The sequence below is a fragment of the Paenibacillus sp. 1-18 genome, assembly GCF_000520755.1.
Classification (GTDB): domain Bacteria; phylum Bacillota; class Bacilli; order Paenibacillales; family Paenibacillaceae; genus Paenibacillus; species Paenibacillus brasilensis.
Map to the genome: position 1 here is coordinate 1 of NZ_ASSB01000050.1, position 52,099 is coordinate 52,099.

50 protein-coding genes, 1 tRNA gene and 1 pseudogene are annotated in these 52,099 nt (G+C 46.8%); 12 read left to right on the forward strand and 40 right to left on the reverse strand.

Going from position 1 to position 52,099, the window contains the following annotated elements; translation table 11 throughout:
• From L693_RS0102970 to rpsF, 25 genes are all read right to left on the reverse strand, one after another.
• Positions 1–576 (reverse strand): GntR family transcriptional regulator (locus L693_RS0102970; RefSeq protein ID WP_025715990.1); only part of this gene is annotated, 576 nt, incomplete at its 3' end.
• 22 nt (positions 577–598) lie between these two features.
• Complete coding sequence (locus L693_RS0102975) at positions 599–1,621, reverse strand: CehA/McbA family metallohydrolase (RefSeq protein WP_025715991.1); 1,023 nt, start codon at positions 1,619–1,621, stop codon at positions 599–601.
• Complete coding sequence (locus L693_RS0102980) at positions 1,614–2,081, reverse strand: hypothetical protein (RefSeq protein WP_025715992.1); 468 nt, start codon at positions 2,079–2,081, stop codon at positions 1,614–1,616. The genes L693_RS0102975 and L693_RS0102980 overlap by 8 nt, the downstream gene beginning before the upstream one ends.
• On the reverse strand, positions 2,078–3,562 hold the full coding sequence (locus L693_RS0102985) for a hypothetical protein (protein WP_025715993.1): 1,485 nt from the start codon (positions 3,560–3,562) through the stop codon (positions 2,078–2,080). Before L693_RS0102985 ends, L693_RS0102980 begins: the two co-directional genes overlap by 4 nt.
• Before the next feature lie 31 nt (positions 3,563–3,593).
• The gene (locus tag L693_RS0102990) at positions 3,594–4,436 is read right to left on the reverse strand and encodes an ABC transporter permease (RefSeq protein ID WP_025715994.1); all 843 of its coding nucleotides are present in this window, start codon (positions 4,434–4,436) and stop codon (positions 3,594–3,596) included.
• Positions 4,437–4,438: 2 nt separating this feature from the next.
• Positions 4,439–5,608, reverse strand: a complete 1,170-nt coding sequence (locus L693_RS0102995) for an extracellular solute-binding protein (RefSeq protein WP_025715995.1) — start codon at positions 5,606–5,608, stop codon at positions 4,439–4,441.
• A gap of 104 nt (positions 5,609–5,712) precedes the next feature.
• Positions 5,713–6,756, reverse strand: coding sequence for an ABC transporter ATP-binding protein (locus L693_RS0103000; RefSeq protein ID WP_049825039.1), 1,044 nt, complete (start codon positions 6,754–6,756; stop codon positions 5,713–5,715).
• Positions 6,757–6,783: 27 nt separating this feature from the next.
• Complete coding sequence (locus L693_RS0103005) at positions 6,784–7,608, reverse strand: ABC transporter permease (RefSeq protein WP_025715997.1); 825 nt, start codon at positions 7,606–7,608, stop codon at positions 6,784–6,786.
• A 201-nt stretch (positions 7,609–7,809) separates the two neighbouring features.
• Entirely contained in the window at positions 7,810–9,096 is a 1,287-nt protein-coding gene (locus tag L693_RS0103010; RefSeq protein WP_025715998.1) for an adenylosuccinate synthase, read from the reverse strand.
• A 377-nt stretch (positions 9,097–9,473) separates the two neighbouring features.
• The gene (dnaB, locus tag L693_RS0103015) at positions 9,474–10,832 is read right to left on the reverse strand and encodes a replicative DNA helicase (RefSeq protein ID WP_007433205.1); all 1,359 of its coding nucleotides are present in this window, start codon (positions 10,830–10,832) and stop codon (positions 9,474–9,476) included.
• 2 nt (positions 10,833–10,834) lie between these two features.
• On the reverse strand, positions 10,835–11,278 hold the full coding sequence (rplI, locus tag L693_RS0103020) for a 50S ribosomal protein L9 (protein WP_025715999.1): 444 nt from the start codon (positions 11,276–11,278) through the stop codon (positions 10,835–10,837).
• Complete coding sequence (locus tag L693_RS0103025; RefSeq protein ID WP_025716000.1) at positions 11,275–13,263, reverse strand: DHH family phosphoesterase; 1,989 nt, start codon at positions 13,261–13,263, stop codon at positions 11,275–11,277. Before L693_RS0103025 ends, rplI begins: the two co-directional genes overlap by 4 nt.
• 11 nt (positions 13,264–13,274) lie before the next feature.
• Positions 13,275–14,192, reverse strand: a complete 918-nt coding sequence (locus L693_RS0103030) for a DUF2232 domain-containing protein (protein WP_025716001.1) — start codon at positions 14,190–14,192, stop codon at positions 13,275–13,277.
• A 5-nt stretch (positions 14,193–14,197) separates the two neighbouring features.
• Entirely contained in the window at positions 14,198–14,500 is a 303-nt protein-coding gene (locus L693_RS0103035) for a MazG-like family protein (RefSeq protein WP_025716002.1), read from the reverse strand.
• Positions 14,501–14,620: 120 nt separating this feature from the next.
• Positions 14,621–15,049 carry a CBS domain-containing protein gene (locus L693_RS0103040; protein ID WP_025716003.1) on the reverse strand — a complete coding sequence of 143 codons (429 nt, stop codon included), beginning with the start codon at positions 15,047–15,049 and terminating at the stop codon, positions 14,621–14,623.
• Positions 15,050–15,093: 44 nt separating this feature from the next.
• Positions 15,094–16,152 (reverse strand): LCP family protein, encoded by a 1,059-nt coding sequence (locus L693_RS0103045; RefSeq protein WP_025716004.1) that lies wholly within the window; start codon positions 16,150–16,152, stop codon positions 15,094–15,096.
• A 251-nt stretch (positions 16,153–16,403) separates the two neighbouring features.
• Complete coding sequence (locus tag L693_RS0103050; RefSeq protein WP_025716005.1) at positions 16,404–17,294, reverse strand: D-alanyl-D-alanine carboxypeptidase family protein; 891 nt, start codon at positions 17,292–17,294, stop codon at positions 16,404–16,406.
• A gap of 158 nt (positions 17,295–17,452) precedes the next feature.
• The gene (locus tag L693_RS0103055; protein ID WP_025716006.1) at positions 17,453–18,418 is read right to left on the reverse strand and encodes an ABC transporter ATP-binding protein; all 966 of its coding nucleotides are present in this window, start codon (positions 18,416–18,418) and stop codon (positions 17,453–17,455) included.
• Positions 18,415–19,398, reverse strand: coding sequence for an ABC transporter ATP-binding protein (locus L693_RS0103060; protein WP_025716007.1), 984 nt, complete (start codon positions 19,396–19,398; stop codon positions 18,415–18,417). The genes L693_RS0103055 and L693_RS0103060 overlap by 4 nt, the downstream gene beginning before the upstream one ends.
• A gap of 13 nt (positions 19,399–19,411) precedes the next feature.
• Positions 19,412–20,335, reverse strand: coding sequence for an oligopeptide ABC transporter permease (gene opp4C, locus L693_RS0103065; RefSeq protein ID WP_025716008.1), 924 nt, complete (start codon positions 20,333–20,335; stop codon positions 19,412–19,414).
• Positions 20,336–20,346: 11 nt separating this feature from the next.
• A complete protein-coding gene (locus tag L693_RS0103070) occupies positions 20,347–21,309 on the reverse strand; it encodes an ABC transporter permease (RefSeq protein WP_007433226.1) in 963 nt (320 codons plus the stop codon).
• Between the two features lie 68 nt (positions 21,310–21,377).
• Positions 21,378–23,120 (reverse strand): ABC transporter substrate-binding protein, encoded by a 1,743-nt coding sequence (locus L693_RS0103075; RefSeq protein WP_025716009.1) that lies wholly within the window; start codon positions 23,118–23,120, stop codon positions 21,378–21,380.
• A 537-nt stretch (positions 23,121–23,657) separates the two neighbouring features.
• On the reverse strand, positions 23,658–23,930 hold the full coding sequence (rpsR, locus tag L693_RS0103080; RefSeq protein ID WP_007433228.1) for a 30S ribosomal protein S18: 273 nt from the start codon (positions 23,928–23,930) through the stop codon (positions 23,658–23,660).
• A 21-nt stretch (positions 23,931–23,951) separates the two neighbouring features.
• Entirely contained in the window at positions 23,952–24,443 is a 492-nt protein-coding gene (gene ssb, locus L693_RS0103085; RefSeq protein ID WP_010346813.1) for a single-stranded DNA-binding protein, read from the reverse strand.
• A gap of 49 nt (positions 24,444–24,492) precedes the next feature.
• Positions 24,493–24,777: a 30S ribosomal protein S6 gene (rpsF, locus tag L693_RS0103090; protein WP_007433230.1), complete on the reverse strand. Its 285-nt coding sequence runs from the start codon at positions 24,775–24,777 to the stop codon at positions 24,493–24,495.
• 236 nt (positions 24,778–25,013) lie between these two features.
• Here rpsF and L693_RS0103095 point away from each other — a divergent pair, with 236 nt between their 5' ends.
• The 3 genes and pseudogenes from L693_RS0103095 (at position 25,014) to L693_RS30985 (ending at position 26,419) form a co-directional block, all read left to right on the forward strand.
• Positions 25,014–25,208 carry a YjzC family protein gene (locus tag L693_RS0103095; protein WP_013373906.1) on the forward strand — a complete coding sequence of 65 codons (195 nt, stop codon included), beginning with the start codon at positions 25,014–25,016 and terminating at the stop codon, positions 25,206–25,208.
• Between the two features lie 366 nt (positions 25,209–25,574).
• Positions 25,575–25,892, forward strand: a pseudogene (locus tag L693_RS27620) (hypothetical protein).
• Positions 25,893–26,272: 380 nt separating this feature from the next.
• A complete protein-coding gene (locus tag L693_RS30985; protein ID WP_231503510.1) occupies positions 26,273–26,419 on the forward strand; it encodes a hypothetical protein in 147 nt (48 codons plus the stop codon).
• 303 nt (positions 26,420–26,722) lie between these two features.
• Here the strand turns inward: L693_RS30985 and L693_RS0103110 are convergent.
• The 3 genes from L693_RS0103110 to L693_RS0103120 all read right to left on the reverse strand — a co-directional run bounded on the left by L693_RS0103110 (position 26,723) and on the right by L693_RS0103120 (position 28,055).
• Positions 26,723–26,813 (reverse strand) — tRNA-Ser (locus tag L693_RS0103110).
• A 77-nt stretch (positions 26,814–26,890) separates the two neighbouring features.
• Positions 26,891–27,115, reverse strand: coding sequence for a DUF951 domain-containing protein (locus L693_RS0103115; RefSeq protein WP_025716010.1), 225 nt, complete (start codon positions 27,113–27,115; stop codon positions 26,891–26,893).
• A complete protein-coding gene (locus tag L693_RS0103120) occupies positions 27,105–28,055 on the reverse strand; it encodes a mechanosensitive ion channel family protein (protein ID WP_025716011.1) in 951 nt (316 codons plus the stop codon). The genes L693_RS0103115 and L693_RS0103120 overlap by 11 nt, the downstream gene beginning before the upstream one ends.
• A gap of 246 nt (positions 28,056–28,301) precedes the next feature.
• Between L693_RS0103120 and yyaC the strand changes: the two genes are divergently transcribed.
• The gene (yyaC, locus tag L693_RS0103125; RefSeq protein ID WP_025716012.1) at positions 28,302–28,907 is read left to right on the forward strand and encodes a spore protease YyaC; all 606 of its coding nucleotides are present in this window, start codon (positions 28,302–28,304) and stop codon (positions 28,905–28,907) included.
• Here yyaC and L693_RS0103130 read toward each other — a convergent pair.
• The 11 genes from L693_RS0103130 to rpmH all read right to left on the reverse strand — a co-directional run bounded on the left by L693_RS0103130 (position 28,861) and on the right by rpmH (position 39,202).
• Entirely contained in the window at positions 28,861–29,382 is a 522-nt protein-coding gene (locus tag L693_RS0103130; protein ID WP_025716013.1) for a DUF4446 family protein, read from the reverse strand. The two genes, yyaC and L693_RS0103130, sit on opposite strands and share 47 nt — an antisense overlap.
• 198 nt (positions 29,383–29,580) lie before the next feature.
• On the reverse strand, positions 29,581–30,423 hold the full coding sequence (locus L693_RS0103135) for a ParB/RepB/Spo0J family partition protein (protein WP_025716014.1): 843 nt from the start codon (positions 30,421–30,423) through the stop codon (positions 29,581–29,583).
• The gene (locus tag L693_RS0103140) at positions 30,416–31,177 is read right to left on the reverse strand and encodes a ParA family protein (RefSeq protein ID WP_007433242.1); all 762 of its coding nucleotides are present in this window, start codon (positions 31,175–31,177) and stop codon (positions 30,416–30,418) included. Before L693_RS0103140 ends, L693_RS0103135 begins: the two co-directional genes overlap by 8 nt.
• Positions 31,178–31,364: 187 nt before the next feature.
• Positions 31,365–32,183: a nucleoid occlusion protein gene (gene noc, locus L693_RS0103145; RefSeq protein ID WP_025716015.1), complete on the reverse strand. Its 819-nt coding sequence runs from the start codon at positions 32,181–32,183 to the stop codon at positions 31,365–31,367.
• Between the two features lie 365 nt (positions 32,184–32,548).
• On the reverse strand, positions 32,549–33,271 hold the full coding sequence (gene rsmG, locus L693_RS0103150; protein ID WP_025716016.1) for a 16S rRNA (guanine(527)-N(7))-methyltransferase RsmG: 723 nt from the start codon (positions 33,269–33,271) through the stop codon (positions 32,549–32,551).
• Positions 33,272–35,161: a tRNA uridine-5-carboxymethylaminomethyl(34) synthesis enzyme MnmG gene (gene mnmG, locus L693_RS0103155; protein ID WP_025716017.1), complete on the reverse strand. Its 1,890-nt coding sequence runs from the start codon at positions 35,159–35,161 to the stop codon at positions 33,272–33,274.
• 97 nt (positions 35,162–35,258) lie between these two features.
• The gene (mnmE, locus tag L693_RS0103160; protein WP_025716018.1) at positions 35,259–36,635 is read right to left on the reverse strand and encodes a tRNA uridine-5-carboxymethylaminomethyl(34) synthesis GTPase MnmE; all 1,377 of its coding nucleotides are present in this window, start codon (positions 36,633–36,635) and stop codon (positions 35,259–35,261) included.
• A 127-nt stretch (positions 36,636–36,762) separates the two neighbouring features.
• Positions 36,763–37,521 carry an RNA-binding cell elongation regulator Jag/EloR gene (gene jag, locus L693_RS0103165; protein WP_025716019.1) on the reverse strand — a complete coding sequence of 253 codons (759 nt, stop codon included), beginning with the start codon at positions 37,519–37,521 and terminating at the stop codon, positions 36,763–36,765.
• On the reverse strand, positions 37,518–38,384 hold the full coding sequence (locus L693_RS0103170) for a YidC/Oxa1 family membrane protein insertase (RefSeq protein ID WP_025716020.1): 867 nt from the start codon (positions 38,382–38,384) through the stop codon (positions 37,518–37,520). The genes jag and L693_RS0103170 overlap by 4 nt, the downstream gene beginning before the upstream one ends.
• Positions 38,385–38,455: 71 nt before the next feature.
• Entirely contained in the window at positions 38,456–38,806 is a 351-nt protein-coding gene (gene rnpA, locus L693_RS0103175) for a ribonuclease P protein component (protein WP_013312817.1), read from the reverse strand.
• Positions 38,807–39,067: 261 nt separating this feature from the next.
• Entirely contained in the window at positions 39,068–39,202 is a 135-nt protein-coding gene (gene rpmH, locus L693_RS0103180) for a 50S ribosomal protein L34 (protein ID WP_007433250.1), read from the reverse strand.
• A gap of 1,066 nt (positions 39,203–40,268) precedes the next feature.
• Between rpmH and dnaA the strand changes: the two genes are divergently transcribed.
• The 6 genes from dnaA (at position 40,269) to gyrB (ending at position 46,588) form a co-directional block, all read left to right on the forward strand.
• Entirely contained in the window at positions 40,269–41,615 is a 1,347-nt protein-coding gene (gene dnaA, locus L693_RS0103185; protein WP_025716021.1) for a chromosomal replication initiator protein DnaA, read from the forward strand.
• A 186-nt stretch (positions 41,616–41,801) separates the two neighbouring features.
• Positions 41,802–42,944: a DNA polymerase III subunit beta gene (gene dnaN, locus L693_RS0103190; protein ID WP_025716022.1), complete on the forward strand. Its 1,143-nt coding sequence runs from the start codon at positions 41,802–41,804 to the stop codon at positions 42,942–42,944.
• A 46-nt stretch (positions 42,945–42,990) separates the two neighbouring features.
• On the forward strand, positions 42,991–43,209 hold the full coding sequence (gene yaaA, locus L693_RS0103195) for a S4 domain-containing protein YaaA (protein WP_025716023.1): 219 nt from the start codon (positions 42,991–42,993) through the stop codon (positions 43,207–43,209).
• Between the two features lie 54 nt (positions 43,210–43,263).
• Complete coding sequence (gene recF / locus L693_RS0103200; protein WP_025716024.1) at positions 43,264–44,379, forward strand: DNA replication/repair protein RecF; 1,116 nt, start codon at positions 43,264–43,266, stop codon at positions 44,377–44,379.
• A 16-nt stretch (positions 44,380–44,395) separates the two neighbouring features.
• Positions 44,396–44,647, forward strand: coding sequence for an extracellular matrix regulator RemB (remB, locus tag L693_RS0103205; RefSeq protein WP_007433255.1), 252 nt, complete (start codon positions 44,396–44,398; stop codon positions 44,645–44,647).
• Positions 44,648–44,677: 30 nt separating this feature from the next.
• Entirely contained in the window at positions 44,678–46,588 is a 1,911-nt protein-coding gene (gyrB, locus tag L693_RS0103210; protein ID WP_025716025.1) for a DNA topoisomerase (ATP-hydrolyzing) subunit B, read from the forward strand.
• A gap of 128 nt (positions 46,589–46,716) precedes the next feature.
• Here the strand turns inward: gyrB and L693_RS0103215 are convergent, their stop codons facing one another.
• Positions 46,717–47,544 carry a YheC/YheD family protein gene (locus L693_RS0103215; RefSeq protein WP_025716026.1) on the reverse strand — a complete coding sequence of 276 codons (828 nt, stop codon included), beginning with the start codon at positions 47,542–47,544 and terminating at the stop codon, positions 46,717–46,719.
• Positions 47,545–48,009: 465 nt separating this feature from the next.
• Between L693_RS0103215 and gyrA the strand changes: the two genes are divergently transcribed.
• Both gyrA and L693_RS0103225 read left to right on the forward strand, forming a co-directional pair.
• Complete coding sequence (gyrA, locus tag L693_RS0103220) at positions 48,010–50,574, forward strand: DNA gyrase subunit A (RefSeq protein WP_025716027.1); 2,565 nt, start codon at positions 48,010–48,012, stop codon at positions 50,572–50,574.
• Between the two features lie 222 nt (positions 50,575–50,796).
• Entirely contained in the window at positions 50,797–51,885 is a 1,089-nt protein-coding gene (locus L693_RS0103225; protein ID WP_025716028.1) for an HD-GYP domain-containing protein, read from the forward strand.
• The last annotated feature ends 214 nt before the right edge of the window (positions 51,886–52,099 follow it).

A 52,099-nucleotide genomic window follows, 5' to 3' on the forward strand; every position in this document is an offset into this window, starting at 1 on the left:
CGCGTGGGCATCATGAGCGCTCGGAACGGTAAGCTCTGAATACGCCCCTACAATTCGTACCCCGGCCTGAAGCTCCAAGCTTTGAAATAAGGACCCTGAAAAAGACCCGTCCTCCAAAATAGGGCTTGCTAACCTCTCTGGCATCCAGTTTATAGAGTGTGCAACCGCCTCCCCATCCGCGGTTCGTGTACGCTCCAGAACAATCATCGGCTCATGCTCGGAAAGCTCCATTCGGTCCGCAATATCCGGAGGACACGCCGAAATCCTCTGAATGGATTTCAGCTGCTCATCCTCCCGCAGCCCTGCTGAACGGATCATATCTCCGATGCTGTACAACCGATCCAATGAACTGGGAATACTGGGAAGCGGACGGGTGGCGAACGTGCCGCTCCCGTGCTTCACCAACAGCTTTCCTTCCGATTCCAGCTGGCGGATCGCTCCACGTAGCGTCGTACGCGACACTCGGAACGATTGAGAAAGCGCAGCTTCCGAAGGCAGCCTGTCGCCCGGTCCAATCTGGTTAACCTCTATATATTCCTCTATGAGCAGCTTAATGCTCTCTTGTTTGGTCGACACCGTCCAAAGCCCAGCCTTTCTCTCATAATGATGTGATTCCAGCGATATAAATCGGATTCGTAAAAGCGATCATGGTCACGCAGTCTTCCATACAGCCATACAGCTCGGCTCGTACCCAGCCCTTCTCTGCCGGGTCTTGCAGCGTTATCGTATATTCTCCTGATTGAGCAGGAATATGAATTTCAGAGCATGTCCCCTGACGACTGGTCAGCAGCAGACGAAGGCTCTGCGGCTCCAGACGATAATGGGCTGCTCTGGTCTCCATATCCAGCTGTATCGTCATCAACAGCGAATCTCCCGCCATCGGCTCTATATATTCCCCGATACTATAGCGGTTGTCCTTCCCCTTCATCTGTGCCTGCATCGTCAGTAACGGCCCCATCGTAACCGATACAGAGCCTTCGCGGATCGCCTCAACGGCCCGGATCGCCAAAGTCTCCTGTTCTCCTGCTTCCTCCTGCACACCCAGATAAGTGACCGCCGGAAGGGCATCATCCGGTTTGGCAATGTGCCAGTCCCGACCACTTACCGCCGTGATGCGATATCCCTGATTCAGCAAATCCGTCCACATCGCGAATGCCCGTTGGCTATCGCGCTTAATCGACGGCATGAGTGTTGACCATACCTCGATATAGTCGACCTCATGCCAGTCCTGAATGGTGTATTCCCAGAAGCATCCCGTACAGATCGGACTTCCAATTCGGAACGGATGGGCGATCCCTGCAATTCCTCCCTGCTCATGCACCTTACGAATCCCCTCGTGAATATCATCAGGTCCTAGAATACGCCAGTCAATAAAACGGTCTACCCCAAGCGTCAGCATATGTCCGTAAAAGGTGGTCCACTCCATCCCTGAAATGATCGGGACACCGAACTGCTGTTGAACCCGCTCCTGATCTATAAGTGCCGACTGGGTATTATGATCTGTCACGGCGATGCACTCAAGCCCAAGATTGGCTGCACTTTGGACCAGTTCCTCCAGTGTTTGCTTGCCGTCACTATGAAGCGTATGGGTATGGAGCTCTGCCGGAATCCATTTAACCATGTGCGGCATCCTCCCCCCATACCTGAATGCTGTATGCCAGAGCCTCTGTTACAACGGCATGCAGACTGACGGTTATCCTCCACATGCCTGTGGGGTTGCCGGCTGCGACAAATCCCGGCGAAGCCGCGGAAGAACCCAGCCGATGCTCCTGCTGCATCTCGGGGCGGTGCGCATTGCCCCGATGGCGAACAGGATCATCGACAGACAGCGTTAATAAATTTTGCAGTGGCGTATACTTCTTCCACGCCTCCTCAGCATGACCCGGTTCGTCGTATCCGTAGCGCCTCATGCTCTCTTCAATCATGCTTCGAGCCTGCTCCTGATCCTCCAACAGCTTCGGGGTGTACGAAAATTGAATGCGAATGATTTCTGTCGGCTGTGAAATATGAAAAGAGTACGTAATATGGCTCTGGGTACAGGAACGATCGACCGTTCCTTCCACATACAGCAGCTTGCTCATACCTGCTCATCCTTGCTTGTCGAGTAATCCGCAGCATAAGTTACTGACCCAGCCTCGTCCGCTGCCCATAGAATACCTGTTGGGGTATCTCGCGTTAGCTCAAGCGCCCGATCTGTACGAATCCCTGGTTGCTGCGGCAAATAATTTTCGTTCAACATAAAAGCATACAGTCCCGCCACCTTCATACGATCGGCACCACCTTCCAGCAGCACTGCCCTGATTTCCGCTATATCATCCAGCGCAGGCTCTCCCGATAGCTTGATCGTTGTGGAGAAGTGCGACTCTGCCCCCTCATAAGCGGCTCTAAAATCCCCGAGTCTCAAATCATGATGGCATGATGAATACCACTGCTCGGAGCCATGAAGGCGAAGCTGGATATCGACACACGCGTCCTCTTCACGTCGATTAAAGCCTGGTCTGGATGCTGAGGAGCGTTCACCGTCGGAACCAGGCAAAGGGAATTTTGACGTCTGGATAAATACATAGCTGCGCTGATGAGCAAGGGCAATAGATGACGCAAGCGCTGGCATTTCCAGCTCCTGCTGGCGCTCCATTTCCCATTGCGTAACCTGATAGGCAAAAGGAAAACGGCTCATGACCGCCTCACGCGGCTCTTCCTCTGGCTTCCACTGAAAGGCAGGTGTCAGCATAAAACGGTAATCTGACGTAATATGATCCGTAAAGTTTCCATTGGTTGTAGCCGATTGGAGCACAGGATGCCCGCCCAGACCATAGCTTCCCTGAAAAGCAGTAGTGATGTGATGCGGGCCTTGGAAAACAGCACTCAGCACATTGCCTTCTCCATCCAGCTCAACGCGATACATCCATTCAATATCTGTTGTTCTTCCCCACTTGCTCATTAACAGCGGTGCTGGCGTTCCTTCATCCTCATGGCTGAACATCATCTGATATTCGATGATCGTCCGTTCTTCCTCCTCTGCTAACGAATAAAACAGAACCAGCGGCGTATCCGTGAAACGATTTTCATAGGGATGGGACAGATTGCGGCCATACAAAAGCGGGGTGTGGCGATAGACAAGCGATCTGGCCGAAGAATCAGCCACACAGCGCAGCTCGACCCCGTCGATCCATGCTCTGGACACCAGCGGAGCAGACTCCAATTCCCGGAATTCCGCATACACCTCATAATCGCCTTCCTTCAGATACCCCAACAGACGAGTGTACACACCCAGGCTGCTGCCATAATACAAAATAACGTCCTGATTATAGACATCATTCAGGTAGAGGCGCACGAAGGCGGATTCCCGATCTGCCGCAGCCCAGTCGCTATCCGAGCGGGCCAGCAAATCCAGCTCTGCGAATCCTTCTTCCGGCATGGAAAACGTGAATCGGAACCCGTTCCCCATGCTGAGCTCGACCTCGGCTTTGTGTAAGGCAATCCGATATCCGCAATCCAGCAGGTCTTTTTCCTGCAATTCCCCGCGAAACCCGGTAATCTGCACTTCTGCTTGGCTGTTCATCCCTGTAACCTCCTTAGTGTATAGCGGCCATCTAGCCCGCATCCGCATCCTTCACCATGGTTCGAATATAAAAGTAGCCCATGAAAGAACACAGTAAAAACATAAACACCGCCATAGCGCTTGCCGTATGCGTTTCCTGATAGCTGGAAAATACCTGCTGCATGGCGACACCCAATACCTGCGGTGAGTTGGCACCGATCAGGAACGGAGCTGTGAAGCTGCCCATGATTCCCATAAAGATGAAAGTCACCGCCACCCACATCGTTTTGCAGGAAAGAGGTAAAATAAAGCAACTAAACAGCTGTAGCGTGCTGGCTCCTGCATCTCTGGCACTTTCGACCACAGCGTTCGGAATACTGGCAAGCGCCGAGCTGAGCAGCATGGTTGCGAACGGGATGTTGAACCACAAATTAGCCAGCACCAGCCCTTTGTAGTCATAAATAATCCTCGGTATGGTTTCAATGCCGAGCGGCAGCAAAAGACGTGCAGCCCAGCCGTGATTGCCATACATCGTAATGATCGCATAGGTTGCAATTACACCAGGAACAAACATCGGAATAAAATACAATCGGCCTATCCATTTCACGACGGCCCCTCTTCCAAATCTCAGATAAATAGCCAAAGCATAGCTGATGACCAGCGTAAGGGCCGTCGAGACTAGCGTGACATTGATCGTATATATGATATTTCTGCGCATGGCCGGCTCCGTGAACAGCCGAATATAGTTCGCCAGACCGTAGCCGGTTCCATGCTGGTCAATCAGGCTTTCTTTTACCGCATAGAGAATGGGAACAATAACGACGACCAGCAAAATGAGAAAAGATGGGATGACCAGGGCAAGCCCTAACATCCCTCTTTTAGAAGATGAACTCATGATCAGCCGCCTGCGACTTCACTTTGCCAGCGTTTGTAGATTTCCTGCTGAAGCTCGCCGCTGTTGAAGCTGCGGTAGCCTGAAGAAACACTGTTGAATTTCTCTTGCAGTTCTTTTGGCATCAGACTCCACTTGATCCCCGGATAGCCATACATTTTATTGATAACAACCTTCTGCGCGTCCGGTGTCAGCACATAGTTCAGGAATTCTTGCGTCGCTTCCTTCTTGGAGGAAAGGGAAGGAACCATCAGATAAGACGGCCCGCCTGTAAAAGCAGGGTCGATCTGCGTCAGCTTGATTGTGTCAGGCAGCAGCCCTTTTGCCAATTGCTCCAGCGCCATATCGGACCAGGCCGGAATCATATCCACCTCTCCGCTCGCGAGAATATCAAGCGTGCCTTGATTCTTTTTCGGATAAACACCCTTTTGATACATGGAAGGCCCCAATTCGTTGAGCAGCGAGAAGCCTTGATCCCATTTTTTCATATTAGCCGGATCATTGCTGTTCATGGCCTCTGGCGGGAGGAAGTTATAGATGACGGTATTTACAAACGAGCTGCCTGACCCACCCGTGGACGGGTCGTTATAAGCAAATTTGCCGGGATGCTGACGAATCCACGTATACAGCTCGTCTGCTGTTTTGGGAGGCGTAGCCACCTTCGCGCTATTATAGGCAAGAACTACCGAGGATGCCCGGTATGGAATAGCCTGATTATTTACTTGCTTCAGATAAGTTTCGTCCACATTGGCCAGGTTCGGAACCTTTTTGGCGTCCATCGTGTCCCACAGTTGTTCACCTACACCTCTAGTGATGTCATCCAGACTGCCCTCATACAGATCTATATCCACATTAGTTTGTCCGCTCTTTTTGGCTGCGATCAGACGATCCAGCGTCGTTGCACCTCCCGTTCCGGCTGGCAAATACACCAGCTTAACCTTGATGTGGTCATTTTTAGCTTCAAAATCCTTAATTAAGGATTCCCATAATTCTTTGACGTTCAAAGATCCGCCAGTGTACAAGGAGATCTCCGTCGTACCTGCGGCTGCCCCTGCTTTCGTGTCCTTGGCCTCTCCTGTCGTGGTTGCAGCCTTGCCACTGTTCCCACATCCGGCCAATAACGATAGGCTGAGCACCCCAGCCAAAATCAGACTCATCTTCTTTTTCCCAAACACGTTGTTTCCTCCTTTAGATGGTTGCACAAGTTCGCAACACCGCTAGATGATGCGTTCATGATGGATTAACATTGAAGCGATATAGAAGGTTAAATGGTGTACATTCACTGTGCTGCTGGAAAAGTAACAATTTTATTGAAGCTGAATCTGATCTGCTCTCCACTGCGCAGCTCGGCAGCCCGTTCACGCGGCACAAACATCTTCAGATGATCCGTCCCGCTGTCCAGCGACACCTCGGCATAATGCCCAAGAATCATCACCTGTCGGATCGTTCCGGACAGAGAAGGCTTGTCTTCATTCGTCAGAACAATATCCTCCGGTCTTACACCTACCATGGATTCACCTGTGTATTCATGCTCTTGCGGAAAAGATATTCCGCTCACGGAGACACTGCGGCCTTTGCTCACCCCCCTTAATAAATTGATGCGCCCAATAAATCCCGCCACAAACAGCGATTGCGGATTGTCATAAATCTCCTGCGGCGTCGAAAGCTGCTCGATCCGGCCTACATTCATGACCACAATCCGGTCGGAAATGGACAGCGCCTCTTCCTGATCGTGGGTGACGAATACCATCGTCATCCCCGTTCGCATCTGGATATCGCGCAGTTCCTCCCGCATCTCCATCCGCAGCTTGGCATCGAGTGCGGAGAAAGGCTCGTCCAGCAGCAATACATCCGGCTTCAGCAGCAGAGCACGGGCAAGCGCTACCCGCTGCTGTTGGCCGCCTGAGAGCTGGCCGGGCGTCTTGCGTTCCGCCGTCTCCAGCCGCACCAGCGCCAGCGCTTCCTTGACCTGGCGGTCGATCTCTGCCTTTCTCACCTTGCGAATCTTCAGTCCGAAGGCCAGATTGTCATATACCGTCATATGCGGCCACAGATTAAAGCTTTGGAACACCATGGCTGTCGGGCGCTTTTCGGGAGGCAGCTTCAGTACGCTTTTACCCTGAATCCGGATGTCACCGCCGTCCGGGTCAAGAAAGCCGCCAATTGAGCGAAGCACGGTTGTTTTGCCACAGCCGGACGGACCAAGCAGCGTTACCAGTTCTCCCTTCATCACGTCAAGTGAGATGCCTTTGACTCCGTCTCCTGTCTTAAAGCGTTTGGTTAACTCTTGAATGGATAGTTGAATGGATAGTTGAATGGACATTAGCTAGGCTCCTTTTGACCAATTACGTTATTTCACCTGAAATCCGCCTGCCAGTACATCCGCACTTACAAACCGCTTGGCAGCCAATAGCAGAATAATCGTTGGCAGAGTAAGAATGACCGAGAAAACAGCACCTGTTGTGCTCGGATAATCGGCAATAATGGAATACATAATGACTGGCATCGTTTTATAATCTGGTGTTCCGACCAACAGTGTCCCCTGAGCCTCATCCAGTGAAGCAAGAAAGGTAAAGATGGAGGCGACCACAATGCCGGGCAGTGCCATAGGAAAGGTGATTTTCCAGAACACCCGAAATGGTCCGGCTCCGGCATCCCTGGCTGACTCCTCTTGTGCGCGATGTACGCTGCGGAACGCAGAGGAAGGAATCCAGGTCATATACATGAGCGTGTTCACCATGTGGATTAATACAATGCCTACAAAGGTGTTCATCAACCCGAATTGGTAGAACAGCACAGCGATGGACACATACAAGCCCATTTTCGGAAAAGCGTGCGTGAGCAGGAATGAGAATAGGAACCACTTACTGAGCGGAAAGGAAATCCGTGCAAAGGCATAAGCAGCAGGAACACATACAATAATCGAGCAGACCGTAACGGTAATAGCAATCAGGAAGGATAGGGATATCGAGCTGAGAACGTCATCCTGGGTAAGCACAAACTTCCACCATTCCAGTGACAGGCTCTGCGGGAGCGGTGCAGGATACTGCCATTTTCCCGAGACCGCCAACAGGAGCAAATTGGTCAGAGGCCCTAGGAAAAAAATGACGAAAATGACAAGCACGATGAATTCCACAATTTTGCGTGTGCCGAGTGAGCGAAGATACCAGTTCATAATTCATCCCTCTCAAGACGTCTAGACGTCCGAATCTCTTTTCAATTTGGATTATAGAGAGGGTATATTATCACAAATCGACAAGGAGGATAAGTTTATGTAAAGAGAAGGAATCCGTTTAACACTTCAACAATAAAAAAAGAGAGAGCTGTTAACAGCCCTCTCTCCTTGAACGTATATGAATAGCTCTATCAATAAGTCTTACAAATAAATTGGAAGCACCTGGTTCGTTTGATCACGGTTACGACCCACAGAGAAGATGGCGATTGGGATGCCTGTCAGCTCAGATACGCGTTGTACGTAATTGCGGGTATTCTCAGGCAGTTGCTCCAGTGTTTTCACACCAGTAATGTCTTCGCTCCAGCCCGGCATTTCTTCGTATACCGCTTCACACTCCGCCAGCATTTTCAAGCTTGCCGGATAATGCGTAATGATCTCACCACGGTATTTGTAGCCTGTGCAGATTTTGACTGTTTTCAAGCCAGTCAATACATCCAGCGAGTTCAGGGAGAGACCCGTAAGTCCGCTGACACGGCGGGCATGGCGCACAACAACGCTGTCAAACCAGCCTACACGGCGAGGACGACCTGTAACTGTACCGTACTCATGACCTGTTTCACGGATATAATCACCGATCTCATCGTTCAGCTCGGTTGGAAACGGTCCGTCGCCTACGCGAGTTGTGTACGATTTAGCTACACCGATTACCTGTTGAATTTTGGACGGTCCGACACCGGAACCGATACATACGCCGCCAGCCGATGGGTTGGAGGACGTTACGTACGGATACGTGCCTTGGTCGATATCGAGCATAACGCCTTGCGCACCCTCGAACAGTACCTTACGATTTGCATCAATCGCATCATTCAACACAACAGACGTATCGCCTACATAAGGACGAATAAATTCCGCATACTCCAGATATTGCTTCAGTATTACTTCTACATCCAGCGGCTCACCGCCGTATACCTGTTGGATCACTTGATTCTTTTCCTTCGTGAGAAGACGCAGCTTCGTTTCGAATTCCTCCGCATCCAGCAAATCAGCAATACGGATACCGTTACGTGCAGCTTTATCCATATAGGCAGGGCCGATTCCTTTACGCGTCGTACCAATTTTGTTAGGACCTTTGCGGTCTTCTTCCAGCACGTCCAGCGTCATATGGTAAGGCATAATCACATGTGCGCGGTCACTGATGACCAGATTTTTCGTAGAAAAGCCATTATCATGAATGTAAGTAATTTCTTCAATAAGAGCGGCTGGATTCACTACCATGCCGTTGCCAATAACACACTTTTTATCTTCATAAAAAACGCCGGATGGAATCAGGCTCAGCTTGTACTTTTTACCGTCAATGAGAATCGTATGACCAGCATTGTTTCCGCCTTGGTAACGGGCCACTACTTCAGCGCTTTCCGCCAGATAGTCCGTGATTTTACCTTTGCCTTCGTCTCCCCATTGTGTTCCCACAACGACTACAGTTGACATGTTTCATTCCTCCGTGGAGTGCCCACAGACACTCTGATTTTGAGCTGACGCGCTACGCATATCTGGCTCTAATTGCCTCACCAGCCAGATACGGAGCGTTCTCGGACAGCAGGAAAAAACGTCCGTCGCAGACATTCCATAGGTCGGAATGCCCCGGGCGTATTGATCTCCCCACTGCGTTGAAGCAGCACTATAAGTGTACCAGTACCATTTTTCAAAGTCAAATAAAAAACGAACAATATATCACATGAAAATAGTATTGTTCGTAATTGGGAGTTTCAATCCTTATATGAAAACATGTAAATAGACTATGAAAAGGCTCTTTCGACATCGTGAGACACGCGTCGAGAGAGCCTTTTTCTAATGATATGAATACGTTAGCCAGCGAATGCATCCGAATGGGCACGCTCGTAATTGGCGAATTTATTATAGTTTTTGAGAAACACCAGCTCTACCGTTCCGACCGGGCCGTTACGTTGCTTGGCTATGATAATCTCAATAATATTTTTCTTTTCCGTTTCCTGATTATAGTAATCATCCCGGTACAGAAACGCGACAATGTCAGCATCCTGCTCGATGGAACCTGATTCCCGCAAGTCACTCATCATCGGTCGCTTGTCTTGACGCTGCTCCACACCCCGGCTCAGCTGGGAAAGGGCAATAACAGGCACTTCAAGCTCACGGGCAATTTGCTTCAATGTCCGTGAAATTTCGGATACCTCCTGCTGCCGATTCTCGCCTGCTTTGCCGCGTCCGTGAATAAGCTGCAAGTAGTCGATCACGATCATGCCCAGTCCCTTTTCCGTCTTGAGACGGCGGCACTTGGCACGGATATCAGCGACAGTGACACCAGGCGTATCGTCGATATAGATCTCTGCCTCAGACAAGGCTGCAATCCCCATCGTCAGCTTGGCCCAATCTTCGTCGCCTTTAAATTCACCTGTCCGCATGACGTTCGCGTCCAAATTAGCCTCGGCACAGATCATCCGCTGCACGAGCTGGGCTGCCGACATCTCCAGACTAAAAATGGCTACCGTCTCTTTCGCCCGCACTGCAACGTTTTGCGCAATATTCAGGGCGAACGCCGTTTTACCTACGGATGGACGGGCCGCCACAATGATCAAGTCATTGCGCTGGAAACCCGCCGTCATCTTGTCCAGGTCAACAAATCCGGATGGAATTCCGGTTGTATTGCCCTTGTTCTGATGCAGCATTTCGACACGGTCGAACACTTCCATCACGACATCACGGATGGCGATAAAACCACTGCCTGAGCGCCCGTTGGATATTTCCATGATCTTGCGCTCGGCATCGCTCAGCATACCGGCGACATCCTCACCGTTGCTGTAGCCTTCACTCACAATTTGCGTAGCTGTGCGAATCAGACGACGAAGCATCGCCTTTTCTTCAATAATCTGGGCATAGTAATCCACGTTAGCCGCTGTTGGCACTCCGTGAGCCAGCTTGGCCAGATAACTGACTCCGCCGATATCCTCCAGCTGACCTTTGTCCTGAATCTTCGAGGTCAGCGTAACCAAGTCAATCGGCTGCCCGGATTCACCCAGCTCAATCATTGCTTCGTAAATCATCTGATGAGCCTTATCGTAAAAATCCTCGGTCTGCACCCGCTCCATCGCGGTAATCAGTGCTTCGGACTGGAGCAAAATGGACCCGATAACCGCCTGTTCAGCCTCCAGATTTTGCGGAGGAATCCGATCAAAAAATTCGCCGCCCATAATTATTCTTCAGTCACCTGAACCTTCAGCGTAGCTTTGACCTCAGGATGAAGTTTGACGGTCATTTGAGTCACGCCCAACGTACGAATCGGTTCTTCCAGCTCGATTTTGCGTTTATCCAGCTTGATCCCAGTTTTGGAAACAGCCTCTGCGATTTGCTTGCTTGTAATCGCGCCGAACAGCCGTCCACCTTCTCCAGCCTTCGCTTTGAGCTGAATCGTTGTCTCTTCCAGCTTTTTGCCGAGTACTTGCGCCTCTTCCTTTTCCTCTTGCTTGCGTTTTTCCTCAGCAGCGTTCTGATTCTCCAGCGTTTTCATATTTCCTTCCGTTGCTGGACGGGCAATACCCCGCGGCAGCAGAAAATTCGCTGCATAACCGTCGGACACTTCCTTAACCTGCCCTTTCTTGCCTTGGCCCTTCATATCTTTAATGAATATCACTTTCATTCAAATAACCCCTCTTCCCCATCAATTTCGGCCAGCACGTCGACCACTCTGCGTTCGGCTTCCTCCAGCGAGCAATCCAACTGGACCGCCGCATTCGTCAGATGTCCTCCGCCGCCTAGCCGTTCCATGACGACCTGTACGTTCATGCGCCCGAGCGAACGGGCGCTGATCCCCACCAGGCCGTCAGGACGTTCACTGACCACAAAGGAGGCCAGTACATCCGTCATATTGAGTAATGAATCCGCCACCTGAGCAATCAGAAGCTGCGGAATTTTTTGTCCGGGCTCTGTCACCGCAAGCGCGATGTGCCCATATATCATTTTAGCATGCTTAATAATTTCCGCCTTAGCAATATATTCATCCAGGTCCTCTTTTAGCATGCGCTGGATCATGACTGTATCTGCCCCGCTACGCCGCAAAAAACCGGCCGCCTCAAACGTACGTGAGCCTGTATGCAGGGAAAAATGCTTGGTATCCACCGTAATCCCGGCCAGCAGCGATGTCGCCTCCAGCGGTGTCAGTTGGACCTTCTCATGGATATACTGCAGCAGCTCAGTCACCAGCTCACAAGCCGATGACGCATACGGCTCCAAATAGATCAGAACCGAATCGTTAATAAATTCCTCGCCCCGACGATGGTGATCTACCACGACTACTCTGCTTGCCGTCTGCACAAGACGTGGCTCAATCGTCATCGAGGCCTTGTGCGTATCTACCACGACCAGCAGGCTATGCTCGGTCATGGACTGAAGCGACTGCTCTGGCGTCATCAGTGCCTGCGACAGCTTCTCATCCTTGTTCACCTGCTCCATCATCCGGTCGATGGACGGATTGGATTTATCCAGCACGATATGCGCTTCTACATTGTACAGCGCTGCGGCCTTCCACACGCCGATGGCCGCTCCGACTGCATCCATGTCCGGTATTTTGTGTCCCATGATCAGCACGCGGTCACTCTCCTGCATCAGATCACGCAGCGCATGGGCAATGACTCGGGCACGCACCCTTGTACGCTTCTCGACAGCGTTAGACTTGCCTCCGTAAAAGGAAAGGCGCTGCCCGGCTTTCACTGCTGCCTGATCGCCACCGCGTCCGAGCGCCATATCCAGGCTGGACTGAGCCAGCTCGCCCAGCTCCTTGATACTCTCGGCACCAAAGGACAAACCGATGCTCAGTGTCATGGGCACTTTCAAGTCCGCTGTCATTTCCCTCACCGTATCCAGAATGACGAATCGACTCTGCTCCAGCTCCTGAAGCGCTTTGTGATTCAACATAATGAGATAGCGCTCGGATGACAAACGGCGCAAATAAATGTTGTAATGATTCGCCCAGGACGTAATCTCGCTCGTCACCTTCGCAATAAGCGCAGTGCGCTGCTGATCGTCCATTCCCTGAGCGGCCTCGTCCATATTATCGAGCATGACGATACCGAGCGCCAATCGCTCGTTTTCATACTGCTTGCGCAGCACCGCCAGCTCCGTTACTTCATACAGGTATATCAGTCGCTCATCCGGTACGATCAGAAATTGGTAGTGGCGCTCATCATGCTGTAGCTCCACCTTAAGCTCGCGAGTAAGCTCCTTTGTTTCCTTTTTGGCACTTAAAGCTCCCGCTAGTTGAGGAAATAGGTCTTGCAGAGGCTCGCCTATCAACGACTGCTCCTCGAACATCTCCCCGGCAAACCGATTGTGCCATTCTACCGTTCGATTTTCACTGTATAAAATGATCCCAAACGGCAGTGTGCTGATTGCTTCCCCCTCTACCCGCTTGATCCGGAAGGAAAGACCGCTGATATATTGATTCAATTCCCGACGAAAATCCAACTCCGTCTTCAGCATCAGCCCGCCAAGCAAGAATGACAGCAGCAGTCCCATCACACCCAGTTCCCAATTGTACATGGAAATACATATGACAAGCACCAGCAGCAACAAAAACGCCCAGACAGTTTGATAGCCGTGCCAGCGTTTTTGTAGAAATTTAGGCATGACTGTTCACCCTATTTCTTTGATCTTGTAATAGCTTCACGCAGCGGAAAGGCCAAATCAATAATACCTATAATGCGGAGCGGCTGGAACACCAGTACGACGAGCGACAGCAGCAGCGCAATCACCGGACTCATTTTACGGCTATGCGTCCAGAAATAAATAAATCCAATGGTCTGGATAATAAAGCAAGCGTGGATCAGCGGCAGCATACTGATGGAAACCATTTGAATCCAGCTGCTATCCGAGGAATCCGCTATCCATCCGATCACAATTGCCAGCAGATAGTACCAGATAAGCGCGCGCGGCAGCCTCCACTCCCGAGCCGGCTTCATTTTGCGTACCGGCACATCAAGACTACTCAGTGCCGGACGTACCAAGGCGTGTGTGATTACAGCCAGTAAAAAGGAGGTCACGATCAGCACATATGGAACTTTACCGATAAGCATCGTACCGAGCCGCTGTGTATCCTCCGCAGTCCAATTTGTGCCCGAAAACGTCGGATTCGCACTTAAAATCTGCTGTACAATATTTGCCGTTATCTCAGCCTGATCACGAAGATACTGCGAAAGATCAAACCCAAATGAATACGTAGCGACGAGCAGTACAACCAACAACTCGGCTAAAATAACGCCCATTCCTGTCATCAAAGCATGAAAAGAAGATCCTCCCCTTTTATATACCCGTCCCATCAATATGGAGGGAATCAGGAAATAAATCGCAGGGAGCAATGAATACACATCCAGTAGCGCTAAAATCAGTAGCGCCGGTATGACATGAATCAGAAATCCTTTGAAATGCAGCGATGAAAACAATACAGCGCCAGGCACAATTAGCAAAAATACGGTAATGATCTTCAATGGTGTCAATAAAGTCAGCAGCAGAAGCAAATAAATGACGCTCCATGCTACAGTTGCCAAGCGGAATTTCAACGTTTTCACCTCTTACGCATATGTTCTTCCAGTGCAGAAATATCCTGATACCAATCCTCCAGCTGGTGTCCTTCTTTTCTGTGTCTTCTTAGCTTGTCGATGAGTAGATCATCCAATTCACGGTAAGGCACACCAAGACGCCTTCCCAGAATATAACTACTCATTATTAAGCTTGCCAGACAATCGCCAATACGGGCTGTACTGCCTTCCCACATCGCTTTAAACAGACGGGAAACTTGGTCAAGAACCTCTGTTTTGAGCCATTCAATAACCTTGGCCCTTTTCACAACATCCATTTCTTTAGGCATATGATGAAGAGTCACACCCCTCTGAAAAAGCTTTATTCTCCATTATAGCATATCCTATTCTGAAAATAACTGTTACCCCATGGGGTAAATCGTTATTTTCAAAGCAGCTATGAGCTTATTTTAGGAAGAAGTATTAAACGATTCTCTGGACACAAACTTTTCACAATACTCTATAATCTGGCTGCGGCGCACGATACCGATAAACCGGTCCATATCATCCACAACGGGTACAAAGTTCTGTACTTTAGCCAAATTAATTAAATCCTCCATATTTGCATCAATGGACACCGGCTTCATCGAAACCCGCAGCGGAACGTCCTTGAGCATAAACTTAGAAGCGTTTTCAAAGGTGATTTTCCCCTCAGACTCTTTCATATGCCATAACAGATCACCTTCTGTAACTGTACCCGTATATCTACCTTCCTTATCCAAAATGGGAACCGCTGTGAAACGGTGATACTCCATCCGCTCCAACGTTTGCCGCAACGTAGCATCCGCCGTTACACAAGCGACTTCCTGTTTGGGAAGCAAGAAAAAAGCGATATTCATGAGAACGAATCCCCCTCAAAATCAAATGTAAATCAATTGATTACTCACTGAATGTCCTGCTTGTCGGGAAGCTTCAGCGTCTGCGGGGTTGTACCGGAATCCAGCCAATTCGCAATCATAAGTCTGGCATATTCCAGTTCTTGTTCATTGGCCCGATCGTAATACACGCCCCTCTTCTTGAACCCTTCCCCCGTAATCGTAAAACTTGAGATTTGTGGTTCACCCTGCGTAATAGCCTGCTTGCCAAGCCCTGTAATAAAAGCAGGCTCCATATCGGTCTTGAAATTGGCTCCCATAATATCGAGCAGCTCTGGAATTTTGGAAATTCCGTTGATATTCAGCAGCTTATCCGCCATAGCGTTCAGGAAAATTTGCTGCCGTTTTGTACGGTTGAAGTCGCTATCTTCCCGATATCTAACATAATACATGGCTTCTTCACCATTATAAAGCGGCTTGCCCGCCTCAATGCGAAACTTGATATGCAGCGGATCTTTGTTTTCAATCGGCTTGTCGATTGGAAGCACAACCCCGCCCACGGCATCCACTGCATCCTGAATACCCTGAAAATTAATCGTAGCGTAATAATCGGCCTTATGTTCCATCAGCTTCTCTACCGTAGCCATGGACATACCTTCGCCTCCAAACGCATAAGCATGCCCCAATTTATCAAAATCATCCTCACCATCACGATTCGGATCGTGTCCAGCAATCTGTACATACATATCCCTTGGGATGGAAATCAAAAGCACACGCGATTCCGCAGGCCGCACCGCCGCATAAATAACCGTATCCGAGCGACCGCGCGCCTTTTCGTTTGGCCTTTGATCGGTGCCGAGCAGCAACACTGAAAACGGCTCTTTCTGGTAGGCTACTGCGTCCTGTCGCTTCTGTTCTCCAGACTGGCGCGGCTGATAGGACTTCTCCAATTTTCTTTCCAGCGTCGGAGACACAAACCAGTCAAAAGCCACCAGTGTTAGCTGTTTGCGGAACAGATACCCTCCCGCTGCGATCAGAAATAAAACAATACATGAAAGATATAGGGCGGTAAACCTTTTTTTCTTTTGAGACTTGCCGCTGGTCCTTCTCTTATGTCTTCTCTCCATAACAGGTTCCTTCCTTCTTTCCTTCACAAATCCCATCTCTTCATTAAACCCAATAGATCCCTTATGAAGCGGAGGCTTCCCCTCAAAGCATAAAAGGTCTGCTGCCTTGTTGTCAAAAGTGCCACAGCGCAAACCCTTCAAACTCATAGCAAAAAGGCTTTGCCCTCACGGTCAAAGCCCCAAATTCATATTTATAGTCTGTCTCCTATGTAGCTTTCGGATTGATTTCTTGCCTTAGTGCAGCGACAGTTTCACAGTGAAAAACCATAATCGAACAGCTTCCGTGTCTGCTTAAATCGCTCTTCCTTGCTTGGCGCACCAAGTACCACAGCAATTAACCGTCTGCCATGCTGTTCAGCGGTACCCGTGAAGCAATATCCGGCATCACTCGTATACCCGGCTTTCAGGCCATCCGTTCCGGCGTAAGAGTACGGTCCAGCCAGAGAAGGCAGCATCCAGTTTGTATTACTAATGTAGAGTCCCTTATCCTTTAACTCCATTTGCGTACGACTGGACATTCTTAGAATCTCCGGATGTGACGCAATCAGGTAAGAGGCCAGCTTTGCCGTGTCGCTTGCTGTCATTTTGGTTTCTCCGCGAATATCCTCGGGATGATTCGGTCCCAATTCACTCTGCCCTGCTCCAGACGCATTGCTAAAGCGGCTGTCGGAGGATAATCCAATTTGGGCGGCTTTCTCGTTCATACGCTTCACAAAAGCCGCTTCATTGCCTGCCGAGCGCTCTGCCAGTGCTACAGCGGCATCATTGGCTGAATACACAACCATACTCTGGAACAGTTCGGATACCGTCATTCTTTCACCATACCGCAGAGATAGATTTATCCCCCCCACCGTACTCGCGTAACGGCTAATTCGCACCTCATCATTCCAGCCTAACCGTCCAGTCCGAATATCCTCCAGCACCAACAGCTCGGTCATGAGCTTGGACATATTTGCGGAGGGCATAGGTGTATTGCCGTTGACATCCATCAGCAATTCCCCAGTATGCATGTCCATCAGTACCACAGCCTCTGCATCCACATCCGGCTTCCCAACCAACAGGCGGGGTCCAAGTGTAATAAAAATCAATATTATAAGGACCGGGATAATAATAGCCCAACGTAACCAGTGTTTTTTCATCATCGTAATAACCCCCATACTTATTAGACGATGAAAAATTCATTTTGTCTGCAATTTTTCGAAAAAAAGATACAATTTTTTTACCTTTTTTATTTTATGCCAAATATCCGCTCACCCCTGTTTGCAGGATAGCGGATATTGAGGCTTTTTATAATAACATGTTAGGCAAAATGACAGGCTACAAAATGCTGGCTACCCGCATCCCGATATACCGGAGCTTCTCTTTCACAGCGTGCTTCCGCCATAGGACAGCGCGTATGGAACTTGCAGCCAGACGGTGGATTAGCCGGAGAAGGAATGTCCCCTTTCAGTACAATTCGCTGTCTCTTGATCGTCGGATCGGGAATTGGAACCGCCGATAGCAGCGCCTTCGTATACGGATGGAGCGGATTGCGGAACAGCTCCTCCTTGGAAGCTAACTCTACCATCGAGCCCAAATACATTACACCAATGCGGCTGCACAGATGCTCAACTACACTCAGATCATGCGAGATGAACAGATACGTCAATTGGCGTTCCTGCTGCAAATCACTTAACAAGTTAATAATCTGGGCCTGAATGGACACATCCAGCGCAGATACAGGTTCGTCTGCTACAATAAAATCAGGATTTAGGATCAAAGCCCGTGCAATCCCGATCCGCTGGCGTTGACCGCCTGAGAACTCATGCGGATACCGATCATAGTGATACGAGGACAGTCCACATATGTCCAGCGTTTCGTTAACCTTATTCCGCAACTTACCACGGTCAATCAGCCCGTGATCCAGCAATGCCTCTCCGATGGCTTCACCAACCTTAATTCGCGGGTTCAACGAGCTAAAAGGGTCCTGAAAGACGATTTGCAGCTTGGGTCGAAGCGCCCGGATGCGCTCCTTGCTTAACGTATGCAGGTCCTCTCCTTTGTATCGCACCGACCCATCTGTCTTATCCATCAGCCTGAGGATGGTCCGCCCAATCGTACTTTTTCCACAGCCTGATTCCCCTACCAGACCGAAGGACTCTCCCTTGTGAATGCTAAATGATACATCATCGACCGCTTTCACATGTCCGACAGTACGCTGAAAAATCCCCCCCGTGATCGGGAAATATTTCTTCAGCCCTTCCACCTGAATTAAAGGCTCGCTCATATTCGTTGCCCTCCTTCTTTCTCATATAACCAGCAGGCAACCTTATGACCATTCTCCTTTTCGTTCAAGGGAGGGGCCTGATCCTTGCAAATTTGCATACAATGCGCACACCGATCATGGAAATGGCAATTCTCTTCCAACTCAATCGGATTGGGGACCTGACCGGGGATGGAGTATAGTCGATCCATTTTCTGATTAATGACAGGCTTCGCCTTTAATAGTCCTTGAGTATACGGATGCTGCGGGTTTTTGAACAGCTCAATGACAGGAGCCTCTTCAATGACGTTGCCGGCATACATGACGACCACATAATCAGCCATCTCTGCCACAACACCCAAATCGTGCGTAATCAGCATAATGGATGTCTTCAGCTTATCCTTCAAATCCCGCATCAAATCGAGAATTTGTGCCTGAATTGTCACATCCAGAGCCGTTGTCGGCTCGTCTGCAATCAGCAGCTTCGGATTACAACTTAACGCGATAGCAATCATGATCCGCTGGCGCATACCGCCACTCAATTCATGGGGATAGGAATGGAATATTTCCTCCGAGCGAGAAATGCCTACCAAGCTAATCAGCTCAATCGCTCGCGTACGTGCTTCCTTTTTACTCATTAATGTATGCATAAGCAGCGGTTCCGTAATCTGTTCTCCGATCGTAAGCACCGGATTCAGAGAAGACATCGGCTCCTGAAAAATGATCGAAATGTCATTACCGCGAATCTGCTGCATTTGACCTTTATTAAGTGTTAAGAGGTTTTTGCCATCAAACCAGATTTCACCATCTGAGGTGTGGGGAGAATCAATCAGTTGCATCATCGTCATCGCTGTTACACTTTTACCACAGCCAGATTCCCCTACCACACAAAGCGTTTCACCCTCACGAATTTTAAAACTGACGTCATTGACCGCTTTGACAGTTCCGTTAGAGGTATGAAAGTGGGTTTTCAGGTTACGAAATTCAATCAAAGCATTTTCCATAAACGTTCGTCTCCTACTTCTTCATTTTAGGGTCCAGTGCATCACGCAAACCGTCGCCAATCAGGTTAATAGCTACAACTGTAATGAGAATACACATTCCCGGTGGGACCCATATCCAAGGCCGTTTGCGGAAGTCGATCAGGTTATTCGCAGCCGAGATCATATTTCCCCACGAAGGTGTGGGCGGGACCACGCCAATTCCCAGGTAACTGAGCGCAGACTCTGTAATAATCGCACCCGCCACCCCCAGCGTAGCCGTAACAATAATGGTAGGAATGGTATTCGGCAGCAAATGACGGAATATTTTACGGCGATCCCTCAAGCCCAGAGCTTCTGTAGCCTGCATAAACTCCTGTTCACGCAGCGTAAGAATTTGCCCTCTGACCAGACGGGACAAGCTCGTCCAGCTTAAAGCCCCGATAATGAGCATCAGAAAATAAATCCGTTTCGACGGATCGACCTTCAAATCGGATAAAACCGCACCTAAAATAATGAGCAGCGGCAACGTAGGCAATGCCATAAAAATATCAGCAACCCGCATAATAATCGTATCCACGCTTTTACGGTAAAATCCTGCCAACGCCCCTAACGTCGCACCGATTGCGACCGAAATAAACGTAGCAACCAGTCCCACCGTCAAGGAAATACGCCCCGCCAGCATTGTACGCAATAAAATATCCCGACCAAACTTATCCGTACCAAGCCAGTACTGAGCATTAGGCGATAAATTTTTGTCAGATAGCTTGTAATCATCCAAATGATAAGGTGAAACCATCGGCCCAAATATACAGATGACCACCATCAGAATCAAAATAACGAGTCCTGCCAAAGCCAGACGGTTTTGGTTAAAACGGCGCACGGCGATTCTCCATGGAGACGCTTCAGGACGGATCGCCGCCTTTTGATTGGTTTCAATCGTGACTGTTTTCGCGGACAATAGTATCCCTCCTATTTCAAGCGAATTCTTGGATCTGCCATGCCATACAATACGTCAGAAAGTAGATTGCCAATGAGCGTAAGGACTGCCAGAAAAATGGTGAATCCCAGCATAAACGGATAGTCCCGCATGCTGATTGACTCCAGGTACACCTGCCCCACCCCCGGCCACACAAACACCTTCTCCAGAATCATTGCCCCGCCAAATAAGGCCGGGAGCTCGAAGCCGAGCAGTGTGATTGCCGGAATGAGTGCGTTGCGCAAAGCGTGCTTGAAAATAACCGTCCGTTCCTTCAAGCCTTTGGCGCGTGCAGTACGGATGTAGTCCTGACGGATAACCTCCAGCATGCCTGTACGAAAATACCGGGTTAGGCTGCCTGTACTCAACATCGTAAGTACGAGTGTCGGCAGGAACATATGCTTGAGAATATCCACCATATAAGCCCACGAACCTGGCTCCATTCCTGCTGTGGTCATGCCACCAACCGGAAGAATCCCCCATTCGAGTGCAAATATTTTAATCACCAAAAGACCTATAAAGAATGAAGGCAGTGACATACATAAAAAAATGAACAACGTGACAAACTTATCGAACAACGAATATTGAAACTTGGCTGAAAATACCCCGGCAATAACCGCAATCAGCCAGCTAAAAATAAGACTGAAAAAAGCGATAATAAACGAGTTCCATACATAATTGCCGATAACCTTCGTTACCGGCTGCTTATGCTGTAATGAATCTCCCATATTTCCCTTCAGCATATTGCCAGCCCATATAAAATAGCGTTGGTACTCCGGCTTATCCAGCCCGTAGATATGTCGTAGCTGCTGCGCCTTCTCGGCGGTCATATTCGGGTTCTGCTTGGCTGTAATATAATCACCCGGCACCATGGCTGAAATCGCAAATACGATAATGGATATGCCAATAAGTGTGGGGATGAGCTGCAGCAGTCTGCGAATAATGTACTGCTTCATAATCATTCCTCCAGACGAATAAAGTGATATGCCCAGCCCGTGAGAGCTGAGCATACGATTGGCAACCCTTATTGAGCGATTTGAGCGTTATGCAAAGTGAATTCAAAATCCTTGTATGGTGAGATATCAAAGCCGGATAAACGTCCATTAATCGGCCACATATCTCTGCGTTGGTACATAAAGATAACTGGCAAATCCTTGTTCAGTTCTTGATAAAGCTGTTTGTAGATCTCCTTGCGCTTCTCTTGATTCAATTCATGCTTACCAGCTAGTGTCAACTCATCAACCTTTTTATTCGAGTAGCCGATATCATTTTGTGCACCATTCGTAATAAAAGTCGTTGAATCCGGATCAGGTGTCAATCCCCAAGCTGCAAAGAACATATCATACTTGCCTGTATCCTTTTTATCCATAATTGCGTTAAAATCCAGCGTTTCGGACGACAGCTTAATACCCAGTTCCTTATAATTGTTCGTCATAATCGGCAGCAACGCTTCTACAACGGGGTTATCAGCGGTCGCAGAGAAGTTAATAGCCAGCTTCTCTCCGTCCTTCTCACGGATACCGTCCGCGCCAACCTTCCAGCCTGCCTCATCCAGCAAAGCCTTCGCCTTAGCCATATCGAATTCATACTTATTAATGCCTTCATCCGTGTAAGACCAGGATTCTGTAGACTGTGGAATGTTAATCACATTCGCATATGGACCGTACACCCCTTGTACAATCTCCTTACGGTTCAAACCGATGGTCAGAGCTTGGCGTACTTTAGGGTCCTGAAATTTCTTTTCTTTGTGGTTAAACGCAATATATCCATAGCCGTTCGTCGGCATAATATGCACATCCAGGAAGCCGAGGGACTTCAATTCCTCTACGTTATCTTCGGTAACCGTAACGTTATCCATATCTGTTTCACCCGTTTGCAGCATAGACAGATTCGTTTCTTCCGTCGTTGTTTTGAAAATAACCGATTTCACCTTCGGTGCGCCTTTGAAGTAGTTTGGATTCGCTTCGAATACGACCTGTTGCCCCGGAGAAAAGCTCTTCAACACATACTGCCCGGAGCCGAGTGGCTTATTATTAAGCGCCTTGATGCTATCCAGATTACCCTTTTTGTAGCCTTTTCCGTAATAAGCTTCTGGCATGAAATAAATCTCGGCGCCCAAAAAATCCTTTGTATAGGCTGTTGCTTCTGTAACCGTTACTTCTACCGTGTTATCATCAATGATTTTGATACCGGAGATATCATTTGCTTTACCATCGTGATATTCTTTACCGCCTTTAATTTTGAACGACAGAACGTCAGTTTCACCGTCGTAATTCGGATCATGCAGCACCTTGAGAACAAAGGCGTAATCCTTCACCGTTACCGGCGTGCCGTCGCTATACTTCACACCCGGTTTCAGATGGAATGTATATTTTAGACCATCCTGTGATACATCAACTTTGTCAGCCAAGCTATTTTCATATGTACCATCTGCTTTCACCTGTAAAAAGGAATCAAACACTGTTCTGACTACATATAAATCGTAAGTCGTTTGCCAGAAAAGCGGGTTAAATACCCCTTTAGGTGATGTCATGCCTACCACAATATTATCTTTCCGATTGGTTGCTCCCGGCCGATTTTGTGTCAGATCAGTTGCTTTAATGACACCCTCCGTCACTTGTGTACCGGCTTCATTACCCTCTGTTTTTTTGTCTGCATTGCCCTGCTGTGGCTGTGCCTCATTAGCACCCCCGCTGCATCCTGCAAACAGAACACCAACAATCGTAAGCACCATAAGCAAAGAGACCCATTTCTTCGTCTTTACCATCCTGTTAATCCCCCTTAGTCGGTTCTTTATTTAACAGTTTGCCTCATTCCTGCGGTGATTCGTTAAAGCTTAAGGTTTGAAAATGAAGTCGTCACACCCTTCTTACTGTCACCTACGATAGCGTAAAAACGCGTTATAGACCTTTGGTCAATTTTTTGCTCACTGGCAAACATTACATTTTTATATAAGGTTTATCTTACGTGTAAAATAATATCACGTCAATATCTTTTTTTATGTAATATAAAAAGTTTAAATATCTATTTATGTAAAGTTTATGAATTTAACTTGTAGGAAATGAAAAAATACATAATTCAATGTAACCTAAAATAACATTACGGAGTGCCGGAATGTTTGCTCTGGCGAGTTGGGAGAGTTGTAATTTTACAAGTGAATAAAAGATAATCTTACGTTCTATGGTTAAACATGGATTGTATTATTAGTAAGTTACAATAGATGGCACTTGTTGTCAATATAAAAAGTCATAAAAAAAGAGACATTCCCGGAATCGGGAACATCTCTTTTTTATTCCATTCACTACTATTCAGTAGTGTAAGGAAGCAATGCGATTTGACGGGAACGTTTGATCGCGATTGTCAACATACGTTGATATTTCGCGCTTGTTCCAGTCACACGACGAGGAAGAATTTTTCCACGTTCGCTGATGAATTTTTTAAGCAGGTCTGTATCTTTATAGTCAATGTGAGTAATTTTGTTCACAGTGAAGAAACATACTTTACGACGTTTGTTGCGACCACCACGACGAGCTGGTCTTTTGTTATCGTCTCCGCCTTCTCTTTGTCTGAAGCCCATTCTTTGTCAGTCCTTTCCCAATTAAAATGGTAAATCATCATCCGAAATATCGATCGGTTTTCCGTCATCGGAAAAAGGATCCTGATTGTTTCGCGAGTTATTATTCCCGCGTCCACTATTGCTGTTACCGCCCCCGAAAGGAGACTCCTCACGCATACCTCCACCGCTATTGCCGCCACCGTTGCCGCTATCGCGGTTAGATTCCAAGAAACGTACATTATCAGCTACAATTTCAGTCACGTATACACGTTTTCCTTCATTGTTCTCATAATTACGTACTTGAACACGGCCTTCAACAGCCGTCAGACGACCTTTACGAAGATAGTTAGCGCACGTTTCAGCAAGCTGACGCCAGGTTACGATCGGCAAGAAATCCGCTTCCCGTTCGCCGCCTTGACTTGTAAACGGACGGTCTACAGCCAGGGTGAACTGGGTTACTGCTACACCGGACGGTGTATAGCGCAGCTCCGGATCTTTGGTCAACCGACCGATCAGAATGACACGGTTCAACAATCCAATCCCCTCCTTTGAGCGTTGTTCATTACATAATCACGCACAATAATTAAGCTACGTCGTTCGTAATGAGATAACGAATTACTTCGTCAGAAATTTTCATGATACGCTCAAGCTCAGTAACAACAGCAGGTTCTGCTGTGAAGTTTACCAGAACGAAAGAACCATCACGGAATTTCTTGATCTCATACGCAAGACGGCGTTTAGTTACATCGTGATTCGTAATTTCGCCACCGCCGTTGGAGATGATACCTTGGAATTTGTCGACTGTCGCTTGAACAGCTTCTTGTTCAATGTCAGGACGAATAATGTACATCACTTCATATTTGCGCATTCTTTACACCTCCTTATGGACATAAGGCCCTCAATCTTAGTTGAGAGCAAGGAACGAGCCTAAACTCGCACTAAAACAGTTTACCAAATCGAGCGACTGAATGCAACCTGCAATTCAGTGCAAGCAACACAAGTCGGCTGATGCACTTCTATATCACTTCCGCATGTTTCTGCTCACGACAGCGCACAATAACCGTTGCAGTCCAAATTTATTTATCTAAAGGAGGTACAAATTTCATGGGTGAAAAGACTGAGTTCGTACCAGGCGACAAGGTCCCCAATGACGGCGTATATATGGAGGTCGGAGAAAAAAGCTTTCATACCGAAATTCAAAACCCGCAGCAAATAACCCTGGAAAGAGGCGACTCTTTTCCGAAAACCACCAACCATAACCGCAAGTGGAAGAAAAAAACGAAAGCCCGTGTTCACTAATGTATATTTGTTCGAAATCTTGGCCATATTATGATTAGGCGGTACAACAGAGAGGTGTGGTTCCGTTGGACGACGTAGCCGGACAAACTGTTAGGATATCCATTCAAGACATTAGAAGCGTTAGGTTTGTGTAAAAGGACACTGTCTTTTCAACACTGGTATTGCTTGTCAGTACACCGAGTTTCATGATGTGATTGAACAGATCGTATCCTGTTAAAAATGTATCGCCTACGATGGAGGACCTTTGAGGTCCTCCTTTGTTGCATTATCGGACTTTTTGCATATACTGGTAGAATGCAGATTAATTCAGCTCCTTCTGCTAGAATATATCTAAGTACAAAGACCTACTATTACGGAGGTTTTAAGATGAGCTATTCTCGAATACTAAAATGGATATCAGGTATATTCGAATTGGTGCTTGCCGTACCGATTGTGGGAGGAGCCATTGTCATCGGGACCGGCTAATCTGCTCTGGGGTTCATGCTTGTCCTGCATGTAGTCACACTCATCCTGTCTTTACGCAATCAGGAAGCGATCTACGGCTCTGCATGGGGAATACTCACCTCTTTGCTGGCTTGGATTCCCGTCGTGGGCTGGGTTCTACATTTGATCGCAGCGATCCTTCTGATGGTCTCCGGCTCGAAAAGAACAAAACGCTATCATTATCCGCCAAACCAACTATAACCACAAGAAATACTCCTGACGGTACTGATCTCATCTTCTGTCAGGAGTATTTTTCTGAGTATAATGATCCCCCTGAGAAGAAACAACCTAACCCTTATCTTTTACAAGAATTGAGCTGTATGTCTCCCCTTTCTTAATAAAAATAAAGCTCTTCTTCCCCTGTAAAATGGAGCAAAAGTATGTAAAACGAAAACCAATTAAACTTAATGATTACTACTCTATTAGTAGAAAATTACAAAAAAGTACTACTCGGTGAGTAGTGTGTCAATAAGATATACGAAAAAAGTTTTACGATGCAGGTAGTGTAGTGTAGGATATAATAACAAATAACTAAATTATTAATTTTGTATCCACATATTTTCTTAAGGAGGCTCATTAACGTGAGTCAAATTCATTTTAAATTGAGTGAAACACTAGAAATGATTGGAGCTACACGTAACAAGATCGCGGTGGAGTCGAAAACAAGACCTGCTACTATTCTTGATTTAGCAAGTGGCGATACAAAAACCATTAGCTTGAAACCTTAGTTAATATCTTAAATGCAATAAACGAAATCGCTCATAGCCACGGGTTGGAAAAAATATTTGGTATTGAAGATATCATTCAGTACGTCCCTCAAAGCACAGAAAATACGCGCTAATCCACTTGAGGATAGCGCGTATTTTCTTAATAATATGATTCTATTTTCCAAAAGGGAATACAACCCTTCTAAGTTCTTTACTTCGTAAAACACAATAGCAGAGATATGCCTTCAAAACATTTTCCATAAAACAGAAAATCTCCTACGCCCACAAGCGTAAGAGATTGGTTTAATTATTCAATGAAGTTAGTGGCGGAAAGAGTGGGATTCGAACCCACGCACGCCTCGCGACGCCTAACTGATTTCGAGTCAGCCCCCTTGGACCTCTTGGGTACCTTTCCGCAGCAAGGATTATTATATCATCATTGCAACCATGACGCAAGCTGATTCTTGTCCAGCATGATTCACTTTCTCGGGCTCAAATGGTTTCCGAGTTCTGTTCGAGAGTACTGGACTTTGAGCGCAGCACCTTCTTCATATTCTTTTCGAACTTGGCACGCGGGATCAGCACACTGTGCTGGCAACCGACACACTTGATCCGAATATCCATCCCCATACGGATAATTTCCATTTCATTCGTTCCGCAGGGATGAGGCTTCTTCATCTGCACAATGTCCCCTAGTTCAAACGACTTACGCTCCACTCTTCTCTCCCCCTTTTCCTTCTTCGTAATCTTCTTTTTCGAGGGTTACCGCCGTCTTTAGCGCGGCCTGACGATGTTCCTCATCCTCCAGAGCCTTCTTGATGTTATTCTGGATATCCCGTTCGACTACAGCCGCTGTATTCGGCATACATTCCGCCACAATACGTACAATATACTCTGCTGTAGTCATGGACTGCACCCCTAGCACATCCGGTATATTAAGTATCTGTGCATTAGACTCCTCAATCCCCTGGATTGCTTGCTTTACCAAGCCAACGGCTTCCTCCAGACTACGCTCCACCTTCATCGGTACGTCGACTACCGCCAATGCGTTGGACATGGAGAAGTTCGTAACCGTTGTAATGGAGCCGTTCGGTAAAATGTGAACCTCTCCTTTCCAGCTCACCAGCCTGGTTGTACGCAGCCCAATCATTTCTACCGTCCCTTTGAAGGTTCCTGTCTGAATGACGTCCCCTACAGCAAACTGATCCTCTAAAATAATAAAAAATCCAGTAATTACATCCTTAACCAAGCTCTGTGCTCCAAAACCAACAGCCAATCCAAGCACTCCCGCGCCAGCAATCAGAGGCCCAAGATTAATACCCATTTGAGACAATACCAGCATAATCAAAATAAAATTGAAGACAATGTTCGTTACATTTTTAAGAAGTTCCCCAACAGTCGTTAACCGTCTCTCATTCAATCGGAACCTGCTGTTATCTCCCTTTTGCTGCATTGACTTATCTATAATTTTATTAATAACCCGAATAAAGATACGGGTAATGATGAAAATAATAGCGATTTTCAAAATTACAAACAAAAAGGTCGACCACATCTCACCATCTGTGAAAAATTTCCACGCAGTATCCTTCAAGTGGATAGCCCCGTTCACTACCTCTTCTGTGCCTGAGTCGCTCTCCAACCAATGCATAAAGGTCATGCTGTATTCCTCCTTAAACAAGGGAGCTTCCCTTCCTGCTTCCGCGTTCTATTTTCTACTATAGAAGCTCATCAACTGATGTTATTCATACGACTATGAATAATCTACTTTCCCAAGTATAAAAACACAAACTTATCCATATACTAGCTACTATCTAAAGAATAAATGTTACACCCATAACGATCTATATAAAGCGAGCGCAACCTGCAACTTGCACACTCCATTACAGAGCGAAAGGAAGATACCATGTCTCATCCATCTGACTTCATTCCGGGGCAAGAACCCCTTAGCCTAAAAATATCACACACCGACCCTGGAATCCAATCAGCCATCATCCATCGTTTGCTGTTCCATCTGCATCAGGCACCGAGTCTACAGAATATCGTCATCATTTGCATCGGCACCGACCGTTCTACTGGAGATTGCCTTGGACCGCTCGTAGGCACCCATTTATCACGCTATAAAAGCCCTCTATTCAACCTGTATGGTACATTAGATGAGCCTGTGCATGCTATGAATCTGCAAACGACGCTAAACGGCATCTATACCCAGTATGAAAAGCCTTACATCATCGGCATTGATGCATGTCTTGGACAAACCTCCAGTGTGGGGTGCATCCAGGTCGCAGAGGGTCCGCTAAAGCCTGGAGCAGGCGTAAATAAAGAATTACCGCCGGTCGGCGATATCCATTTGACAGGTATCGTTAACGTCGGCGGCTTCATGGAATACTTCGTGTTGCAAAATACAAGGCTAAATCTGGTAATGAAATTATCAGATATCATTGCTAGTAGCTTATACTCCGCGATTAAGGAGTGGCATTACCGTTCTGTCCTGCTTGCTGCGCAAGAGTAATGGCTTCTTTCTCTTCAGGGGATAAGGAATAGGATGATTGCCCAGCTTCGAGAGGCTTGGCGTACACATAAGAGCCATCCCGGTTATAAATACCGGTTAACACTATGCCGTCCTGATTGTCATCTACAATAGCCAAAGAAAAGCTCAAATCGCTTCCTCTTTCACCAAAAGCATTATAACGTTTGATACCAACAGTTCCCTTCATTCCAGTCAGTTTACTACGTAGAGATTTCATGCTTGCACGATGGGCTTCCTGCTCATCCTCAATCGTATCCATCTGTACTTTCAAATCAATCAGCAGCGTTTCTAAATTCTCGACACCGCTGCCTGCCATCATGGTCTCATACTTTCGCCGCATTTTCTTCAATTTTGCACCCTGTACAATAATAACAATCAACAGGAAGAGCAAAATGAGCACGATCCCTGCAACGATTCCGGCAAGCTGTTCCATGATTAGTCCATTCAATTCAGCCATATGCTTGCTTCTACTCCTCTACCTCAAAAATCATGTACCTGCATATCTTATATTTTATACGTTTGAGAACAGCGAAACAAATAACAGAAGGGTTATTAGTTTACCCATCAATACCACTCTGATTCTTACAGTTCCGGACAAAGTAAAGACATATCTCACTTTCCATTTTGCTCAAGGAGACATGTCCATTGTTACAGACTACTGCAATAGCTCCAGTAACCTTTCCAAATCCTGCTGGCTGTAATAATTCAATTCGATTTTGCCTTTATCCTTATTGTGCTTAATTTTCACAGTCGTTTTAAAACGCTCACGCAGGGACTCTTCCATATGGTCAATATAGGGGTCCTTTTTTCGCATTTTGGTTTTGGCCTTCGTTATCCCAGGCTTGTGATCCAGTTGTTGTACAGCTTCCTCCAGTTCGCGAACACTCCACTGCTGCTCAATGCATTGCAGTGCTAGCTGCTTCACTATACTTGGATCTTTGAGTCCGACAATGGCTCTGGCATGTCCCATAGACAATGTTCCACGTGAAACATGATCTTTGACTTCCTCCGGTAATGCGAGCAAGCGAAGAAAATTGGCAATATGAGAACGTGACTTCCCAACCTTCAGGGACAGCTCTTCCTGCGTTAAGGAGAATTGATCCATCAACCCCTGATAAGCTACTGCCACTTCCATCGCATTCAAATTTTCACGTTGCAAGTTTTCAATCAAGGCAATCTCCATCACCTGCTGATCCGTAAAATTACGAACGACTACAGGTATAGTTGGATTCCCACAAAATTGGGAAGCCCGAAAACGTCTTTCCCCCGCTATAATTTCGTATCCTCTCAATACACTGCGTGCAATAATAGGTTGGATAACACCGTGCTGACGAATGGATTCCGCTAATTCTTTAATGGATTCATCATCAAACGTTTTTCGAGGCTGGTACGGGTTTGCACGCAACTGGCTAAGCGGAATGTCAACAACCTTGTCCTCTTCATTGACCGTAAGGGAGGGAATGAGTGCATCCAGTCCCTTTCCCAACCGTTTACTCATAAGATACCACTTCCTTTGCCAACTCAATATATACCTCTGCCCCACGAGAGCGGGGATCATACGTAATAATGGACTGGCCATGCGATGGGGCTTCGCTAAGTCTTACATTGCGTGGAATAATCGTCTGATAAACCTTGCTTTGAAAGTACTTTTTCACTTCTTCAATCACTTGAATACCCAAATTCGTACGGGCATCAAACATCGTTAACAATACGCCCTCAATTTGCAATGAGGTGTTTAAATGCTTCTGTACTAACCGCACCGTATTCAATAGCTGGCTTAATCCCTCCAATGCGTAATATTCACACTGGATTGGAATAATGACTGAATCGGAGGCCGTTAATGAATTGAGCGTCAAAATACCCAACGATGGAGGGCAATCAATTAATATATAATCGTAATTATGCTTTACGAGCTGGAGTGATCTTTTTAATCTCAGCTCACGAGATATAGTCGGTACCAGTTCGATCTCCGCACCGGCTAGCTGAATGGTTGCTGGAATAATATCCAGCCCCTCAATCTGTGTGCTGACAATCGCCTCACTAGGATCTACCTCATTAATGAGTACATCATAAATGCAATTTGCCACATCCGCCTTATTGATACCCACACCGCTGGTTGTATTACCTTGCGGGTCGATATCCACGAGCAATACCCTTTTGCCGAGGGAAGCAAGTCCGGCGCCCAAATTCACGGAAGTAGTTGTTTTGCCCACTCCGCCCTTTTGATTGGCTACGGCTATTATTTTTGACACTTCATTCACCTCATAATTTAATCGGAATTCTGCTACATTCCATGATGCAAAATGCTCTATGGAGACGTTACTTAATCCTTAACTTACGGATACCGGCAATTTTATAGAATGAATACGAGTATGCTGCGGTTTTATTGGGCGTTAGACAGAAAAAGCGGCAATTGCTGCCGCCTGTACGCTGCATCCCTTACTTACGTTTGGGAATTTGAATGACAATCTCATAGTGATCCTCGTGATCGGACTCCTTGGTTTTGATATCCAGGCCTGAGCCAGACACCATATCAATGGATTGACGAATCGTATTCAGCGCAAGCCGGACATCCTTGGTAAAGGAAATCCGCTTGGATTTCTTAATCGTTGACACTTGTTTATAAAAGGCCACTCGTGCCTCTGTCTGCTTTACATTGAGTTCCTTAGCAATGACTTCATCCAAAACCTTATACTGTAGCTCTTCGGTCTCTAATGACAATAACGCACGAGCATGACGCTCGGACACCTTCCGTTCCATTAGAGCCTCTTTCACTCTCTCTGGCAGATGAAGCAGTCGTATCTTGTTAGCAATGGTAGATTGGCTTTTGCCCAGTCGCTGAGCAAGACTTTCCTGAGTAAGCTGATGGAGATCAATCAGCTTCTGGTAAGCCACTGCTTCTTCAATCGCAGTCAGCCCTTCTCGTTGAAGATTCTCAATCAATGCGATGGATGCAGCTTGTGAATCATTAAACTCACGAACAATGGCTGGAATCGTGTCCATTCCCAGTTTGGTAACAGCTCTCCAACGACGTTCCCCTGCTATAATTTCATATTGTCCATTACGGAAACGGACGACAATCGGTTGAATTACACCATGCGTTTTAATGGTCTGGCATAGCTCATCAATCTTTTCGTCGTCAAATATGGTGCGGGGCTGATAAGGACTGCTGACAATATCCCGAACGGGAATTTGTTTTATTTCGTCCCCAGTAGATCGCTCCGTCAAACCAAATAGCTTGGAAAATTGTTCTTTCATTCCGTATAATACCACCTAATTTCATAATAGCACCATACTTACAGCGCTTCGTGAAAAACAGTTACTTACGCGGATCATAGCCCCCTTTTATATGAGACAGCCCCGTAAGTGGGTACACTCCACGTACTTTCCTGACCTTGTTGCCCCACTCCCCTATATGTATATCTTGATAAATGAGTACGGGGAGTAGTCAACTTACATTAAAACGATTATCTCTATTCTATCACTTTTCTAACCATAATCCTATCGTCTCTACCAGCTTTTCGGAAGGATCAGTTAATAAATTGTCGTTCCCGTACTAGCTACCGATTCAGCCATAAAAAAAGTGAATGTTTCACGTGAAACACTCACTCTTTTTCAAACATTTACACTAACGGAGTTTTCAAGGGAGTACCCGGCTTGCGCGGATATTTCCTTGGTGTAGCTGCTCTTTTTTCAATAATAACCATATGTCTGGCTGCATCCTCAACAGGTAGATGAAAAGCTTGAACATGCTTAATTTTACCCTTTAGCTCTTTCAGGCTGTAGGAAGCTTCCTTGATTTCTTCCGTTGGATCACTGCCCTTCATCGCAGCAAAGTGACCTCCTTCACGGACAAAAGGCAAACAAAATTCATTCAGTACCGCAAGCCGGGCAACAGCTCTGGCGGTAACCAGATCGTAACTATCGCGGTAGCCTGCTTTACGTCCTAGCTCCTCTGCCCTGCTGTGAATCAGTTCAACATTTTCCAACCTCAACTGCTCTACCACATGTGCTAAGAACTGTATGCGTTTGTTCAGCGAGTCCACAATAGTCAATTGAATATGTGGAAAGCATATTTTCAAAGGAATGCCAGGGAAACCTGCGCCTGACCCAATGTCAGCCAGGCTCCCCACATCCTTTAACGGAACATAGAAGGCGAGTGAAAGAGAATCGTAAAAATGCTTGGTGTACACTGCATCACGCTCTGTAATCCCCGTCAGGTTCATTTTCTCATTCCACTCTATCAACACACGATAATACGTTTCAAACTGCTCTAGCTGACTGTCATTGATCACAATGCTATGCTCGGCCAGTCGCTGCTTAAATTGCTGCTGTATGGCGTCCATTTATGATCCCCTCGCTGCCGTTACGCGATTATAATGCTCCAGATAGACCAGCAGAATGGATATATCCGCAGGGGTCACGCCCGAGATACGGGATGCCTGGCCGATGGACATGGGACGGATTTTTTCAAGCTTCTGCTTCGCTTCAATAGCCAAACCTTGAACCTCATGGTATGCAATATCCTCTGGAAGCTTCTTTTTCTCCATCTTTTGCAGACGTTCTACATGCATCAATTGCTTCTCAATGTAGCCCGCATACTTAATTTGGATTTCGACCTGCTCCTGCTCTTCTTCAGTGAGAGCGATAGGTGAAGGTGAAATTTGCGCAACCTGTGCATAGCTGATCTCTGGTCGACGCAGCACCGTTAACAAATTACTACCATCTTGTATCGGTGCGGAACCGCCTTGCTCCAACATTTCATTTACATCAACTGGACGAACCTTCGCCAAGCGAAGACGCTCAATCTCTTGTTCTACCTTTTGCTTTTTGTCCAAAAAGCGTTCATACCGTTCATCCGTAATCAGGCCAATCTCATGCCCAATCGGCGTCAATCGCAGATCTGCATTATCATGGCGCAACAATAGACGGTATTCTGCGCGGGATGTCAGCAGGCGGTAAGGCTCATTCGTACCTTTAGTTACCAGATCGTCGATCAGAACTCCAATGTAGCCTTGAGAGCGATCCAATACAACAGGCTCTTTGCCCTGCACCTTACGAGCTGCGTTAATCCCTGCCATAATGCCTTGACCAGCGGCTTCCTCATAACCGGAAGTACCATTAATCTGGCCTGCCGTGAACAAGCCAGGGACCTTTTTCGTCTCCAAAGTAGGCCACAATTGCGTAGGGACCATCGCATCATACTCAATAGCATAGCCGTTACGCATCATCTCTACCTTTTCCATCCCCGGAATGGTGCGCAGTACAGCTAATTGTACATCCTCCGGCAAGCTGGTCGACAAGCCTTGAACATAGTATTCAGATGTGTTTTTACCCTCAGGCTCCAAAAAGATTTGGTGCTTCGGCTTATCACTGAAACGTACCACTTTATCTTCAATGGATGGACAATAACGCGGGCCCGTACCTTCGATCAGACCGGAGAACATCGGCGCACGATGCAAATTATCATTAATAATCTGATGTGTTTCTACCGAAGTATACGTCAGCCAGCAAGGGAGCTGTTCATTATCCGAAGACTTCGTTTCGTAAGAAAAAAACTTCGGTTGGTCGTCCCCCGGCTGAATTTCCGTTTTGCTAAAATCAATCGTATCCTTATGCACCCGTGGCGGTGTGCCTGTCTTGAATCGAACGAGATCAAAGCCCAGCTCTTTCAAATGCTCAGCCAATCTCACCGAAGGCTGCTGATTGTTCGGACCACTCTCATACATCAGCTCACCCATAATGATTTTTCCGCGCAGATAGGTCCCTGTAGTCAGCACAACTGCTTTGCTTCGATACTCTGTGCCTGTCTTCGTAATCACGCCTACGCAATGGCCGTCTTCAATAATCAGTTCTTCCACCATGCCTTGACGCAGGGTAAGATTGGGTTCCTTCTCCATTGTTTCCTTCATCGTATGCTGATAAGAGAACTTGTCAGCCTGTGCACGCAATGCATGAACTGCAGGTCCCTTACCTGTATTCAGCATACGCATTTGGATAAATGTCTTGTCGATATTGCGGCCCATTTCACCGCCCAAAGCATCAATTTCCCGCACTACATGACCCTTTGCAGGACCGCCAATAGACGGGTTGCAGGGCATAAACGCGACCATATCCAGGTTAATTGTAATCATCAACGTACGACAGCCCATCCGGGCTGCTGCCAAGGCGGATTCTACGCCCGCATGGCCCGCGCCTACGACAATTACATCATAGTCGCCTCCTTGATATCCCATACCTCTCTTACCTCCTTATACATTTCGGTCTTCCGCCGAATATGCATTTGTATATCTATAACGATAGCAGGGCTTATACCAGCCATGCTTGAATGTCCTATTTCCCCAGACAAAATTGTGAAAATATTTGATCTATTAACGCATCATGCGCAGTATCGCCCACAATTTCACCCAAATGCTCCCACGCCAGCCTTACATCAATCTGAATCATGTCGATTGGTACAAATTGATCTGCAGCTTCATAGGCATCTGCCAGTGATTGGCGAGCCTTCTTCAACAAAGCAATATGCCTTACATTGCTGACATATGTCATATCGGCTGATTCCAGCTTACCGCTGAAAAATAAATTGGATATGGCCTGCTCCAGTCGGTCTGCTCCCTCGTTCTCCTTGACGGACATCGGTACGATGAGCTCCTCAGGTACATAGCGCAGCAGCAAATCCCGGTCCACTTGAGCCGGTAAGTCCATTTTATTCATAATGATAATCGCTTGTCTACCGCGGATTTGTTCCATTAATGCCATTTCATCCTCATGTAGCGGTTCGTTGGCATTAATCACAACGAGCAACAGATCCGCTTCACTGACCGCCGTTCTCGAACGCTCTACTCCGATTCGTTCCACTACATCCATCGTTTCACGAATCCCGGCGGTGTCCAACAGCTTGAGCGGGATGTTATTAACCGTGACATATTCCTCAATAACATCACGAGTGGTGCCCGGAATATCGGTCACAATCGCCCGTTCACCCTGAGCCAGTGTATTCAACAGCGAGGATTTGCCCACATTCGGTCTTCCGACAATCGCTGTGGTCAGACCCTCACGCAAAATTTTCCCCTGCTCTGCCGTATGCAGCAGCCGATCAATCTCGGCCATGACCTGGCTGCTCTTATCCTTAATTAACTCAGACGTAAAAGATTCCACGTCATGCTCAGGATAATCAATGTTTACTTCAATATGAGCGAGCGTTTCTACCAAAATATTACGCAAGCGACGAATATTTTGCGACAGATGTCCATCCACCTGCTTCAGAGCGACCGAAAAGGCTTTATCTGACTTCGAACGAATAAGGTCGATGACCCCCTCTGCCTGGCTCAGGTCAATACGACCATTCAAAAAGGCTCGCTTCGTGAATTCGCCTGGCTCGGCCAAACGTATATTTTGCAGCAATAATAAATCCATAACCCGTTTGACGGCTACTACTCCGCCATGAGTACTGATCTCTACTACATCTTCTGTTGTGAAAGAGCGTGGCGCCCGCATCACCGTCACTAAAACTTCCTCCACCTTTTCATGGTTGTGAGGATCTATAATATGTCCATAGTGTACCGTGTGAGATGGAGCCTTGCTTAAAGGCGTTTTACTGCGGAACAAATCCTCCACTTCCGTGACAGCTTCCGGGCCGCTGACCCGTATGACCGCAATGCCGCCCTCGCCGACAGCCGTTGCAATGGCAGCTATGGTATCGCTCAGCATATCGTTTCTACCTCCTATCAAGTAGAACCGGCTTTGCCGTCCTTGAGTAAGGACGGCATCCGTTTCACCAGAAATATAAGAAAAAAAGCAATGGCTTCTGCACCATGCAGAGATCCATTGCGTCGGATTATTTTTTGGCAATGACGACGCGCCGATTCGGCTCGTCCCCTTTGCTGTATGTTCTAACCTGCGCATGCTGTTGAAGCTTGGCATGAATCAGCTTTCGCTCCTGTGACGGCATTGGCTCCAACACGACTTCCTTGCCGTAACGAATAGCCTGGTTCGCCAACCGATCTGCCAAATCCTCCAGCGTTTTCTGCCGACGTGCGCGAAATTGCTCGGCATCCAGAACAATTCGGATGAATTTGTCAGAATGACGGTTGGCAACAATATTCGTCAGATACTGCAATGCGTCCAGGGTCTGTCCCCGACGACCAATCAGCATGCCGAGCGACGGACCGGAGATATCCAGTATACTTTCATCCTTGCGGTGGTGGACATCAACTTCAACGTCCAATCCCATTCCTGCTGCTGTTTCGCGGATAAAACGAGTCGCCTCCTCATAGGGATCAACTTGTCCCTCAGAGGCTTCCGAACTGATGTGTGCTTCCCGCGCAACAGGCGCAGCTTCTGAAATAGCCTGTCCTATACTAGAAGGCACTTGAGCCGATACATGAGGTTCAGCCGCGTGTATGGTTTCGGGAGACGGTTCAGACAACAGCGTAAGCTCCACCTTGGCCTTCTTGACCCCGAGCCATCCCAGGAATCCTTTTGACGGCTGTTCCAACACGTTTACGGTTACCCGTTCACGGCTTACTCCCAGTTGGGAGAGTCCTTGTTTTACAGCATCTTCAACGGTTTTTCCTGATGTCACGACCTTGGTCATCTCGACTTTTTAGCCCCCTTCGAGTTTCTGTTGTTCTTTTTCTTGCTATTGGAGGAACCTGTTTTTGTATGACTGGCTGTTTTCACATTCGCCAGGGCAGCTTCTTTACCATTATTGCGATAAAGGAAATAGTTTTGAATAATTGTGTAGATATTACTGTAGAACCAATACAACGGCAAAGCGGATGGGAAGTTATACGACATGAACAGAATCAGCACCGGGTAAACGTACAGCAAAAACTGCATAGGTCCCTGCTGCGGCGTAGGATTCATTTTCATCATCATCCAGGTTTGGACAAATGTCGTAATCGCTGCCAGAATCGGCAGGATGAAGAAGTGATCCGGTTTACCTAACTGGAGCCACAAAAAGTCATGATCCCGTAATGCCGAATTATAGTAAATGGCATTATAAAGCGCGATAAAAATCGGCATTTGCACGACTAAAGGCAGACAGCCCGCCATCGGGTTGACCTTGTTTTCCTGAAACAATCTCATCGTCTCTTGCTGGACTTTCTCAGGTGTATCCTTGTATTTCGCTTGAATTTCTTTTAATTGCGGCTGAATGGCCTGCATAGCTTTGGAACTGCGTACTTGCTTGAGTGTAAGCGGCAAAATAATGGTGCGCACGATAATCACCAGTATCAGTACGGCCAGGCCATACTCTCCAGAGAACCATTGGGCAAATGTATCCAGCGCATACGAAAACCAGTAAACGACATATCTTTGCCACCACGATCCGTTGGCCAAGTCTGCCGTCGTGTAAGAATTGTGAACCGTCGGGGCACACCCGGACAGTACGGCAACAAGTGCCAATACGGCAATTAGGAGGAACCATTTCCCCCGTTGAGTCTTCAAACGCGACACTTCATAACCCCTTTCTTAACCAATCCATTCCAACGTAAATCATACCATATCCTGTAGGACAAAGATACTGACTATCGGCGTGAAGACTTGAGCAGCGAGGCTTTGCGCAGAACGTGCAGCACGCTTTTCTCCAGCTCTTGATACGACATCGTAACCGCACCCTTACGGACAATAAAAATCAAATCAATCTGCTCCACCAATTCATGCTCATGATGACGCACAATTTCCTTGACGATTCTGCGCATCCGGTTACGGACAACTGCATTGCCGATCTTCTTGCTGGCAGAAATTCCGACACGGAACTGCTCTACCTCTCTACGGCGGAACCAGTACACCACAAACTGATGGTTGGCAAAAGATTTGCCATGGCGGTATACACGCCCAAAGTCCGCCCGGTTTCGAAGACGCAATTTTTTTTGCACGGCGCTTCTCCTTGCTCATCTCTTTTACACACTTCGGTAAGTCAATCCTTACCTCTTATATAGTAAGAAGTATGGACAACATTCCGTCATGGTAATCTCGCTTATTTTACATTCATTTTCAAAAGCTTCATCTAATATAGCGCAGGATTCGGCACTTCACCCTCTTTTTCATTGCATTTCTACAAATTAGAGGAAGCGATCCGGTCCGTTAATACCTCAATTATGAAAAAAAAGACCACCGTAGTGGTCTTTATGCACGCATTACGCACTCAATACTTTTCTACCTTTTTGGCGACGAGCCGCCAAAACTTTACGGCCATTCTTTGTGCTCATTCTTTTACGGAAGCCGTGAACCTTTTTACGTTTGCTGACATTCGGTCTGAAAGTCGGTCTCATTGTGCTGCACCTCCTTACAAGGAATACGTTTTATATGGAATATACCTAACGTAGCAATCTCCACAAAAAACACCTTTGTACATTTAACCACAAATAACCGTCAAAGTCAATGTGATTGTGAGTCCTCTCCCTCTTTTTCGTGTTCAGAAATCCGATCCTTCTCATACATTCATTACTTCACTCTCATTTGCCCTAATTTAGCGACACTTTTTTGTTTCTCTCTTCTCTCATTCAGCAACTCATCTGCATTCTTCCCCTGCCGAAACTACTCGTATCTATCATCTATTCATTTTCCAACTTTAATTCAGTCTTTTTCGGATCGCTGTCGCCAGTTCATTCAAAAACAATGTCGGAAACGTTACCGGAAATTTTCAACAGAAAAACAAGTCCCTGTAACCAAAAGGCAACGGCTGTTATACACAGATTCACAAAAAGAACAGAATTGTGATTTAAATGGTCATAACCTGTGCATAACATTTTAGAGCAAAAAAGAGTTATTGTCGAAAACTGAACAAATTATAAACAATATCTTGTGTTGTGAATAAAAATTGTACACAACAGATTGAATTTGTGGATAAATAACCACGAGTCATTGAAATACAAGGCTTCTTTTGCTATGATGATATTACTTTTGAATGTGAATATGTTGTTTTACCCTCCATATTATCAACACCCTGTGGATAAAGTTGTGAACAAGTTCAATTTATCCATCTTTTTGTTTTTGTGCGGATTCGGGATTCTGGGGATATATTCTACATTTTTCATTTGATTTCGACATATTGCAGTCCTGTTTTGGCCTGCGGGATTAAGAGAACGGATCGTGCCGCACATTCCCTCCTGAGAAATTTCGCCCTTCTTCTGCCCATAGCAGTGGAATTTTCCATCAGTTATTTTTCAGGGCCATTTTGTGCTGCGTTCTCTCACCACACTGCCGCATGATTTAGGCGGCGGTATGTCTTTTTATGGCCTTCAACAATATTTTTGGGATTTTAGGCGTTTTGCCGAAACGCCGGGAGCAGCTCTCAGTCAATCGGCAAAATGTCAGGATTTAAAAGGAGTGACGTCTGTGGACAGCCATATCTCTGAACTATGGCAGCAAATTCTATCCATTATACAAACCAAGCTGAGTAAGCCGAGTTACGACACTTGGTTTAAGGCTACCAAGGCAGCGAAACTGAATGACCACTCCATTGTGATTTCTGCCCCGACAACTTTTGCCGTGGAATGGCTCGAAAGCCGCTATACCAAGCTAGTCGGAGCAACGGTTTATGAAATTTTGGGTAAGCAGCTGGAGGTTAAGTTCGTCATTGAGGAAAACAAGCCTCCCGAGTTCGATCTTCAGCAGCAACCTCAGCAGCAGCCGGTCGTACATGAAGAGGCCGTGTCCCATATGCTAAATCCCAAATATACATTCGATACATTCGTCATCGGATCGGGGAACCGTTTTGCTCACGCAGCATCGCTGGCCGTCGCCGAGGCGCCGGCCAAAGCATACAATCCGCTGTTTCTTTACGGCGGTGTAGGTTTGGGCAAAACGCATCTGATGCACGCCATCGGGCACTATATTTTGGAGCACAATCCGACCAGCAAGGTCGTATATTTATCGTCGGAGAAGTTTACTAACGAATTCATTAATGCCATCCGGGATAACCGCGGGGAGAGCTTCCGGAACAAATATCGCAACATTGATATTTTGCTCATTGATGATATTCAATTCATTGCGGGCAAGGAATCGACTCAGGAGGAATTTTTCCATACGTTCAATGCGCTTCATGAGGAACGCAAGCAGATTATCATCTCCAGTGACCGACCTCCTAAGGAAATTCCGACGCTGGAGGAACGGCTGCGCTCCCGCTTCGAGTGGGGACTCATTACGGATATTCAGCCACCGGATTTGGAGACCAGAATCGCTATCCTTCGGAAAAAAGCCCGTGCGGAAAACCTGGACATTCCCAACGAGGCCATGATGTATATCGCCAACCAGATTGATACAAACATCCGTGAGCTGGAGGGAGCGTTGATTCGCGTTGTCGCCTATTCATCCTTAACCAATCAGGATGTATCAAGTCATCTTGCGGCCGAGGCGTTGAAGGATATTATCCCGTCCAGCCGCCCTAAAATGATCACGATTCAGGATATACAGCATCAAGTCGGGGAATTTTACAATCTGCGCCTGGAAGATTTTAAGGCGCGTAAGCGGACAAAGGCTGTGGCATTTCCACGACAGATCGCTATGTACCTGTCGCGTGAGTTAACCGACTATTCTCTGCCTAAAATTGGCGAAGCCTTTGGTGGACGCGATCATACAACAGTCATTCATGCGCACGAAAAAATCTCCAAATCCATTCAAGTGGATCAGGAGCTGTTCAAAGTTATCAACAACCTAATAGAGAAAATCAAAAATCCAACCTGAACAAGTTCAGAGCCTATACACAATTTATACACATGTGGATAGGCTTGATTTTATTAGGTTTAAACCTACTTATCCACATATTCAGTGCGCCTATTACTATTACTACTATATTTTAAAGATATACATCACCTAAATAAGGCCCGCGCCAACGCGTGCTTGAAGGAATAAAACCCGTAGGAGGAACTTATGAAGATCAGCATTCTGAAAAACGTTTTAAACGAGGCTATACAGCATGTATCCAAAGCTATATCGAGTCGGACTACGATTCCAATTCTTAGTGGTATTAAGCTGGATGTGAATCATCAAGGAGTGACACTGACGGCCAGTGACACAGATATCTCTATTCAATCTTTTATTCCAATGGAGGATGGAGACCAGACTGTCGTTCAGGTTGAACACCCCGGAAGTGTTGTCCTGCCAGCCAAATTCTTTGTCGAAATTATCAAAAAACTACCGTCTCAAGAGATTCGTATGGAGGTGAAGGATCAGTTCCAAACCTTCATCTCGTCTGGTGCGACTGAAATTCAGATCGTTGGTTTGGACCCTGAGGAATTCCCGGTGCTTCCCAACATTGAAGAAAATCAGGTTATCTCTGTACCAGGTGATTTGCTCAAAAATATGATCAAACAGACGGTTTTCTCCATTTCTACCCACGAAACAACACCTATTTTGACCGGGGTATTATGGAATTTGGCTGAGGGAGAATTAAAGTTTGTAGCAACGGACCGCCACCGCCTGGCCACCCGCAGCGCTCGATTGGAATCATCTGAAGGCTTGCGTTTTAGCAATGTTGTCATTGCAGGCAAAACGCTGAATGAGCTGAGTAGGATTATTCCGGACCAAAATATGCTTGTGGATATTGTTGTAGCGGACAATCAGGTGCTTTTCAAAGTGGACCGGGTACTCTTTTATTCCCGCATTCTGGATGGAACCTATCCTGATACTTCTAGGATTATTCCGACCTCCTATAAAACAGAACTGATTGTGGATACAAAAAGTTTGAGCGAGTCTATCGACCGTGCTTATTTGCTGTCCCGTGAGGAAAAAACGAATATTGTAAAAATGCAGTCTTTGGAAAATGGTGGTCTGGAAATTTCCTCTAGCTCCTCTGAGCTTGGTAAAGTACGTGAGGAAGTAACTGTCTCCAAATTTGAGGGAGAGCCACTCAAAATCTCATTCAACTCCAAATATATGCTCGACGTGCTGAAGGTGATTGACAGTGAGCAGTTGACGATCGCTTTCACTGGCATCATGAGCCCGATTATTTTAAAACCGGCAGATTCCAGCAATGCGCTGTACATTATCCTGCCATACCGCACAACCAACTAACATGTAGCATTACCCACCCGAGAACAAACGAAAGGATGAACAAGCCTTGAAACGTATAGCGATACAGACCGAGTACATCAAGCTCGATCAATTTTTAAAACTGGCTGACTGTGTATCTACAGGTGGAATGGCCAAAGCCCTCTTACAGGAGGGACAAGTTCGCGTTAATGGTGAGCCGGAAGAACGTCGGGGAAGAAAGCTTTACCCTGGCGATACTGTAGAAGTAGAGGACAACGGAAGTTTCGAGGTTACGACAGGAGCATAATCGCCTAGTCGGCAAGGACTCCTTTTAGGTACGGAGTAGCAAGGGGGACCCTATGTGTTTGTGAACAACATTGCTTTGCAGCAGTACCGGAACTATGAACAGCTGGAGCTGAGTGATTTTGGGCCCGTTAATTTGCTGATTGGACAAAATGCCCAGGGCAAAACGAATCTCGTAGAGGCGATTTTTGTGCTGGCTTTGACCAAAAGCCACAGAACGTCGCGTGATAAGGAGTTAATTTCTTTCGGGGCTGCTTCTACCCATCTGGCTGCAGATGTGGATAAAAAATACGGGAAAATCAGGCTTGATCTTTCGTTATCCACACATGGTAAAAAAGCGAAGATCAACGGACTGGAGCAGCGAAAGCTGAGTGATTTTATCGGTTCGTTAAACGTGGTCATGTTTGCGCCCGAGGATCTGGAAATTGTCAAAGGAACACCGGGGGTTCGCCGCCGGTTTCTTGACATGGAAATTGGACAGGTAGCTCCGGGCTATCTGTATCATTTGCAGCAATATCAAAAGGTACTGGCTCAGCGAAACAACCTGCTCAAGCAAGCGTGGGGGAAAGATATGGCCTCGGTGCAACTGATGCTGGAGGTATGGAACGAGCAACTTGTTGAGCATGGTGTTAAAATTGTTAAAAAGCGGAAACAATTTATAACAAAGCTGCAAAGGTGGGCTCAGGCCATTCATGAAGGAATCGCGGGGGGGACTGAAGAGCTAAAATTATCCTATGTTCCCTCCTTCAGTGAGCCGGAGGAAGAAGATGAAGCTGTCTTATTGGAGCGTTTTATGATAAAGTTATCCCAAATGAGGGAACAGGAAATCCGCCGTGGTATGACTTTGGCGGGACCCCATCGTGATGATTTGGCCTTTGCCATTAATGGCAGAGAAGTGCATACGTATGGCTCTCAGGGGCAGCAGCGGACGACGGCCCTGTCCTTGAAGCTGGCCGAAATTGAATTAATTCATGAGGAAATTGGTGAATATCCTGTCCTGCTACTGGATGACGTTTTGTCTGAGCTAGATCCCTATCGCCAAACTCAGCTGATCGAAACTTTCCAGAGCAAGGTACAGACTTTTATCACCGCAACCGGGATTGAGAGTTTGAACGCGGAACGACTTAAGGATGCGAATATTTATCACGTCCACGACGGGCATGTGGAATACTAAGGAGTGAGTAACCGATATGTATATTCATCTGGGTGGCGAAAAAATCATCCGCTCGTCAGAGCTTGTGGCTATTTTCGATATCTCGATTGAAAAATCCTCCAAAATCTCCAAGCAATACGTGAACCATGCCCAGCAGCAAAAGCATGTCGAGATGATTGGCGAAGAGGAAGCCAAGTCCATTGTAGTGACTCAGAATACGGTGTATTATTCCCCCATCTCCTCAACAACACTCAAAAAGCGGGCAAACCAGTTTGTTGCCAATGCTTAACATAGAAATCTATAGAAGTAGGTGAAAGGCATGTCTATGAATCAACCGTCTTATGATGCGGGCGAGATTCAGGTCCTGGAGGGCCTGGAAGCGGTTCGGAAACGTCCCGGGATGTATATTGGCTCCACGAGTGCCAAAGGTCTCCATCATTTGGTCTGGGAAGTTGTGGACAACAGCATTGACGAAGCGCTGGCGGGCTATTGTGACAGCATTCAAGTTGTCGTTCACGAGGATAATAGCGTTACCGTTACAGACAACGGTCGCGGTATTCCAGTAAGTGAGCACGCCAAAATGAAAAAATCAGCGCTGGAAGTCGTTATGACTGTACTTCATGCAGGTGGTAAATTCGGAGGCGGAGGGTATAAGGTCTCTGGCGGTCTGCACGGGGTTGGTGTATCCGTAGTGAACGCTCTCTCCAGCAAAATGGTCGTTCGTGTCAAACGGGACGGACATGTGTATGAACAGGAGTACCATCGTGGTGTGCCGCAGTATGATGTAAGAGTTATCGGTGACACAGACGAGACGGGAACCCAGACGACATTTTACCCCGATGAGCAAATTTTTACAGAAACAACCGTATATGACTATGATACGCTTCAAACGCGGATTCGTGAGCTGGCGTTTCTGAACAAAGGAATTGCGATCAGCCTGACTGATGAGCGGACAGGTGCCAGTGATACATTCCACTACGAGGGCGGAATCAGTGAATACGTGCAATTTTTGAATCAACAGAGAGAAGCACTTCATGAGCAGCCGATTTATGTCGAAGGCTCACGCGATATGATTCAGGTCGAAGTTGCGCTGCAATATAACGACAGCTATACCGAGAATATTTATTCTTTCGCCAACAATATCAACACGCATGAGGGCGGAACACACGAATCTGGCTTCAAAAGTGCATTAACCCGGATTATTAACGATTATGCACGCAAAAACGGCATGATTAAGGATAGCAATGCCAACCTGACCGGGGATGATGTGCGTGAAGGGCTGACGGCAATTATCTCCGTCAAAATCCCGGAACCGCAATTTGAGGGTCAGACCAAAACAAAGCTGGGTAACAGCGAGGTACGAGGGATTGTCGAATCCCTGTTCGCTGAGAAACTTCAGGAATTTCTGGAGGAAAACCCATCTGTTTCTCGCCGCGTAGTTGATAAATCCCTTCAAGCAGCCCGTGCCCGTGAAGCAGCCCGCAAAGCACGGGAGTTGACGCGTCGTAAAAGTGCGCTGGAAATCAGCTCTCTTCCCGGCAAGCTAGCGGACTGCTCCTCCAAGGATGCTTCGATTAGTGAGCTGTACATCGTCGAAGGTGATTCAGCGGGCGGATCGGCCAAACAGGGCCGTGATCGTCACTTTCAAGCTATTTTGCCGATTCGCGGTAAAATCCTGAACGTGGAGAAGGCACGCCTGGATCGCATTTTGTCCAGTGATGAAATTCGGTCGATGGTAACTGCAATGGGGACAGGGATCGGAGACGATTTTGACATTGCCAAAGCACGTTATCACAAAGTCATTATCATGACGGATGCGGATGTCGATGGTGCTCATATTCGCACGCTGCTGCTGACGTTTTTCTATCGGTATATGCGTAAAATCATTGATGCAGGCTATATTTATATCGCTCAGCCACCGCTATTCAAGGTAGAGCGAAACAAAGTTGTACGTTATGCGAACTCTGAGGCGGAACGCGATGAGATCATCAGGGAATTTGGAGAAAATGCGAAGTACAATGTACAGCGCTATAAAGGTTTGGGCGAGATGAACGCGACACAGCTGTGGGAAACGACAATGGACCCTGAGAGCCGCACCATGCTACAGGTAACCATTAATGATGCGATGCTGGCAGATACACTGTTCAATACCCTAATGGGAGATAATGTAGAACCGCGCCGCGACTTTATCCAGGAACATGCTAAGTATGTGAAAAATCTCGATTTTTAATGTGTAATATTCTCATCTTAGCCAATGTGCTATTTGCTTGTTATTCAATACCAAGGGGCGCCCAAACGGCGTCCCTTTTCTTGTTCATTAACCAGCCTGAGGGAACTTGAATACTTAATGTCAATGCTCTAGGCCTTTTTCTTAGAGCGTGCAGGCTTGCCCGTGGATGATGAATAACGGCCATAGCCTACAGCATATCTGAATATTTTATGATAAAGACTTTTGTTTGGAAGGAAAGAAAAGACTTTAATGGCTGGTCTCGTATTAACCTCCAAAATCCACGGATAGATCTGCTGATCCAGTCCCACATCCAATCCAATTTCCTTTAGCTGAGGGTATTTTTTTTGCAGCTGCCAAGCTACCCGTTCGCCCATTTTCGATAATTTTTGCTCCAGACGCACTGCTTCCTTCACATCCAGATAGGGTGCTACAAGTTCATTGAAAAAGCGTACAGTGCCACCGTTGTGATGATTGGTGACGACTTTGTCAGGAGCAGCTATTCGTCCTATAATAAGCGTCGTTTCCCATTGTTTTCTCAAGTTCATCTGTGTTAATACCCGTAGATCAAAAGGACGTTCTTCGTACTGAAGAAGGGGAATCCCGCGTTGGATCAGATATGGACGCTTCCGTATGCGAGCAGAAACTACCTTATGCAGTTCTTCCATGCTTTCAAAAGTAAGGGTTTCTACCTCATAACGAAGGACGTACCAGGTTCTCTCCTCGATGATTCCTCCTTCTGTTGGCGGGAGCGGCTCTGTGAGTTTTTCTGCGCGCATCACCCCTTTTCCATAAGTACCGTTATCCGGCTTGATATAGACAGTTCCATACAACCCTAACATTTCGTTCAAGTGCTCGAATGTGTACAAACGTGTCTCCGGTATATAAGCGGCTAACGTCGGATTGGGGAGAATGGCATTTGTTTTGCTCCACTTACTGGCTACTCTCTGAATAGACAAGTATTCTCATCCCTTTCTTTTCGTAATATGAGTCACATGCTTGGAAATAACAACACTTTAACAAAACAAGGGAAACTAAAGGACAAGCGCGGAAAACAATGATATAATAGAGAAATACGGCGTTTTTCGGAATCTTGCTATATTAGCCCTGACCGTATACGTATTGTATGTGGAAAAGGCCCTTATGGTGGGGGCTAATCCCCAGCTCAGGGGAATTTGTTATAATCAGGGCTTGTTAGTGATGTAGGGGAATAGCTATCTGCTTCTGGAGGAAGAGGCAGACGAGGGATTTACGCTGTAAAGGGGACAGAGGCGTTTAATTGTGCTCTTTTTGTGAAAGTAATATAATTATACAGATGAGGGTTTCAGCCAAAATCCTGCGCAGAGAGCAGCGTATACAGGCATTATCTTGTTAGGCTTTTCACATAGAGAGCAATGTATTGAAGGACGAGAAGGAGGACCAGCATGGCCGATCAAAATAACCCGCAGATCATCAACAGGGATATCGGAGTGGAAATGCGCGAATCCTTTATGGATTATGCCATGAGTATTATTGTTAGCCGTGCCTTGCCTGATGTGCGGGATGGACTAAAGCCGGTACACCGTCGTATTTTGTACGCGATGTCCGAGCTGGGCATGTCGCCAGACAAACCTTACAAAAAATCAGCAAGAATCGTCGGCGAAGTTATCGGTAAATATCATCCTCATGGTGATACGGCTGTATATGATACGATGGTGCGGATGGCGCAGGATTTTTCCTTGCGATATATGCTGGTGGACGGACACGGCAACTTTGGCTCCGTTGATGGAGATATGGCGGCTGCGATGCGTTACACTGAAGCGCGATTATCGAAGATTGCAATGGAAATGCTGCGTGATTTGAACAAAGAAACCGTTGATTTCATGCCGAACTACGACGGTGAAGAAAGTGAGCCCGTCGTGTTGCCTGCACGTTATCCTAACTTGCTGGTCAACGGCGTTGGCGGGATTGCAGTCGGAATGGCTACCAATATTCCTCCGCATAACTTGGGCGAGGTTATCAACGGTGTGCAGGCAATGATCGAAAACCCTGATATTACGCCGATGGAACTTATGGATTATATTCAAGGGCCGGATTTTCCGACAGCAGGTTATATCTTAGGACGCTCTGGCATTCGTCAGGCGTACCAAACGGGCCGCGGATCTGTGACCATGCGGGCAAAGACCACCATAGAGGAAATTGGCAATAAAGCAAGGATTATCGTGCATGAGCTGCCTTACCAAGTGAACAAGGCTCGTCTGGTCGAGAAGATTGCTGAATTGGTGCGCGACAAGCGTATTGAGGGCATTACGGATCTTCGGGATGAATCGGACCGTACAGGTATGCGTATTGTTATTGAATTGCGTAGGGATGTGAACCCGAACGTTGTTCTGAATAATTTGTTTAAACATACGGCCATGCAGTCCAATTTTGGTATTAATATGCTGGCCATTGTAAATAACGAGCCGAAGATTTTGAACCTGAAAGATGTCTTGTATTATTATCTTAAACATCAGGTTGAAGTTATTCGTCGTCGGACAGAATTTGATCTCAAGAAAGCCGAAGCTAGAGCACATATTTTGGAAGGCTTGCGGATTGCTCTTGACCATCTGGACGAAGTTATTGCCTTGATTCGTTCCTCTCAAACTGCAGAAGCAGCTCGTGAAGGACTGATTGAGCGTTTCTCACTCACTCTCGAGCAGGCCCAGGCTATTCTCGATATGCGTTTGCAACGCTTAACCGGTTTGGAACGAGAGAAGATCGAGAATGAATATAACGAGTTAATACAAAAGATTGCCGAATATCGCGAAATTTTAGCCAACGAGCACTTGGTGCTTAACATCATTAGCGAAGAGCTGAATGAGCTTAAAGATCGTTTTGCTGATGAGCGTCGTACTGAAATTACAGTAGGTGAAGAGAGCATTTTGGATGAGGATCTTATTCCTCGTGAAGATGTTATTATTACTGTAACCCATACCGGATATATTAAACGCCTTCCCGTTACTACCTATCGCAGTCAAAAACGCGGTGGTCGTGGCGTAGTGGGTATGGATACCAAGGACGAGGACTTCGTAGAGCATCTGTTTATTACGAATTCGCATCATCACTTGTTATTCTTCACCGATAAGGGCAAGGTTTATCGGATTAAGGCTTATGAGATTCCTGATCTCAGTCGGACAGCCCGGGGAACACCGATTATCAATCTGATTCAGATTGAACAGGGCGAGTCGATCAACGCGGTTATTCCAATTGAGGAATTCGTTGAGGATAGTTATCTGTTCTTTGCGACCCAACAAGGGATTATCAAAAAGACGCCGCTCGACGACTATGCTAATATTCGCAAAGGTGGCTTGATTGCCATTAACTTGCGTGAAGATGATGCCCTGATCGAAGTAAAGCTGACGGACGGACAGCAGGAAATGATCATCGGTACGGCAGAAGGGATGTCGATTCGTTTCCATGAGAGCGATGTACGATCTATGGGCCGTAGTGCTACCGGGGTTAAAGGAATCAGCCTCGATAAGAGTGATGCTGTAATAGGTATGGATGTCGTAGATACCGACCTGGATATCCTGATTGTAACGGCCAAAGGCTACGGCAAGCGTACCCCTGTAGCAGATTATCGTATTCAAAGCCGCGGAGGTAAGGGAATTAAGACGATTAATGTAACGGATAAAAATGGTCCGGTTGTCGGCCTCAAAGTTGTAAAAACCGAAGAGGATCTGATGATCATTACAGCCAGTGGTACTCTGATTCGGACCAGTATGGACGAAATCTCCACAATGGGCCGCAATACACAAGGGGTAAGGCTGATCAACATCCGCGAGGATGATTCGGTTGCTACTGTATGTCGTGCGAACAAGAATGAGGAGCAGGATGAACTGCTTGAAGAGCTATTAGAGGACGGGGAAGCCAGTGGAGATACGTCTCCGTCAGGTGCTGAACCTGTTCTTGATATGGATACAGAAGATACAGAAGGCAGTGAATCAGAGTCTTCTGAGAACGAATAAGAAGCCACCCATACTACACAAGTGGTTACTGGATTTTTTAAATGATGGAGGAGACTCTTTGACTATTTTGGTCAGGGAGTCTTTTCTTTTTCGGACCAATGAATTCAGACGGGTAAAACTTTAAATGGCATAAAATGAATGTACAGGACCATTTCCAAGTAATATAATGACATCATAAACTGGCAGCTGGAGCAGCTGTTGTGAGAACAGAGAGGTTGACCCATGACAACTGTACCCGTATCCGAATTAAAAGCAGGGCTTAGACTACAAAGCGATGTATTTACTGAAATGGGCAGCTTGCTGTTGCCGAAAGGGCGCATTCTATTGCCCCGTGACTTGGAGATTTTACAGGCGTTTCTGATCCAGCAAGTAGAGGTAGGAACGGATGATAATACGACTTCCGATGGCGAACATGCTACTGTTCAATCTGCAACAGCTGAATCACAAGTACTCTCATTAGATGAGCGAGATGATTTTGCACAATTCCAGGATGAGTATGACAAAATGGTGATGCTTGTTAAGAGTGCATTCCAATCCGTACTCGTCTCTAATTTATCTATATTTGAGCTGCGGGGACAGCTGGAGTCCTTACTGGTGCACATACAGCGCTATAACGTAATGACATTCATTCCCCGATCCATGATCGAAGTTGATTATATTTTTCACAATGCTGTTTTGACCTCACTTACTTCGTATTCCATTGCGCAGTGGATTGGTTTGCCTCAAAAGGACTGGATGCAGGTTGCCTTCGCCGGTTTGCTTCATGATATTGGAAATGCCAAGATGGACCCAGCCATCCTCTACAAGCCTTCCGCATTAACTGGGGAGGAGCAAGAGGAGATTCGTCGTCATACTTCACTAGGATATCAGTTGCTCAAAAATGTGAAGGCCATTAACGAGGGTGTGCGCCTGGCTGCCCTTCAGCATCATGAAAAAGTGGATGGTACCGGATATCCATTGCGGCTCAAAGGGGAACAAATCCACATTTACGCTAAAATTGTCGGAGTGGCTGATGTATTTCATGCCATGACGCTGGAGAAGACATATCGACCTGCCCAATCACCATATCTGGTTCTGGAGCAAATCAAATCAGAATCGTTTGGCAAGCTGGACCCAAGTGTAGTACAGGTTTTTATTCACAAGCTCACCCAATTTAACAACGGGACCAAAGTGCGCCTTAATGATAATCGTATAGGGGAAATTATATTTGCTGATCGAGATCACCCGACTCGTCCGTTGGTTCAAGTAAATGGAGAAATTATTAACTTGATGCTTCAAAGAGAGCTTTATATTGAGTGTATTGAGACTTAATTAATTTTTTAAAAAAAGGGTTGCGAATTATAATAGAAGTATGATATATTATTTCTTGTCGCTTCAAGTGTTGTCGAAAAAGAGAAAAAGTACTTTTTGAAAAAAAAAGTGTTGACATCATCTTGGAGAACATGATATACTATAAAAGTTGCTGAGGGATGAAACCTGAGGCGAACATGAAATGTTTGATCTTTGAAAACTGAACAACGAGTGA

What these genes read in the sequence shown, in the direction of transcription:
- L693_RS0102975 (WP_025715991.1), bottom strand. Translation starts at nt 1,621, where the DNA reads ATGGTTAAATGGATTCCGGCAGAGCTCCATACCCATACGCTTCATAGT.
- L693_RS0102980 (WP_025715992.1), bottom strand. Translation starts at nt 2,081, where the DNA reads ATGAGCAAGCTGCTGTATGTGGAAGGAACGGTCGATCGTTCCTGTACC.
- L693_RS0102985 (WP_025715993.1), bottom strand. Translation starts at nt 3,562, where the DNA reads ATGAACAGCCAAGCAGAAGTGCAGATTACCGGGTTTCGCGGGGAATTG.
- L693_RS0102990 (WP_025715994.1), bottom strand. Translation starts at nt 4,436, where the DNA reads ATGAGTTCATCTTCTAAAAGAGGGATGTTAGGGCTTGCCCTGGTCATC.
- L693_RS0103000 (WP_049825039.1), bottom strand. Translation starts at nt 6,756, where the DNA reads ATGTCCATTCAACTATCCATTCAACTATCCATTCAAGAGTTAACCAAA.
- L693_RS0103005 (WP_025715997.1), bottom strand. Translation starts at nt 7,608, where the DNA reads ATGAACTGGTATCTTCGCTCACTCGGCACACGCAAAATTGTGGAATTC.
- L693_RS0103010 (WP_025715998.1), bottom strand. Translation starts at nt 9,096, where the DNA reads ATGTCAACTGTAGTCGTTGTGGGAACACAATGGGGAGACGAAGGCAAA.
- dnaB (WP_007433205.1), bottom strand. Translation starts at nt 10,832, where the DNA reads ATGGGCGGCGAATTTTTTGATCGGATTCCTCCGCAAAATCTGGAGGCT.
- rplI (WP_025715999.1), bottom strand. Translation starts at nt 11,278, where the DNA reads ATGAAAGTGATATTCATTAAAGATATGAAGGGCCAAGGCAAGAAAGGG.
- L693_RS0103025 (WP_025716000.1), bottom strand. Translation starts at nt 13,263, where the DNA reads ATGCCTAAATTTCTACAAAAACGCTGGCACGGCTATCAAACTGTCTGG.
- L693_RS0103035 (WP_025716002.1), bottom strand. Translation starts at nt 14,500, where the DNA reads ATGCCTAAAGAAATGGATGTTGTGAAAAGGGCCAAGGTTATTGAATGG.
- L693_RS0103040 (WP_025716003.1), bottom strand. Translation starts at nt 15,049, where the DNA reads ATGAATATCGCTTTTTTCTTGCTTCCCAAACAGGAAGTCGCTTGTGTA.
- L693_RS0103045 (WP_025716004.1), bottom strand. Translation starts at nt 16,152, where the DNA reads ATGGAGAGAAGACATAAGAGAAGGACCAGCGGCAAGTCTCAAAAGAAA.
- L693_RS0103050 (WP_025716005.1), bottom strand. Translation starts at nt 17,294, where the DNA reads ATGATGAAAAAACACTGGTTACGTTGGGCTATTATTATCCCGGTCCTT.
- L693_RS0103055 (WP_025716006.1), bottom strand. Translation starts at nt 18,418, where the DNA reads ATGAGCGAGCCTTTAATTCAGGTGGAAGGGCTGAAGAAATATTTCCCG.
- L693_RS0103060 (WP_025716007.1), bottom strand. Translation starts at nt 19,398, where the DNA reads ATGGAAAATGCTTTGATTGAATTTCGTAACCTGAAAACCCACTTTCAT.
- L693_RS0103070 (WP_007433226.1), bottom strand. Translation starts at nt 21,309, where the DNA reads ATGAAGCAGTACATTATTCGCAGACTGCTGCAGCTCATCCCCACACTT.
- L693_RS0103075 (WP_025716009.1), bottom strand. Translation starts at nt 23,120, where the DNA reads ATGGTAAAGACGAAGAAATGGGTCTCTTTGCTTATGGTGCTTACGATT.
- rpsR (WP_007433228.1), bottom strand. Translation starts at nt 23,930, where the DNA reads ATGGGCTTCAGACAAAGAGAAGGCGGAGACGATAACAAAAGACCAGCT.
- rpsF (WP_007433230.1), bottom strand. Translation starts at nt 24,777, where the DNA reads ATGCGCAAATATGAAGTGATGTACATTATTCGTCCTGACATTGAACAA.
- L693_RS0103095 (WP_013373906.1), top strand. Translation starts at nt 25,014, where the DNA reads ATGGGTGAAAAGACTGAGTTCGTACCAGGCGACAAGGTCCCCAATGAC.
- L693_RS0103120 (WP_025716011.1), bottom strand. Translation starts at nt 28,055, where the DNA reads ATGACCTTTATGCATTGGTTGGAGAGCGACTCAGGCACAGAAGAGGTA.
- yyaC (WP_025716012.1), top strand. Translation starts at nt 28,302, where the DNA reads ATGTCTCATCCATCTGACTTCATTCCGGGGCAAGAACCCCTTAGCCTA.
- L693_RS0103130 (WP_025716013.1), bottom strand. Translation starts at nt 29,382, where the DNA reads ATGGCTGAATTGAATGGACTAATCATGGAACAGCTTGCCGGAATCGTT.
- L693_RS0103135 (WP_025716014.1), bottom strand. Translation starts at nt 30,423, where the DNA reads ATGAGTAAACGGTTGGGAAAGGGACTGGATGCACTCATTCCCTCCCTT.
- noc (WP_025716015.1), bottom strand. Translation starts at nt 32,183, where the DNA reads ATGAAAGAACAATTTTCCAAGCTATTTGGTTTGACGGAGCGATCTACT.
- rsmG (WP_025716016.1), bottom strand. Translation starts at nt 33,271, where the DNA reads ATGGACGCCATACAGCAGCAATTTAAGCAGCGACTGGCCGAGCATAGC.
- mnmG (WP_025716017.1), bottom strand. Translation starts at nt 35,161, where the DNA reads ATGGGATATCAAGGAGGCGACTATGATGTAATTGTCGTAGGCGCGGGC.
- mnmE (WP_025716018.1), bottom strand. Translation starts at nt 36,635, where the DNA reads ATGCTGAGCGATACCATAGCTGCCATTGCAACGGCTGTCGGCGAGGGC.
- jag (WP_025716019.1), bottom strand. Translation starts at nt 37,521, where the DNA reads ATGACCAAGGTCGTGACATCAGGAAAAACCGTTGAAGATGCTGTAAAA.
- rpmH (WP_007433250.1), bottom strand. Translation starts at nt 39,202, where the DNA reads ATGAGACCGACTTTCAGACCGAATGTCAGCAAACGTAAAAAGGTTCAC.
- dnaN (WP_025716022.1), top strand. Translation starts at nt 41,802, where the DNA reads ATGAAGATCAGCATTCTGAAAAACGTTTTAAACGAGGCTATACAGCAT.
- remB (WP_007433255.1), top strand. Translation starts at nt 44,396, where the DNA reads ATGTATATTCATCTGGGTGGCGAAAAAATCATCCGCTCGTCAGAGCTT.
- gyrB (WP_025716025.1), top strand. Translation starts at nt 44,678, where the DNA reads ATGTCTATGAATCAACCGTCTTATGATGCGGGCGAGATTCAGGTCCTG.
- gyrA (WP_025716027.1), top strand. Translation starts at nt 48,010, where the DNA reads ATGGCCGATCAAAATAACCCGCAGATCATCAACAGGGATATCGGAGTG.
- L693_RS0103225 (WP_025716028.1), top strand. Translation starts at nt 50,797, where the DNA reads ATGACAACTGTACCCGTATCCGAATTAAAAGCAGGGCTTAGACTACAA.